The sequence below is a fragment of the Bradyrhizobium sp. MI1.3 genome (genome assembly GCF_055811695.1).
Map to the genome: position 1 here is coordinate 1 of NZ_JBVVPQ010000048.1, position 57,671 is coordinate 57,671.

A 57,671-nucleotide genomic window follows, 5' to 3' on the forward strand; every position below is an offset into this window, starting at 1 on the left:
TACGCGACCACGTTAGGCACTTTTGATGCCGGTTCGAAGGGCCGTTCCACACCATCACTTTTGATGAAGTTCAAGCGCCGGCTCGTGTTGGTTTCACAAAGGAATCAATATGATGCAGCGAGCCCTACGTCCGTCGGCTCTGGTCCCTCACGGGTTTGACGTGGAAAGCGCCTTTTGTGATGGCGCTACGACCGTGATCACCGTGCGTCCCACGAGCGGGACGAGTCTCTGTCCCGGATGCGGGACCAGTTCTGGGCGGATCCATAGCCGATATCAGCGGCGCCTAACCGATCTGCCGCTTGCGGGGCGGCAGGTTCGCCTGGTGGTCGTGGCGCGCCGCTTCCGCTGCGTTACTGCTCTCTGCGGTCGGCGTATTTTCACCGAGCGCTTCGATGACGGCGCTCTAGCACCGTGGGCGCGGCGAACGACCCGGCTCGATCTGATCGTCCATCACCTTGGCCTCGCCTTGGGTGGCCGCCCAGCGGCGAGTTTTGCCCGTCGACTTATGCTGCCCGTGAGCAACGACACGTTGCTTCGGGTGGTTAGAAGGCGCGGGTGTCCACCCTTTGCTGCGCCGAGCGTTATCGGCATCGACGATTGGGCCTGGCGGCGCAATCAGCGGTATGGAACTATCATCTGCGACCTCGAGCGGCGACGACCGATCACTCTCTTACCCGACAGAGAGCCAGCCACTGCGCAGGCCTGGCTCGCGGGGCAACCACAGATCGCTGTGGTCGCGCGCGACCGGGGCGGCGGTTACGCCCTTGCTGCGGCCAAGGCACTCCCGCACGCCACCCAGGTCGCCGACCGTTGGCACCTCATGGAGAACGCCAGCCACGCCTTCCTGGATGCGGTTCGCAAATCCATGCGCCAGGTCCGCATCGCGGTCGGCTCCGCCACCATAAATCCCAACTTATTGACCGCCGCCGAGCGCATTCAATATGAGGGTTATCTTCGGCGAGAAGACACCAACGCGGCAATTCTCAAACAGGCTGAGACGGGCGTCTCCATAAAGGAGATCGTACGGCTCACCGGCCATAGCCGGGGCCTCATCCGCAGGGTATTGCGAGGTCAGCGATCCGACGTGTTCAGGGTGCGCGAGAGCTCGCTCGAGCACTACCTGCCATGGCTCGATGTTCAGTGGGCCGCTGGTCATTGTAATGGCGCCGACCTGTGGCGTTGCCTCAAGGCGCAGGGATTTAGAGGCTCGGTGCGAGTCGTTACCGAATGGGCGACACGCCGTCGGCGTGCCGAAATGCCCGATGCTCAGAGCCTGCAGCGCGTACCGTCCGCGAGAACTATCGCCCGCCTGATGACCAATGGCCGCGATACACTATCAAGGTCAGAGACCGTCACCATTGCGGCGATCGAGCAAGGCGTTCCTCTTCTGGTGGAAGCTCGAGAGATCATAGCCGCTTTCCATGCGATGATCCGCAAGAAGGCTCACATAGAGCTTGAACCATGGTTGGAACGGGCACGCGCAAGCCTCGTCATGTCTTTCGCCAACGGCGTCATCAAGGACAAGGCCGCCGTCAGCGCAGCGATCACAACGTCTTGGTCCAACGGACAGACCGAGGGCCAGATCACCAAGCTCAAACTGGTGAAGCGCCAAATGTACGGACGCGCCAAGCTCGACTTGCTGCAGGCTCGACTAATCGGTGCCACATGACCAGTGCTGCACCAAAATTGCGTCAGAGCCAATTTTGGACGCCGATCCCCCGGCTTAGGGGGTCAATATTGCAGGCCGAATGACAGACAAGGGATGCTATGCTGCGGTGGGACGAGGTCTTTATTGTCCCAGCCTCTCAGGCCGGGCAGGAGGGAGTTGATCTCGTGGCGAAGGAGATAAATCGTTCCTTACGAATCCCGATTTCGCAAGAATCTGCAGGCGATATTCCTTGCATTGACAATTGGCGCGCATGCTGCATGGGCGATCTTCCCTAAGCGCGGATCAGAGCGATCGTGTAATCCAACGGGCTTATTTTGGAGAGTTATATTGAACGAGCAAGTGGACGAGGCCGATTTCAGCGAAACGTGGAACAGCGACGCCCTCGTTGCAAAAGCGAAGCGCTACGCCGAGAAAATGCTCAAGACGCCGCGGGGGGATTGGGAATTCGCCTTATGGCAATATGGCTACGTTCAATGAGCGAAGGCGGCGCGAGAGTTTCGCTGAAAGAGTGCAGCGCCCTGCGACGGCGCCAACACTTACCAAGGCCTGAGCCGTAGAGAACGATCGGTGTGATTGCTAAAGTTCGGCCCGAATCGAACGAAACCCCGCAGCAATCGACGCATAATAGCGATGAACGCCATTGCAGATGCGATACCGAAAGGTGCCGCCGCAGACATCCATCACTGGTAGCTCGATCGCGGGCACAGCTGAGATAGGATCGTCATTCACAAAGCCACGTAGCAGATTGACGAAGCGATCGCGGCTCAATCCATGAAAATCCGAGGGATGGCCGTTGGAGCGAAATAGAGGCTCGACCTTTTCAAGCGGCAGCAAGCTTGCGTTCGTGTCGCTCAACCGCGTCGTCGCCGTGAATATGACTGTAGACGTAACGGTCGAAGCCGGATGAGAAAGTAAACTTCTTGATCGTGTTGCGAATCGAGTGCTCGTCGCGTGCCACATCCTCAGCCTCCATCAACGCTTGTAACTGCCCGTCCAAACTAACGTCCTCCTCATCTCAAGCTCCAACCAAAGCGATGGAAGCCCTGCTACCGGAGGAGCATTGCGATTCTGTCCTCATTTTGATTTGATCAGCTTTTCACAGCGGCTGACGAATTGGACTCTTCTTGCGCTACCCGCTGGTCTTGACCTTGCCCCTTGGGCTTAATCCAGTCTGAAGTTCGTTCTGGCCCATGACGAGGACCAGAGCATGAAGCGCAAGCGGTTCACGGAAAAATCACCGAACCGAGCGTTCGCGGAGCTCGATGTGTCATATTCGCAGTTCTTCTGAGCTTTGAACGGCATTTCACTCACAGGCGCTCACCCGAAGAAAACAGAGAGCACATCAGGAGGCGGATTTGCGTTTCAGCCAAAAAAGGCGGGTCTGTTCGCGTCAGTTGCGTATTCGAACGCGGCTTCAACATCGCGCTCGATTGTTCTAGCTCGCGAAAGAGTAGGGAGTTTATTTTTTTTAAAAGAATAACGCCTCGCTCGTTTCCAGCCTCGGCTGCACTTCGCCACCCGCAACCCTGTCGCAAAGGAAAAGAATCTTGTAGAAGTCCCGGACGTCAGGCGAGTAAGAACTGCTGGCCTTGAGTCGGACCCCATAGAGACGACGAACAGATACTTTCAATCCAGCCTCTTCGTACAACTCTTTTTCGATGTTTTGGGCAGCAGAGAGGCCAACCTCTGCGAATCCCCCAGGCAACGCCCAACGATCGTCGCTCTTCTCACGGACTAGAAGCACCTTATCCCCTTCCACAATCGCTCCTCGAACATCAACTTTCGGAGTCGCATAGCCTCGTGCGAAGTCCGAAAGGAGCCCTTCTATTCTCTCCACGGGAACGTTTCCCAACTTGGCGAGCATTTCATTGGCGATAGAAGCAATCTCGTCGTATCGTTCTCGATCGAACTGATCTCGCGCGAAATGAAGGCCGGTCGATGCTATAGCTTGTAACCTCTTGCCATACGTAAGCCACCGAGGCTCCATGGTGCTATTCCCTCTCAACTCTGATCGTCCCTAACATACCGCAGTTGAAGACGAAAGAATATGCTACCAGATGCGGTACAATGAGTCGGAGTACCGGCATCGCCATGTTCAAAGACCCGCTCTTCAAGACCCGGTACTCGGTCGATCGGCTCGAAGCCTCGGCCATCGCGGCCAGATCAGTTTCCTGAAACAGCATCTCTTCTCGGAGGGGCGGCCGATCCGGTAGGCTCAGGGTAAGTGCATAGTGCGGGATGGGCGGCAACGAGGGATCGGAAAACTGCACAATTTCGGCTTGCGCGACAATGTGAGGTGAGCAAGGAAGTGGTGGGGCGCGCCTATGTCGATTACCGCCATGACCCTGTCGCTTTCGTGGTGACGCAGAATGGCAAGGTGTTACGGTATTTTTCCCGCAAGCACGATTTTCCCTACATTACGGTGCGCTGGGGAGATCCCGTCCCCAAGCGATCTCTCTTGTTCCGAAGGCGGCACGAGGTCTCCGTTGCCAGCGAGATCGAGGAAACGGACGCTCCTCTATGGTTCGACGTGTCCCGCGGCCACAAGGCCCCACGTTATTGGAGCAGGTTTATCAGCAGCAGCAAGGCTACGCGCTCATTCTGTTGTCGATCGAGGAAACGAACGATGAGCAAGACGGCGAGGAGTAGAGCTGATGCGCTTTCCGATGCCAGCATATCCGTGCGACTTTGAAATTCCGGATGAGTAGATCGTTGAAGCTGCGTTTGCCGCGTTTCAGGCCAATCGCCCTGCGTACCTGTCTTCAGCGATTATCCCACGGAGTGGCTGAACCGCTATTTTGCGAAGCGTTACACGATCATCGATCCTGTCGTGACGACGGCCAAGCGCAGCATGCGGATGTTTGCCTGGTCAGCGGAGGAGCACAAGCTGCGCAGGAGCTCGCGAGAGATCAAGCAGTTCGTCTCGGAGGCAACTGACTTCGGGCTACGTTCCGGCGTTTCCGTTCCGATCAGAACGAGCTATGGGCGAGCGGCGATCATCACCTTCGCATCAGATCGGCGGCGGGTTGAGGTCCCGGCGTGGGATCCGATACAGGCGGCACTGGCCCTCGCTTGTATTCACGTCCGGCTCAGCGTGGTGTCTGACTCGTCGTTCAAAACCGGGGATGTGAGGTTGTCGACGCAGGAAGCGACCTCGCTCAGTTGGTCGTCCCACGGCAAATCAATGAATGTTATCGCGGATTTGCTTGGGATCAGACCACGAACAGTCCAATTCTACCTTGACAATGCGCGCGACAAACTCGGTGCCAGTAATCTCCAACATGCTGTTCGAATAGCAATGGAGAAGAAGTTGATCTAGTCTAGCCTGAGCCTAATGGACGACCGAGATCTTCTCGATGCTGCAACCGACTCGCGGCGTTCGGCACAGGAAGCCCGGTGCGGCAGGCGCTGCAATCGGGCCAGGTCGGCGGGCGCCGGTGGTTGGACCATCCCGCTGACCTGCAGGAGGAGGCGCCTAGACATACGTCCCGGCCCCTCCCGTTACGTCAGAGGATCAGGGGAGAGTCACGATGGGCACCGTCGCCAATCGACACGTTTTTGATCCCCAAGGCAGCCCGTACTGCCTTGTCCCTTGTAGATTAAAGTCGGGATTTGGCGGCAGCGTGGATAATCCGAGCCACTTAAACCAAGACGAGCCTGACCGACCACTCGAGGGAACCGTCCATGATGGTGAGTCCGCAACCCTGCTGATCAAAGAAAACAGAACCACTACGCTTCAAACGACCAAACTGCTGTCGCTCTATCAGGGCTGCCCGGACTGTGAGGATAAAGCGGTTCGGGTCGTAAAGCGGGTTGTTCTAATGACGGCTGAGAATATTCATCTCAATTCGTTCATGTATCATGTATGAACCGATCCTCGCCATGTCAGACGACCATCTCCGCGCCTTGTATCAAGACGTCTGCAGGCTCAGCTGAGATCACCCTGCGCACGCTATTCGGCAAGTGAGCCACTTGGGCTGGCTCACTCCGCTGCTTCTGCGGGCGGACTCTTAAGCTCCGCGAACTTAGCCTCCATTGTCGGGTTGCTCCGGGTCAGCTTCTTGATCGTCACGTCCTGCGCCTTGTCGTTGGCAAGGCGCAGGTTGCGGTCAGCGCCGATCAACGCATCCTTGGTCTTCTGCGGGTGATCGATGAATTTATCGATCTCAGTGATCGCCGTTTGGAAGTTTCGGGAGGCGAGGTCGTAGTTCTTGGCGAACCCGTTCTTGAACGTCTCCAGCTGGTTTTCGAACTGGGTGATGTCGATATTCTGCGCCTTAACCAGCGCCAGCTCGGTCCGGTTGTCAATCGGCCCTTTAATTGCGGTTTGTTGTCAAGCTTACATTTCTAACTCGCCCACGGCACGGTGGTAGCGCTCGCGCCGTCGGAGCTGGTCCGGATTGCGGAGACGGCGCGGGCGCGGCTGATAAGTGCTTTGCCGGCCAGGCACTGGATCGCGGAGCTGGTTGATGTCTTCGCTGGGATCATGGTCCTTTCCGAGGTCGCGCAGCGCCTCACGATGATGTCCGGGTGGGGGCGCCTCAACGTTTGCAGCGGAATGCGGACGAGCCGCCACCAGCCGATTGACCGAGGTCGCCACAACACCGTCCCAGCGGGACATCGCCAGTCCGGCAGACCGGACCAGGAACTTTACAAGATCGGATCAGGCTTCCTTCGCCTGGCCCCAGTCGAACGATGTGCCGTCGACCCAGATACAGTGAAGAACGATGGCGATTTTGCGCGCGATGGCGACCTTTGCCTTTCGCATGCCAATCCGCTTGGCGAGCTTCATGCCCCAAGCCTTGAGAGAGGACCATTTCTTCGTTCTATATAAAGCAGGACGGTCGCCGCCTCGTACAGGTAAGTTCGAAGAAGACGGTCGCCCCATCGTGATATCTTGCCATTGATATCCAGTTTCGCCAGACTGGTTGCGTCGAGGCGTACGACCCAGATAGGCGCCGACGCTGGATGCCGATCGGAAGCGCGATGGGTCGTCGATCGTATGGCGGAAGGTCAAGGCGGTCACCACGCCGACACGAGGAACCGTCATCAGGCGGCGCGTTGTCTCATCCGACTTCGCCAACTGGCGGACTTCGTCGTCGAACTTGCTTTGCTGCTTGCAGATCTGCTCATGGATCGACAGAAGCGGCGCGATCACACCGAGGAGCTGATGATCTTCGCCCAATAGCTCGCAGACCTGATTGCGGAACTGCAGTCCGATCGCGCGTGGGAAGAGCAAGCCGTATTCTTTGATTAGACCGCGGACCTGGTTCTCGATATCTCGACGAATGGCCACGAGCCGAGATCTCGCGACGAGTATCGCGCGTATCTTCTGACTTTCCTCGCTCTTGACTTTGACTTCTCGGTACCAGCCGACCCGCACCAGTTCGGCCGAAACTCGAGCATCATTCTGATCGCTCTTGTTCATGCGTACGGACAAAGCCGCGTGGGCATGACGCGCGTCGATGCAGACCACCGGAAGATCAACCCTACGAAGTTCATGCCATAGCCGACTCGCCATCGCCCCGGTCTCAAATCCGATGCGCTCCGCCTGTGGCGCTCGCTTGCGAAGCAGTGCCGTCAGCGCCCCCGGGTCGGACTTGGCCTTTCCCTCGAACAAGACCTGACCCACTTCGTCGACCACACACACTGATGTTTCTTTTTGCGAGACATTCAACCCAACATACTGCTTCATAGCCCCTCCGATTCGCGGGATTGCGGGAAGGCTTGAAGATAGCGGACATTTCGAGCCGCGGGCGCCGACCGCAATTACGTCATCGTTTGCAAATCCGTTTTGGTCCGCACTGCTGTAAGTGCTTGATTTGCTGTGGGCGCACCAGGGCTCGAACCTGGGACCGGCTGATTCAGCGACCAGCTGAGCTGGAGACGGCCTCATCTGACATTTGCTCCGCGAGCCGGCGACCGATTTGATCGTCTCCTCGCTTCTCCAGCATGGCTTCGACGGTCGCAAGTGCCAGCGCTTCGACCGTGGGGTTGTCGAACATGAGCCGGACGGGCAGTTCGGCCCCGAACTCATCTCTGATCCGAGAAATGACGCGAGTGGCCAACAATGAATGCCCGCCCAGTTCGAAGAAATTGTCTCTAATGCCGACGTTCGGCACCTGAAGAATCTCGCTCCACAGGCGCACCAGTGCAATCTCCACGGGCGTCCTCGGGACCGCGCCGGTGATGGAATCGGACGCCTCCTCTTGCGTATCGGGCAGGTTGCTTCGGTTAAGCTTGCCACTCGGCGTAAGCGGTAGCGATCCCACAATGACATATGTCGCCGGAACCATTTGTTCAGGCAAAATGGCTCGAAGATGCGCCCGGAGGTCCTCCGTCGACACGGGCGATTCCGGATCTGCCTGAATGTATCCGAACAGACGAAGCTCCCCGCCGCTTTCGCGCGCCACCACGACGGCTTCGCGGACGGACGGATGCATCCGTAGGGCAACTTCAATCTCGCCAAGCTCGACGCGAAAGCCTCGAATCTTGACCTGCTGGTCCGACCGTCCGAGGAACTGAAGCTCTCCGTTCGACATGAAGCGCGCGCGGTCGCCTGTCCTATATAGTCGTCCTCTCTTCGCGCTTTGACCATCCGGGACGAAACGCTCGGCCGTCAGGGCGGGCTGCTCCAGATAGCCGTGCGCCAGTGCAGACCCACCGATGCACAGCTCGCCCGGAACACCGATCGGACAAAGCTGTCCGTGCGAGTCGAGGATCTGGATCATCGTATTGGGAAGCGCGCGGCCGATCGACGGGCGCGCCGGCCAGTCGCTTGCCGCGCCGGTCAACCTGAGCTCGGTAACGACATGAGACTCGGTCGGTCCGTATTGATTGTACAGATCCGCATTGAGCCGAGTGATCATTGCAGCTATCTGTGGCGTGATCTGCAGTTGTTCGCCGGCCGTTACGATCTCTGTCAACGATTGCGGAAGGACGGGGGCATGTCGAGCATGTTCTGCCAGTTGCTGGAGCGCGACATAGGGAAGGAAGAGCCGACGCACGTTTTCCTGATACAGCAATTTCCATAGAGCGGGCGGATCCCTGCGCTGCTCCTCTGTTATGAGTACGAGCGTTCCGCCGGCGCCCAACGTAGCGAATATTTCCTGAAACGAGACGTCGAAACTCAGCGAGGCGAATTGCAGCGTTGGCGCTCCCGTCGGCAGCGCGGACCGGGCGATTTGCCAACGGATCAGCGACGCAAGTGGACCATGTGGCATCGCTACGCCTTTCGGCCTGCCCGTCGATCCGGATGTATAGATGACATAAGCGAGACAGTCGGCCGAAGCGGGCACGGCCGGATTGTCGTGGGAGAGGTTAGCGAGTTCGGGGTCGTCAATGGCGAGGAGCGCGCCAGTCACTCCCGACAATTCATTGCGCCGCGGACCCTGCGTCAGCACCAGTGCGGCCCGAGCGTCTGCCGCCATATAGGCGATACGCTCTTTCGGGTAGGACGGGTCGATCGGAACATAGGCCGCCCCGGCCTTTAGCGTCGCGATAAGGGCGACGATCATATCCATCCCACGGTCGATGCAGATAGCGACGCGAGAACCCGGTCCGATGCCAAGCCCAATCAGACGGTGCGCCAGAGCATTGGCGTGAGAATTGAGTTCCTTGTAGGTGGCTTTTTTCTCCCCCGCGACGAGCGCAACTTCATCCGGCAACAGCGCCGCCTGCCTCTCAAACAGCACATGGCAAATTTCCGGTTGGACCGGGTCCTCGGTGTCGTTCCAGTCCGCGAGAGCTTTGGTCTCGGCCGGCAGAAGCATTGGCAGCGACCATATCGGACAGTCCGGCTCCTTCATCGCCGCGGTGAGCAAGGCGCCATAATGTCCCGCAAGTCGTTCAACCGTCGACAGATCGAACAGATCGGAATTGTATTCCAGCCCGGCCTGAAGGTCGCTCGCCGTTTCCGACAGGAACATGGTCAGGTCGAATTTGGCTACGCCCGCGCTTAGCGTCGCCATATCATCATCGAGCGTGCCGTTGACTGCCGGGGGTCGGCCGGTGTTCTGCAAGGCGAACATGACCTGGAAGAGCGGGTTGTAAGACAGGTTTCTCTCCGGCTGGATCTCCTCGACCAGCCTTTCAAAAGGAATGGCTTGGTGTGCGAACGCTGCCATCGTCATATCGCGCACCTCTGAAACGAGGGTGCGGAAAGTGGAATTTGCTGAAAGTTCGGTGCGGAGGACGAGTGTATTCGTAATGAAGCCGATCAACCCTTCGAATTCAGGGCGAACCCGATTGGCGATCGGAGAACCAACGACCAGGTCTTCACGACCTGTGTAGCGGTAGAGAAGAACATAGAACGCCGACAGCAATGTCGTAAAAAGAGTTACCTGTTGCTGCTCCGAGAACTTCTTGACGCTCTTGAGGAGCGAAAGGGGCAGGACGAACGGGTACAACCCTCCGATGAAGGTTTGCCGCGCTGGCCGCGGTCGGTCTGTCGGCAACTCGAGCAAGGGCGGTACGCCTTCGAGCTTGTTCTTCCAGTAGCTGACATCGCGCTGCAGCACCGGGTCGGACAGATATCGGCGTTGCCAGCAGGCGAAATCCGCATATTGGATCGGAAGGTCCGGCAACGATGGAGACCTCCGGCTAAGCCGCGCTTCGTAGAACGCGACGAGCTCCCGGGCAATTATTTCCATCGACCAACCATCCGCGGCGATGTGGTGGATGATGAGAAGGAGTAGATTGTCATTCGTTCGCAGACGTATGAGTTCAGCGCGCAAGACCGGCCCGTGCTTGAGGTCGAACGGCTTCCGCATCTGCTGCGCCATCAGACGTTGTGACTCGATTTTCTTGGCCTGCTCGGGCCAGTTGCGAAGGTCGTGAACGGGCATCTTGATCTGGAGCAGCGGTGCGATCACTTGCACAGGCTCGTCCGCGACCGTGTCAAATGTCGTACGCAGCGTTTCGTGGCGCGCAATGAGGTCATTGAAGGCGCCTTGGAGCATTGCCACGTCGACCGGTGCTGAGAAGCGCACCGGCATCGCTATGTTGTAAACGGCGCTATCGGGATCGAACTGATCCAGGAACCATAGGCGCTGCTGTGCAAACGATAGCGGGATAGGCCGATCCCTGGGCACGCGGGTGATCGTGGTGACCTGGGTTTGAGGATCTGAACCAATGAGCGGCCTTATCATTGACGCCAGTTGCTCGATCGTTGGCGCTTCGAACAAGCCCTGGAGCGGCACGTCGACCTGCAACGTATCGCTAATTCGTGCGACGATCTGCGTCGCAATCAGGGAATGGCCGCCGAGTCGGAAGAAATTGTCGCGGATACCGACAACGTCCATGTGGAGGACGTCCATCCAAATCTGCGTCAAATGAATTTCCAGATTGTCGCGCGGCGCAAGATAGTCTTCGGCCCCGGATGTCGGAGCGTCGAGCCGCGCGACCATGTCCGCCAACGCACGTCGGTCGATGCCGCCTTTGCTGTCGTAGGGGATCTCTCGCCTGAGTTCAAACGACGAGGGTATCAGCCGCGCTGGCATCCGCTCAGCGAGGAAGCTCTGCAGTTCCGATACGGGAACGTCCCGAGACAGTTTTAGAAATGCGACCAGCCCTCGTTCATGCAATCCCTGGCGGACTCTTGGCGCAACGGCCGCTGCCTTGACGGCCGGATGGTCGCGAAGAGCAGCCTCGATCTCGACAAAGTAGATCTTCAAATGCTCCGTCAGCAGAGCATCTTGCATCTCGCCATGCAAGACGAACTGCCCGTCTTCGAGCCGAGCAAAGTCACCCGTGCGATAGCCCGGCTCGCGCAGATCGGCATTCTGAACATAAATATCTCCAGGCACGCGTCCCGGCACAGGCTCAAGGTCCTGTCCCAGAAGGTTTATGCGGGCGCCCGCAGCAGGAATTCCGAGTGGAATGACCGCGGCATCCGGCTTGAGAAGCGCCAGCGCCTGTATCATGTAGAAGCCACCCGCGGCCGGGTCGCCCGACACCATATAGACCCGTTCCAGAATCTCGGGCGCGAGCGCTTCCTGAAGCTGGCCCCAATCCAACCCGCGTTCGGTGGAAAGCACGAGCCGCACGCTTCGCAAGGACCGCGGAAATTCGCGGGCTAACCGCACCAGATCCGCCAGAGCGAGAGACATGACGGTAACGGCGGTCTCTTGCAACAATGCTGCAAAGCGCCGGGAGCGAGATGACAGTTCGGGCGGAACGAGTACGATCGCCGCCCCGGCGGCCAGCGCGCCGAAGATTTCGTACCGCGCACAATCAGAGCCGATACTGGAAAGAAGCGCGACGCGATCCTCCGGCGAAAGGCGAAGGAAGCGGTCACGTCCGGCACGGTTAAGCATCCGATGGCTCAGGTGCACAACGCTCATCTTGACCGTGCTGTTAACCCGGGCAAGCATCACGGCGGGAGATCCGGGCGTCACGCTGTTGGTGAGTTCATCGTCCGGTTGGGTCTCCGAATCTGCCCAGACCTCCTCAAGGCGGACGATCTGTCCGCCCAATGGGCGGAAGCATGGCTCGCTCGCTTCGTCCACGACGATCAATGCCGGCCGAAGTGTCGCCAAGATGCGCTCCGCCCGATCGGAGTTCAGCGGCTTTCCGTCTGGCGTCAAGATGTCGGCAGGATCGATCGGAGCCCAGACCAAGCCCGCCTTCAGGATTGCCAGGATGACCGCGAGCTCTCCCGATCGGGGCCGCCCGCAAGCGACCGCGACGGTGCTGCCAGCACTCAGATTGGCGAGGAACGATGTGCGCGCGATCCGGATCGCCCGTTGGTTCAGCTCAAGATAGGTGCACGTACCATTGGGATCGACGATGGCAAGGGCTGTCGGTGAGCGCGCCGCATGGGCGGCGATCCGCACGCCCATGACTTCCACTGGCTCCACCGATGTTTCCGGGTCGTCGGCGGAATGCGCGGTGTTGATGACCTCATCTTCCATCCATATGGAGAGGTGCGACAGCTTTTCGTGAGGATTCTCTACAATTCTGTGCAGCAGCGTCATGTAGCGCGCAATCATGGTCTCGGCAGTCGCCGCGTCGAAAAGGTCTGTGTTGAACTCGAGAGAACCTTGCGCACCGGCTCCGGTATCGAACACCGACATCGTCAGATCAAACTTGGCAGTACCATTGCCGACCGGGCCTGCCTGCATTTCGGACCCTAACGGCTGGATAGGAGCCGCGCTACGGTCGACGGTTCCGATGTTCTGGACCCCGAACAAGACCTGGAAAAACGGATTGCGGCTCAAGTCTCGATCGAGCTGAAGTTCGTCGACCAACTTCTCGAACGGCATGTCCTGATTGGCATAGGCGTCCAGCGCTACATCCCGCTCACGCACGAGCAACTCGACAAAGGTCGGATCGCCCGAGAGATCCGTTCGGAGCACCAGCGTGTTGACAAAGAAGCCGATCAACGATTCATGCTCTGAACGGGTCCGGTTGGCGATAGGCGACCCCACGGCAATGTCGGTTTCTCCACTCAGACGGTGGAGTAATATCTTGAGCGCGGCGAGCAGCGTCATGAACAGCGAGGCGCGGTTGGTATTGCCGAGCGTCTTGAGAGCTTCGCACAGCTTCTGATCCAGCGTAAACGTGCGGACTGACCCGTTGCTGGTCTGCACCGGTGGTCTGCGACGATCGGTGGGAAGATTGAGCACAGATCGCAGTCCGCTGAGTTGCTTGCGCCAATAACGGAGCTGCTTTTGCAGCAGCTCGCCGCGAAACCACTCCGCCTGCCATACGGCGAAGTCCGGATATTGAATTGTCAGCTCCGGCAATGGAGAGGGCTGCCTGCGTAAGAATGCCATGTATATCGTCGTCAATTCCCGACTTAGCACCGACATCGACCAGCCATCGGACACGATATGATGCATCACCAGCATAAGACAGCTCTGGCTCGAATTCAGATGCACCAGTGAAGCATGCAGCAGCGGGCCCGTTCTAAGATCGAACGGCCGTCGACTTTCCGTGTAGACGAAGCGGCTCACATCCTCATCCCGCGCTACACCGGAACGCGAACGCAGATCCACACTGTTGAGCTGGAGCTTCAAGGAAGCCTTCACGACCTGTGCGGGTTGACCGTCGATCACTTCGAATGTCGTCCTCAAGGCTTCGTGCCGCCGAATGATTTCATTTATGGTTCGCTCGAGAACCGTCGCGTCGACCCGGCCATACAGCGGGATCGCTGTCGCCAGATTGTACGCGGGATTGCCAGGCTGAAATCGGTCGAGAATCCACAACCGGGATTGCGCGAAGGACATAGGACAAACACGCCGTTCGCCATTCTTGACGAACTGGGACACGGAGCCGTGCGGATTACCGGGTGCCTGAGAGCTCAAGGACATCATTACAGCTCCACTTTCTGCGGAAAACCCCTGCGAGGCGGCGCTCGAGTAGTGCCCGCTTCCCCGGAGAGGGGGCCGCAAAACACGCCGCAGGATCGGGCGAGGTTCGATTTTCGTGTTCCGGGCTCATTTATCGGCCCGGCGCAACCCGGCCGTATCAGCTGAGCTGCTCCCGTGTGGGGGACCCAAGGGTGGCATATCTTCATCGCGACGTTCGGGCATGCCATCACCAGAGGCAAACCATTCAATCACGCGTGCCACGACATCAGCTCGATCATAGAGAAAGTAGTGCGTCGCTCCCGGAGCCTGCAGCAGGCGAACGCGGGGAAATAACCCGCGCGCCCATTCCGACGCTTTGGGCGCTGCGACACGGTCGTACTCCGACGCCAGAAGCAAGATCGGGACGTCGACATGGCCCGCGACTTTGCTAACATCGTAATGCCAAAAGTCGATCATCTGATGCGCAAATCTCATCGTTGAGTTCGCGTCGCGAAACGGCCGTAGAACAGGCTTTCGCAGGTCACGGTTCATCGCACCGAGAACGGCCTCCGACTCATCGGTTTCTGTCTCCAACATCAGGTCCAGGCCGGCCTCACTCGCACCCGACGTTAGAGAAACCGCTATCGACGAGGCCGTCGACGGACTTTGTTTCAACTCGCTGAAAATGGCCTGAAACTCGGTTTCAAATGGCGTGTCAAAATCGAGCGAGCTTTCAAGACACTTCACCTGCATATTCAGGAACGTCATGGAGCGCACCCGACCAGGGTGACGCAGAGCGAATTCCGCCGCGATTTTAGGGCCAGTGCACCATCCCACCAAATGAACGCCGGTCACCGACTCGCTCTTGATGATCGACGCCAGATCGGCAACATGGTCAAGAAGCGAAAACCGAGCTTCTGACTCCTCGAGTCCGCGCGGATCCCAACTTAGGACTCGAAACTGCCGGCGTAGATGAGTTATCAGCCGAGACCATGGCTTCGGTCCCTGACCGAGAGCATTGAGCAGCACAATAGCCTCGCCCTTGCTGCCGGTGGAACGATAAGATAGCTCTCGGTCGCCACCATGCGTCTTTCCGGTGTCCGTCAGCTCCGATGCGCGCGAAACGAGCGCACTATGCTCGGACAACTGCGCCTGACGTGCCGCTTCCACCAAATCATCGAACTCGGTCGGAACCAGGCAGGCCTGACCAACCTCCATACCTGCGATCTTGTAGGCATGTTCGATCACGTCGAGGTCCGGCTGACCCACGTGTTCGGCGAAGTTCATTAACCGTCGATCGAACAGCTCGTCGATGGCAGTTAGCTGCGGAGAGAACGGTGCCTTGCCGTCCAATGCCAGTAGGCTTACGCCGTAAGTGTTGCCGACGCGCTCGAGAAACTCTTCCCCCGACAGGCTCGCCGTCCCCGCTACAACATAGTTGCCGTCCGCGGTCCGATCAGCAATCGCCGTTATGATCGCTGCCGCCTTCTCGGTTCTTAGGATATTGACCCGGGCACTCGGCGCAATCAGGCACCGCAACCCTCGGTATTCGAATAGATCGTCAGCCCTTTCATCGATTTCCGTCTTGAGATCGAATAGAGTGGACAGGAAATGAAGGACGCCTTCTTGTGCGATGTCGTCGGGTGGGGCGATATCAAGCGTGAGGGTCGTTCGGAACGACCTCGTCACGGGAAACTCGATCATAGCCGGACTGCCGTCGACGGCCGAGGCGTCTCGCGGCAGAATCCAGCGCCAACGCTGGCCACCGCAATAAGGGGTCGTGACGACGTTCAGCGCACCGATGCGGGCGAGCTGAAAGTTTTCGAGCACCGATCCGGCAATGGATTCGCCGCTCGACGCGAAGTGCCATACTTCCGCGCCGGCAGCGTTCTCCAATGAAGATAGGTGCTCCAGCTGTCCCGCCTCGGCCTTCGGCTCACGGCGGAGCGAAATCCGCCGGACCAAGGACTCGAAGCGTGCATACGCTCCCGATGGAGCCATGACGGCCACTCGCTGGGAACGCGACAACCGCTCGGCGGCGATGAAGGCCGCCAGGAGGCCGGGCATCCCAGTGAAGACAGCATTGCCTTGCGACATGCCGAGTTCCTCCCAACGTCGTCCGCCTCGGCGATGTATCAGTTGGCTGCTCCGGGCGCCCCTTTCGGTGGGGTGAAGGGATCGCTGGCAGCGATCACGCCAGAACCTGGTGCCACCAAGTTCATTGCCGTCGTTGAAACGTAAAGCAGGCTTTGGCCCAGATTCCTTATATCTGTGAAACCTAAGTCATTCATGTCGCACTCGGCAATCAGTCGCTTCAATTCAGCTTTGTACCTATCGTACGCCTCGGCGTATTGACGCGGCAGGGTCTGATCGCTGAAGAATGATTGCACCTTCTGTTGATATTCATCTTGCGCGGCGCGGTAATGCTCTGCTTGTTGACTTTGAAAGGCCTTTTCGAACCCGCGATCGAATTCGTTGAGGATGCCACGGTACCGGCTCTGACAGTCCGCCCACGCCTCAGACACATCCCGGAAATATCTTTCGTGCAACAATTGCAGCTCTCTGTGTGGCGCCGCGCTTGATCTGTCTTGGTCTGCCTGGTTCATCGAAAACCTCCCTATGTTTGGTTGGGTTGGGTCTCTTGCGATAGTGCCACGCGCAATCTTCTGGTTGTGCCTAAGACATCTACGGACTCATGTCGGTCGCTAGCATTCATCTGAAAGGATCGTGAGACCCTGGAATTGCTTGCCGCCCGTTTGGCTTTCCGATGCACGCCACAATCCGCTCCACCGATATGGCAGCTTGCTGCTGCTGGCAAAGCGGCTACCGAGATCCGACATTCCGGCACGGCCTCAAAGCTTACTATCGGCAGATCGACCCCGATTTCGCCAAGGGACCTGACACTGACAAATTCGTCACGCCACCTGAATGATGGATCGTCGGACAAATGATCGGTTGGCTCGGTCACCGCCGACGCCTCACCAAGCATGGGAAATGATTCAATCAAAGCGCACTTGCCTTTCTGCTCTGAGCAACTCGACAGAGGGCCAGGAAACTATGCCGAGGAATTCTATGCTTCCGGACAGGCACCCACCTCAATCTCCCCCGCGATTTGGGGTGCAGCCAGCTTGGTCGAATATGCGCGGTGTTCCGGATGGTCGGCGGCCTCCGGGCGAGAGCAAATATCGCTCCTCGCTCTTCGGCAACAACCTCGCAGCTCACCCAGGTCATCGTCTGTTTGGGCCAACCGCCCTGCCCTATCTGCTGGCCATGACGTCATCGAGAGGCATAGGAACGCGTCATCGCCAGGATTCAGGCATCGTCATATAGATTGCTGACAGCGTCCTTTCGCTCGCACCAAGTCGCGCTCAAGTTGCATTGCTCGTTTCTCTCAGAGGTTGTAATAACACATTCGGCATGCTTCTGTGAAAAGAAATTTTTGCGAATTTAGATCCAAAGAATTTTGATCCAAAGATCGAAAGGCGAGCGATCTCGGTTCGCCTTCTGCAAGGATGATAGCCCGATCAATGGGTATCGATTGATCGGGGACTACGCCATAAAGGCCTGCCGCGACGATTTCTCTCAGCGCTCTTTATCAGCAGGAGCTTCCTGATCCGCCATGTATTTCCTAAGGCTCAGCGGACGCATGTCAGTCCAGACTTGCTCGACAAATGACAGGCATTCCTCCTTCGAGCCGACGTTGCCCACATCCCGCCAGCCAATCGGATTGTCCCGGTCAGCCGGCCAAATCGAATACTGCTCCTCATGATTGATCACGACTTTCATTTGTGTGTCATCAGACATGTCAGCTCTTCCGTACAGCGTTAGCGGAAAATCACGATTCCGGTCACCGGATACTTTCCTAACAACTAAGAGTAGGATATAGTAACTGAAGAAACTGGGAATAGAATACCAAATTCAACCACGTCTCTTTAGGACTCTCGTAGAGACTGACTCTCGTACCAATCTTAAATCGGCGTTGATCTCCGGACTTCACGGCGGTGCGGGAATTTTTTGGATTGCCAAGTTTAAGTTCGCGCAGATCTGGCAAATATGGCGAGGGAGTAAGATGTCGGAATTTCCGATTTATACTGCCGGCGCGTCGATGGCCGTCGATATCGACAAGACGACCACTGCTCCACGGTAAACCGGCGACGGCAAATTTGCTTTCTACAGGTGCGCCCTATCCCTCAAGCTACTAGTACATCACGCATTTTGCGCCCTTATCACCGAGAGATTGCCATGATCTATCAGTGTGTCGGTATCGGAGTCGGGCCGTCGAACTTGAGCCTTGCCTCGCTTCTGTATCCGTATAAGGGCCTGCTCAGCGCTTTCTTCGACCGAAAGCCGGAATTCACGTGGCATGACGGGATGTATTTCCCCGGCGCGACTCTGCAAGTGGCGCTGTTCAAGGACTTGGTGACATTATCGGACCCTACCAATCCTTTCTCGTTCATTTCTTACCTGCACGCCGAGGGTAAGATTCATCACTTTCTCAACGCACGATTTGAATCGGTGCCGCGGCGGGAGTTTCGGAACTATCTGAAATGGGCAAGCGATGCGAACGAGAACGTCCATTTTGGTGAAGAGGTCAAGCAGGTCTGGTTCGACGGGCATTTTATCGTGGAGACGGAGAAGCGCTGTGTCCATGCCGAGAACATTGCCGTCGGCGTCGGCACCGAGGTCCACATTCCCGTCTGCGCCCGAAATCATATCGGCGCCACGCAATTCCATGTCAGCGAGTACGGCGCCAAGGCCAAGTCGCTGAAGGCCAAACGTGTCGTTGTCGTCGGCGGCGGGCAGTCCGGCGCCGAAGCCTTTCTCGACGCAATCACTTGCGAGCGCGACCTGCTGCCGAAGCAGGTCATCTGGGTATCGCGGCGTGAGAATTTCTTGCCGTTGGACGATTCTCCATTCGTCAACGACTATTTCATGCCGAGCTTTTCCGATTACTTTTTCGATCAGGGTGCCGATTTCAGGAGGTCATTCCTCGAACGGAATGTTCTGGCCAGCGATGGCATCTCGGAAAAGACAATCAAGGAAATCTATCAGCGACTTTACGTGCTCCGCTTTATCGAAGATTGCGGCAATGTGACCGTGCTGATGCCCGGACGAACGGTCGAGCAGGTATGGCACGACGGGCGGCAATGGGGGCTGTCCGTGACCCATGATGCGACCAAATCGGAGGAGGAGGCCGTCTACGCCGACATCGTCATATGGGCGACCGGCTTCCGCAGCGCCGCAATGCCATTTCTCGAACCACTCGTGTCGCGCCTTGAATACGACGACGTCGAGGTTCGCATCGACTCCGATTTTGCGGCGGTCTGGGACGGTCCGGCCAACCGGCGCATCTTCATGCTGAATGCCGCGCGGCGGCAACGCGGGTTGGCCGAGCCCAATCTCAGCCTGATCGCCTGGCGCAGCCAATGCGTGATCGATGCGATGCTGGGCCGGGCGGGCTGCACGCGCGCATCCCAAAAGCGGTCCTTTGTGACCTGGCAGCCGGTCAGCACTTGGTCCGAGCGCCAGCACCGCGCAGTGTGAGGGGGCAGCCATGGGCGAACGTGTCGTGGTTGCAGGTGCGGGGATTATCGGCTCCGTCGTCGTTCGACAGATTCTGGCCGAGCGCCCCGGCACCGAGATCATCGCGATCGACCGGGACTTGGTCGGTTCGGGCGCGTCGCGGCGTTCTGCTGGGTTGCATTTTCCGGCTGGCCGGACCGAGCGCGTCCGCGCCATGGCCGAAATGAGCCAGCGCTACTATCAAGCGCTCGCAGCCCGCGACCCCAGCCTGCCGATCTATCCAGTCGCACTTCACGCGGTTGCCTTCGGCGCCGCCGCCGAGGCCGCACGGTGCAATTTCGTCGAGGCCGGACCGATCGAAACATCGCCAGCCTCCGGGCACGCGACGAGGGGCCAGCCGCTCGGCGCATCCGTCTGGTCTGTCCCAGGTTGCCACTACGCCGATGTCGGGGCCCTGGCAGGTCGCCTTGCCCGTGATTTCCGGTCCACGATCTCGCTGCTCGAGGGCGTCGCCATCGCGAGTATCCAGGAGGAGAAGGGCGCCGCCGCACTGCTGCTCTCGACCGGCGAGACGTTGAGGGCGGATCGATTGGTGCTGGCGCCGGGCCCGTGGGTGAATGCGCCGGCATGGCGGGCGCTGGTCGCGCCGCTCGGCATCCGGATCAAGAAAATTGTCGCCCTTCATGTGGACGCTCCGGTGGACAAGGCAGATGCCGCGGTCTTGTTCCCGGAGGAGGACGCCTTCCTGCTGCCGCTGCAGCATCGTGGCCATTGGCTCTTTAGTTATACGTGCCTCGATTGGGATGTCGATCCGGACGCGCCGCAGCCTGGCGTGACTCGACAGAATCTCGATGAGGCGCAGGCGGTGCTTCGGCGCTACGCACCTGAGCTGGTTGGGAGATTGCGGTCCGGCCGTGTGTTTTGCGACGCGTATAGTCCGTGTCGGGAACCGGTTGTCGCCACGGTCGGCGCAGGCGGCCGGATCATTTTCGCCGGTGCTGCAAACGGGTCCGGCTACCGTCTGGCACCGGCCATTGCTGCTGCGACGCTGCCTCTGCTCGATGATTGATCACTCGGCTTTAGGAACGCACGCTATGAGAATCATAACCGTGGACGAAAGCGCCTACTCGGCTGCGTTCGGCATCGAGATGGCACCGGTCGGCAGCCTTGCCGGCCCAGGCGCTTCCGCGAGTTTCGGGCGCGTCTTATCGGGGGGCCAGACGACACCGCACCAGCATGACGAGACCGAGGCATTCGTCATACTCAAGGGCAAGGGCGAGCTGGTGGTCGACAACGTCATCCATGACGTCGGCCCGGGCTCGGTGGCGATATTCGAGCCTTTTGAAACTCACACGCTGCGAAATCCGGGCAGCGTGCCGCTGGAGTTCTTGGATCTCTATTGTCGCGATCCAGCCCGCGCCGCCGAAGCGGCCAAGAATACCGGCAAGGAACGCTTTTCCGGACGGCCTGTCTTCGTCTTTTCGACGCCGCCCACGCCAAACGGCGATCTTCATCTGGGGCATCTCTCCGGCCCCTATCTCGGCGCCGACGTATTCGTCCGCTTCCAACGCATGAACGGGGTCGCGGCTTATCACCTCACCGGCAGCGACGATTTCCAAAGCTATGTGGTCAGCCGCGCCTTGAAGGAAGGCACCGAACCTTCGCGCGTTGCCGCGCACTATGGCGCCGAGATACGCGCGACGCTTTCTCTCATGGACATCATGGTCGACCAATTCACCGTTACCGGAACGGACCCGACCTACCGGAAAGGACTACAGGACTTCTTCTCGCGCCTGGTTGAATCCGGTGCGGTGCAACGGCGAAACGACGGGGCACTCTTCGATGGAGAGACCCGGAAGTATCTCTATGAGGTCGATATCGGCGGGTTGTGCCCGAGTTGCTCGGCACCGACCGGCGGCAACATCTGCGAGGAATGCGGCGAGCCCAATCTCTGCGTCGATATCGTCAGAGCCAGATCCAATCTTTCCGCGGCGGAGCCAGCGCGCGGGACGGCCGAACGCTACTCCCTGCCGCTCCATGATTTTCGCGACATCGTGCTGGCGCATCACCGCATCGGCAAGGTTTCGCCGCGGCTCCAGGATCTCGCCCGGCGTGTCTTTGCGCGGAAGGAGTTCCATTTGCCCGTCACCCACCCAGCCGAGTGGGGAGTGCCGCCGGTAGAACCGGTCGAAGGGCGCCAAGTCATCTGGGTCTGGCCCGAAATGGCCTATGGATTCTTGCATGGCATTGCTGAGCTTGGCCGCCGCCACGGCCAGGATTGGTCGGCGGACGCGCCGCAGCGCAACTGGAAGATCGTCCATTTCTTCGGTTACGATAACAGCTTTTACCACACGATCCTGTATCCGGTGCTGTACGCCCTCGCTTATCCCGATTGGTCCTGCGACATCGAATATAACGTCAACGAGTTCTACCTGCTCGACGGCAAGAAGTTTTCGACCAGCCGGCGGCATGCGATTTGGGGCAAGGATGTTCTGTCGCCCGACACGGTCGATGCCGTGCGCTATTATCTCGCGCTGACGCGCGGCGAGACGGAGCGAACCAATTTCAAGTTGAAGAGCTGCCAGGCCGTCATCTCGGGGACATTGATAGAGCGATGGCAAACCTGGCTGAACGGGCTGGGCGATCGTGTCGCCTCGCAGTTCGACGGCTACGCCCCGGACGCCGGCGCCTGGTCACCGCTTCAGAGCGTTTTGCTCGCGCGGTTGCAGACCAGGCTCGATACGATCGCGGTACATTATGGCGCAGACGGCTTTTCGCTCAATGGCGTGATGCGCGAACTCAATGGATTGGTCGACGACCTGATTCATTTCACGACGACGCACCAGTCCCTCTCCGGTGATCCTGACGCCTGTGACGAGTGGCGCACGGTTATCGCGCTCGAACTGGCAGCAGTGCGGTTGCTCGCTCAATGTGCCGCCCCGGTCATGCCGCGCTTCGCCGGCAAGCTGGCCGAAGCGATCGGTGCCGATGACGCCACGTCGCACTGGTCGGATCGGGTGACGCTGCTGCAGCCCGGCGCGAAAATCATGCTTGCCACGACGTGCTTCTTCGCTGTTCCGGGAGCGGCATCGTCCGACGACGCCGGACGGCTTGTTAGGAGCGCTCGGCCATGCTGAGGCAGCCTCAGATAGAGATCGAGATACACGGCCAGTCACCGGCCGATCCGGAAGCGGTCATACGGACTGAATTTGAAGCGACACTTCGAGCGATCCTGCACCTCGTACTTGATGCACCGATCCGGTCACAGAGACCGGCTGATCTCGGCCTCACCTCGCTCGGCGCGATGTCGTTGCAATACAAGCTGCAGAACAACTGGGGCATCGAGCTTTCGGTCGGCGACATTCTGGAGGCAGAGACGGTCGACGCACTCTTCGTCCTGGCGATCGCGCGGCGTGTCGCCTGTCAGCAAGAAGGAATCGATATATGAGTGCCGAGAGCATTCTGAGAGTCGTCGCCGAGCGGGGCCTCGTCCTGTTGCGCAACGGCTCGAACCTGCGCCTCGAGGGGCCTCGATCGGCGATCGACCCGGCGCTGATCGGACTGATCCGCGGCGCCAAGTCCGAGCTGATCGAGCATTTGCGGGCCGCAAAGGACGACGGCGGGTGCGTCGCGCTGACACCGATGCAGGCAAGCTATTACTATGGGCGCCAAGATCACTTCGCCATGGGTGGCGTGTCTTCCCATGTCTACCGCGAGATTGAAGGCGTGTTTGATGCCGCTCGGCTCGAAGCGACCCTGGCCGTGGTCGTCGAGCGGCATGGCATGCTGCGCACCCGCTTCGCTGACGATGCGACGCAGGTTGAAGATAGTGTCGCCGAGTGTCAGCCGGTGCGGATCGCGGTGGCGGATCTGCGTGGCCTGAAGAGTGCCGACCGGCAAGCGGCGCGGGATCGTACGCGGGCCGAAATGTCCCACCAGGTGTTGCCGGCCAACCGCGCGCCGCTGATCGAAGTACGGCTGACAATCCTGGGCGAAGCCCAGATGATCCTTCATGTCAGCCACGACGGGCTCATCATGGACGGCGGCAGCGCATTCCTGTTCTTCGAGGATTGGCACCGGGCCTATGTCGCGCCGGGCCGGCCGGGTTTGCGCGACCGCTTACAAGTATCGTTTTTCGATTACGTTCGCGCGCTCGCGGCGGCGCGCAGCGCACCGGAATATCGGCGTGCGCGCAATTACTGGCTCAGTCAGCGGGAAAAGATCCCGCCCCATCCGCAGCTGCCGCTGTGCGGCAACCCGGCGACGATGAGCGGTATGGTCTCGGTCCGCCATGGATTCCGCATCGAGCCGGAGCGCTGGTCCGCGCTCAGGGCGCAGGCGGCCCGCCGGACGTTGACACCGAATGCCGTGCTCGCCGCCGCCTATGCAGAGGTCTTGTCGCTTTGGGGCGCCGGCGAGCGCTTTTCGCTCAACGTCACCCTGGCGAACCGCCTACCGATCCAGCGCGATATCGATCGCGTCATCGGCAATTTCACCGATTGCCTGCTGCTGCCGATCGAGATCGATGTCCGAGCCGATTTCGCCGAGCGCGCCACTACAATCCAGACCCGACTGCGCGAGGCACTGGATCATCGCCAATTCTCCGGTCTCGACGTCATGCGGGAAATCGGCCGGCGTGCCTGCAGCGGTCAGGCCGCGCCTATGCCGTTCACCTTCAATAGCACGCTCGGAGCCGTTCCGGACGGTTCGGCGATCGCCGCCTGGGGGCACGAGGTCTATTCGGTCAGCCAGACACCGCAGGTATGGCTCAATGTGTTCGCGCTGGAGAGCGACGGCGATCTCGTGATCCAGATGGATTCGGTTGACGCGCTGTTTCCGGCAGGGCTCGTCGCCGCTCTAACCGAGAGCTATGAGCGGCTTCTCGTCGCGCTCGCCGCCGGTGACGCCGCGTGGTGCCGCATCGACCAGGGGCTTCTGCCGCCGGACCAGCTCGCTCAGCGCCGGGCAGCCAATGACACGGCCGTCGCAATTCCACCGGGGCCGCCCTTAGCGCGCTTTCTGCGGCATGCCGCGGCAGCACCAGATGCCCTGGCAATCAATTGCGGCGCCAAGCGCCTGAGCTATGGCGAGTTGCGCGCCGGAGCGTGCGCAGTGGCGCGCTGGCTCAAGCACAACCGAATTGGCCGTGACGATCTGGTCGGCGTCGTGATGCACAAGGGGTGGGAGCAGATCGTCGCGATCCTCGGTGCGAGCCTCGCGGGCGCCGCCTATGTGCCGATTGAGGCGGGGCTTCCAGCGGCGCGGATCGAGGCCGTGCTGTCGGTCGGGCCAATACGGTGCTCGCTGGTGCAGGATGCCGCAGTCCAAAACCGCGAGAGCACGGCGAGCTTGACTATCGACGACACCTTTCTGGAGCGGGCTCAGCACACGGAAGCTGATACGCGGCCCGAGGACTTCGCTCCGGTCGATTCAGCACAAGGCGATCTTGCCTATGTCCTCTATACCTCAGGCTCGACCGGCGTACCGAAGGGCGTGATGGTCGCTCAGCGCAACCTGGTCAATCTGGTCGCCGATACGACAGCGCGCTTCGAGATTTGTGCCAGGGACCGCTTCTTCGCGGTCAGCAGCTGCAGCTTCGATCTCTCCGTTTTCGACATATTCGGCGCGTTGTCGGCCGGTGCCGCGCTGGTCATTCCCGACGCAGCACGCGCAGCAGATCCGGAGCATTGGCTCGATCTGGCCACACGGGCGGGTGTCACGGTGTGGAATTCGGTGCCGGCGATCGTGGGGTTGCTGGTGGATGAGGCCGTTGCGTCCGGCCGGGCGCTGCCACACACGCTGCGCCTCGTGCTCATGAGCGGCGACCGCATTCCGGCGACGCTGCCGGGGCGGATCGCGGCACTGCAGCCAGATGTTCGGATAGTCAGCCTGGGCGGCCCGACGGAGACGACGGTGTGGAACATCCTTTATCCGATCGACCACCCCGACTTGATCGATGGACCGATACCTTACGGGAAGCCGAATGCCAATAACCGTGCCTATATCCTCGATGCGCAGCGCCGCGAATGCCCCGATTGGGTGACGGGCGAACTCCATGCCGCCGGCGAGGGGCTTGCCAAGGGCTATTTCGGCAATCCAGCCCTTACCGCTGCCGCCTTCTTCGACCACGAGTCGCTGCGCGAACGGCTCTATCGTACCGGCGACAGCGCCCGCTATCGGCCGGACGGAAACATCGAGATCCTTGGCCGGGTCGATTTCCAGATCAAGCTCAATGGCTATCGCATCGATCCGGCGGAGATCGAAGCCGTGCTGATCAATCAGCCGGGTATTGCCGCTGCCGCCGTCATAGGGTGCAGCACGCGAGACGGTCCCCGCCTCGTCGCCTGTCTCGTTGGAACCGGCGACGAGGCCATGGCAGCCGAATGCCAACTGACTGCGGCGCTCGAAGCGGCTCTGCCCGAGTACATGGTGCCGCGCCAATTCGTTTGGTTGGAGCGCTTGGCGCTGACCGGGAACGGCAAGGTCGACCGAGCCTTGCTCGCCCAGACGGCGATCCCGGACGCGCCGGACACGGCGACTGACGCCATTCCGGCTCCGCCAACCGAACTCGAAGCGAAGGTTATCCGCATCTGGTCCGACATATTGCGCAATGACGCGATTGATCCGGTTAGTGGATTCTACCAACTGGGCGGCACGTCGCTGTCGGGCGTCCGGCTCCTCGCCCGCATACGCAAGGAGTTCGGCATCTCCGTGCCGATCGCCAATCTGCCGCACCTCGACACGCCGCGTAAGATGGCAAGCCACCTCGACCAAGCGCAACCTCAAATCAAGACCTCTTGACATGGAGCAGATCATCAACCGGGTCGCGAATGGTCGGCCCTCAAGCGCAAAGTCGATCACCATCTTCGACCCGGGCGGGCGAACCGTGCTGTCGCTGTCCGAGCTCGACCGGCTTGCTCGGAAGACGGCTGTCCATCTCCAGCGCCTTGGTGTTTCCGCCGGGGACCGGATCGGCATCGTGGCCAAGAACCGGCTCGAATGGCTGCTGCTCGACTTGGCCGCGCTGAAGCTCAAGGCAGTCACCGCCGCTTTCGAGGCGGGGAAATTCCCGGCAACGCCCGCACTCGCCGAGCGATACACGCTGCGCATCGTCTTCAGCGATGAAGCCTCGAGCGCATCTTGCATTCTGCCGATGGACAACCTGCTTGCCACGCTGGAAGCGATGCCGGAGGATCTCGACCTGCCTCCCGTCACCTTTGCGCCTGGTGACGTGACGACGATCAAATTCACGTCCGGGAGCACCGGTGAGCCCAAGGGCCTCGCGGCCACGGTCGGCAGCATCGACAGCTCGATCACTGCGACACAGGCGCTGTTCAATCATTCGCCCGAAGACAAGCTCTTTATTTTCTTGCCGCTATCGCTGCTGCAGCAGCGTTATTGGGTCTATTCCGCCCTCGTCTACGGGCATGACGTTGTGCTGTCGACTTACGAATTGGCATATTACGCGCTGTCGCGCGAGGCGCCGACAGTCGTGATGGGTGTTCCGGCCTTCTTCGAGACGCTGCGCAAAGCGATCGCGACGCGGGTCGCGAGCGCCAATCCGGATGCGCTCCGCCGCGCCGCAATCGAGGCCATGGGACCTCGGATCCGTTATCTCTGGACCGGCTCCGCTCCGGCTCGCCCGGACATGTTGCGCTTCTTCGAGGATTGCGGCACGCCGATCTTCGAAGGCTATGGCATGAACGAGACCTGCATCGTCACCAAGAATGCGCCAGATGCTCATCGACGCGGCAGCGTCGGCAAGCCGATCGAGGGCAAACATGTTTCGATCGACGGGGAGGGCATTGTCGTCGTGCACAGCGATTTCCCGGTGAATACGAGGTACCTGTTCTGCGCGCCTGGCGACTCGGAGCGCATCTTCCAGCCTGACGGCTCGGTACGCACCGGCGATTTCGGCCGCTTCGACCAGGATGGGTTTCTCTACATTCTGGGCCGAGCCGACGATATCGTCGTGCTCACCAATGGCCGCAACGTCCTTGTCCGGCCGATCGAGGAAAGACTTCGGACCTGTCCCGAGGTCGAGAACTGCATCGTTGTCGGTTCAGGGCAGGATCGCCTTTCGGCGATCCTCTGCGCGCCGCTCGACGAGACGGCGCGCGACGCCATCAAGCATCATATCGCCGATCTCAATGAGACGAGCCGGCCGGATGAGCGGATCGGCATGTTCCTGATCGTTGACGAGCCGTTCAGCATCGAAAACGGTCTGTTGACCTCGCAATACAAACCAAAACGCAGGGCCATTTTGGCCCGATTTGCGGATGACATCACCCAAGCGTCGAGGGATTCGGTATGAGCAATCTTCAGTCCATCGTCAGCCGAAACCTCGCAAAACTACTCGATGTCGACGTCGATCGGATCGCCCTCGATGCCGACCTTTCCGCTGAATACGGGCTGACATCGCTCAATCTGGTGCTGCTCATGACGTCGCTATGCGAGGAGACGGGGGTCCCCGTTTTCAACTTTACCGACAAGGATATCGCCCGCCTGAAGACCCCGCGCGATGTTGTCACGCTGTTCGCGGCTGCCGGCCGCCAGGAGGCTTGATATGGCTTGGAAGGACCTCGCCGAGGTACGGCTCGAAAACGATTATGCGCTGCTGCGCCCAATCGCTTTCACCGATCGTGCGGCGCTCGCCGAAGTCGCGTTCGATGAAGATATCTGGCGCTATTTCGCGCAGCGGATCGACGCGGACGTGGATCTGGCCCGCTTCATCAAGCAAGCGGTCGAGGACACCGCTGCCGTCCGCCGGGTCGTCTTTGCCGTCATCGACAAGGCGACGGGGTCTGTGGCGGGCAGCATGGCCTACGGAAATCTGGCTGAGGCCGACCGGCGGCTCGAAATTGGCTGGTCGTGGCTCGGCCGCCCCTATCGAGGGAAGGGGCTCAATCGTTGGGCTAAATTTCTCCTGCTGCAGCACGCCTTCGAGCGGCTCGACTGCGAACGTGTCGAATTCAAGACTGACGTGCTCAATCTCCAGGCCCGCAAGGGCTTGCAGAATATTGGTGCGACCGAGGAGGGTGTGCTGCGAAGTTTCAACTACATGCCAGGTGGGCGTCGCCGCGACGCGATCTATTACAGCATCCTGCGCCGCGAATGGACGATCGTTCGGTCCGGCCTGCTCAAAGAAGTGAAACTGACCAGGGCAGCCAGCGAACTGGTTGGTGCGGGCCAGTGAAGCCGCTGTGCCTCGAAGGCATGCCGCGCGAGCTCGGACGCGGCCATGGAATGGCGCTGCGCCAGCAGATCCGCACCTTTCTCGATGACGATCTGGCGCGGCTCAATCGGGTCTTGCCGCGGCAGATCAGCCTCACGACATTGCAGCCGGAGCTTGCGGCCTATCGCCGCGAGATCGCCGCGGCGGCGCCGTCGCTTGCCGAAGAAATCGAGGGCTTGGCCGAAGGCGCCGAGATCGCGCCGGACGAAGCGATGTTGCTGCAAATACGCCGTGAGGTGATGGGCTATTCGCGGTTTCATACGGCAGGCGACTGTACGACACTGTGCAGGCACGGCGAAGACAACCCCGTGCTTGCCCAGACCATCGACCTAAATGGCAATCTGGACGACCAGATGGTCATTCTCCGGATTGCTCATCGGTCGAGTCCGCGCCGGGTCCTGCTGCTGAGCTTCACGGGGCTGCTCGGGTATCTCGGCCTCAACAGCGACGGTTTGGCGATCGGGCTGAACCTTGTGCTCGGCGGCACATGGCGCCCCGGCATCCCACCCTATCTCGCTATCCGCCATTTGCTCGACAGCTGCAGCGATATCGATTCATGCCTGGATTGGTTGTCAAGGGCGCCGCTCGCCAGTTCGCGTTCGCTCTCGCTATGCGATGCACGTCGCAGCGTTACCGTCGAACTCTGCGACGGAAAGCTTTCCGTGCAAACGGGTACCACGCTCGTGCACACCAATCATTTCCTGTCGGAAGAGTTTGTCGCAATGGACCAGATGAACCTATTCTCGCGCAATTCCTCGGTGCGCCGGCTGCAGGCGTGTGCCAAGCAGCTTGATTGTCTGGGGAGCCACAAAGGCCCGGAGGATTACATGGTCCTTTTATGCCAGGAGCCGATCTGCGTGCCCGACACCGGCAACATAAGCCGCGAGAAGACCATCGGCGCCGTGGTCCTGTTGCCGAAGGACGGCACACTTCTTGTCCGACGCGGCAATCCCGCCCTGGCTCGAACCGAACAATTCAGTCTGGTCGTGTGAGATGGCCCGTCATCTCGCCGTTTCAGCCGGCCCAGGTCTCGATTCAACACTTGCGCAGCAATGCACCGAAGCGGGCGCCGGATACGCTCGATCCCAGGGCCAGCAGCTCGCCCGACGCCACGGCACCGCTTGCCGCCAGGTCGATCATATTGATCAGTGGATCGCAGGAGAAGACGTGGCCGATGCGTGGAATATTGTCGAGATGGAGCTGGTCGCGGCGGAATCCAGCCTGCTGTTCCTTCATGAGCACGATCGGCTTCCACAGATTGTTGTGCGCGAGGTACTTGATATCGCGGAAACCAACCTCCGCCCGCGCGAACAGTTCGGCATTAGCCTGCCGCGTCAGATCGGTCGAGATTTCGCCATTTGGTTTCATCACTCGGGCATCAACCGCCGCGGCGGTGCCAAGCAGTTGGAATTCACCACCTTGTCCGGTGCTGACGATGCAGCTTGCTGCCCCGTCGCTGAACACCGCGAAGGGACGCAGCCTTTCATCGTGCGCGATTGTATCTGCGGCCGCCACCAGGATCGCGTGGTGCCGCCCGCTGCGGACCAGCGCCTCGGCCAGACCGAGAGCAGATGTGAGGGTCGCACAGCGATTCAGGGTCACGCCGTACGGGATGGCTTGGTGCAATCCCAGAGTCTCGAGCAGCCGGCCGACGAAATCGGCATGCCCTTCGACATCGGTCGGAAAGTGCGTTGCGCACAGGATGACGGCATCGACGCGTGGCTGACGGACACCAAAATCCGACAGGCTCCGGCGCGCCGTCTCGGCCAGCAGCTCGATCCTCGGTCTGACCGTAACGCGGAAACGATCCCAGCCCCACAAACCAGGGTCGTCGATCATCTGGTTTCGCGCGAGCCACCCGGCCAGGCCGGAAATCTCCGACACACGCCGCTCTTCTTCTCCGAGGAGATAGTGGCAGCCGTGAAGATGCAATTTCGAGTCTTCCATGCCGCGCCGATCCGCCAGTTGGTGTGATGGGGTAGCCACAGCGAGGATGTGAAATGAAAAGCTGGCCGCAATCAATCGGTAAGTTGTCCAAGTCGGATACGACCGTGAATGACGTGCAAAGCCTCCCCGAACATCGTTTCCTTGGTGGCATGATCGGTCTATTCCATTTCAACCCGGCCGCCCGACCATTGGCCGATGCTGTATTGGCCGCAGAACCGGCCGACATTGCCGCCTTCCTGTTGAAGGATTGCGAGAGTGAGGCGATGCTGCTGGTCGCCAAGCAGATTCTGGATGCCACGCTGAGCGTCGAGGAGTGGGGCGATGGAGCGCTGGAAGCAATAGTGCAGGCGCCGCTCCTCCGCGGCGACCGCGTAGATCGGGAACGGCTGTGGCACTGGCTTGAAGAGCACCGTATCACCATCGCCGCAGCGCTCGACGGCGTGATCGCCTCAGGTCCGGCGGCCAGACACTCTCTCCTTCGTAGGCGGGCTGTCCTGTCGTTACTCGGCGATTGCTGGCTCGACACCGTATCGCAACCCGCGACCCAGCCTGCCGCCATCGTCAACATCCTGTTCGGTCAGAGATGGCTGCTTCTTGGCGAGGGCTGCCCGGCCCGCTCATGTGTAGCTTTGCGCCGGCGATCGCTCGAGGCGGCCGGCATTTTCCTGCCGTCGATCTCCGATGCCGGCTTCTTCCGCGCCGCCGCGACGGAACCGATGATATTGCTGCAGGCCGCTTTCCTGCTGTCGCTGTCTCGCTATCCGGCGACCTACCTCCCCGAATTGGTGGGAATCCACGCCGCTTACCACGCCGTGGGGATTGACGACCAGGTCGCGGCGCTAGCTCCCATCGTCACACCCGAAGCGGCATGGGAGGCGCTCGACACCTATCTCGACGGGCTGGAAGATGATCCGGCAGGCGAAGCCTTGTCCCGTCGTCTTGTCGATGCGATGAGTGTCTTTGTCGGCCTCGAAAGGCGACAGGTGGCGATGCTGGCGGAACTGGCCGGGAAATCGACCGACCGCTCCCTTGATCTGCAGGTTGCCGATATTATCCGGCGCCACGCGCCGTTTGCCGGGAAGCAGCACGGGCGCATCCGGATCGGCGGAAGGCTGCTCTCCGACAGTTTTGCTGAAGCCGACCTGGATCTCGCCATCTTCCTGCGGGATTTCAAGCGATCCGGCTATCTGCGCGCCGATGCGAAAGGCAGCTGCCGCTTCGTCGACGCCATCAGATTCGGCGGGGCGATGTTCGGCATATTTTCCGAACAGGAAGCGTGCGTCCTCAAATCGTGGTTCTATGGCGCGGCTCAAACAATCAACGAGCCGATCGTCCTGGAACCCGAGGCGCATGACGAACCGGTCGCGCGATTGTGGCTCGCCGCCATCCGGAATCGCCCGCCCCGCGGCACGGTGTTCGAAACTGCCCCCGATCTCGACGACCGGACGCTGCTCTATCGGCTGGTCAATATTGAGAATTTCGCAAATACATTGTCGGTCGCGCTGGCGCGCGCACGCGCCGGGTTGGCTCGAGCGGAAGTCCTTTTCAGCAACGAGGCCTCGGGGCGATATACGGACGGCCGCTTCTTCGAGTATTCTCCCGAGGCCCTGGAAGCGCGGGTCGAGTCGATCTATTGGCATAAACTCATCGAACCCTATGCGCCACTCGGCGACATTCCGCCCCGCGACGAAGTTGTGTTCGGTCAGAAAATCTACGCGCTGGGCAACCTGCTCGATGGCTGTTGGGCATTTCGATGCAGCGGCACGGGCCGCTTCGAGCGAAACGCAGATGCGACTTTGTTCAACATCTATGCCGACGAGATGGGATTGGGCGACATTCAGAAGAACCACATCACGTTGATCCATCGGGTCCTGAGGAGCCTTCAGATCGACCTGCCGCATATCCGCGACGAAGCGTTCATCGATCAGGACGAAATCCCCGACAACTTCTACGCTTTCCCGTTGAATCAGCTGTCGCTCGGCCTGTTTCCGGACCGCCTCCATCCCGAGATTCTCGGATACACCCTGGGCGTCGAAATGTTTGGCCTCGGGGAGGTGCGGCTGCATGAGATCCAAAAGCTGAAGCACTGGGGCTTCGATCACATTTACGAGGATGTGCACCTCTCTATCGACAATCTCTCGGCCGGACATGCGCGGCAAGCGGTGGCGATCATCCAGGCGCATCTCGACGAAACCGAGCGGCGATACGGTACCGCTGCAAGCGCTGCCGAATGGCGCCGCATTTGGAATGGCTATGCTGCATTTGCCTACTTCATGGAAGGTGGGACGCTGGAATCGTCATCCTCCGTGATGATCGGCGATGAGGCGACCCGCGAACATTGTGCTTTGACGCTTTGACCGTTCGGCGAGCCGGTTGTCGTGCGTCCGGCGCTGCCGCCACGAGCGTCCAGCACCGCTTGTCCTTCGGAAGAACTTGCAATACCGGATCGAAGGGGCCGCCGTGAAAATATTCGACACCTCGATTCTAAGATTGCCGCTCTACGAGGAACGGCATCGGCAGCTCGCAGGGCGAATTGAAAGCTGGGCCGAGGAGATGTCGTCTGAACTTGGCGAGATCGAAGGTCGGTCACCCGCCGAGACGGGGCGCCGTCTAACGGCCCTGTTCGGGCGAAACGGCTGGTACGCCGCCGTCGGCGGCGCCGACGCTGTCCCCGATTTCCGCAGTATCTGTTTGATTCGCGAAGGCTTCGCGTTCGTCCATGATTTGTGCGACTTCGCCTTCTCGATTCAAGCGCTCGCCGCTACTCCGCTGATCCGGCATGGTTCTACGGAACAGCGCACGAGTCTGCTCCCGGACATACTGGCGGGTCGGTCGATCGGGTGTCTGGCCTTATCCGAACCCGAGGTCGGCTCGGACATTGCCAACGTTTCGCTGCGCGCCGAACACCGTGGCGACTCCTATGTCCTGAACGGGACGAAAACCTGGATTTCCAACGCCGACATCGCCGATTTCGCGATTGTCCTGGCCCGAACGGCAGACCGGTCGGGGCCACTCGGGCTTAGTTTGTTTTTCGTGCGCGCGCAATCGCCCGGGCTGCGTGTCGCGAAGACGATAGAGGCGATAGCACCGCGCTCCTTTGGTAGCCTGAGCTTTGACGAGTGCATCGTGCCGGCAACCCAAATGATCGGAAAGCCGGGACTCGGCTTCCAAGTCGCGGGCGAGATCCTTGAACAGTATCGGATGACGGTCGGCGCTGCCGCGACCGGTTTCGCCCGCCGGGCGCGGAGCGCCGCGCTCAAATGGGCGCGCTCCAGGCGCCTCGCAACCGGCACGATCTGGGACATGCAATTGACCAAGTCGAAACTCGCCGATAGCGAGGTGGCGCTGACCGCCAGCGCGCTGCTGATCGCCCAGGCGGCCTGGGAAGCCGACCAGCAGATCCGTGGTTATGGAAAGCATTCCAGCATCGCGAAACTGTTTGCGACTGAACAGGCACAGCGAATCGTGGATGACGCAGTGCAGATCTTCGGCGCCGCAGGAATCGTGAAGGATGCCGTGCCGGAACGGCTCTACCGACAGATCCGATCGCTGCGCATCTACGAAGGAACCTCCGAGATTCAGCGCCTGATCATCGCAGGCCATCTCCAGCACCCTGACATCGGATGAGCCCTCGATCCGACGCTGGGCGAATAGCTGATTTCTACAATCTTCTGTCCAAGGCCGGGGCGCGGGACTCTACGAAACGGGCAAGGGTCTCGAGGCCGATATCTCTAACCGGTCATAACCCGCCGCGTGGGGTGCGCGGCCCGAGAAGAAACTGGTTGACCGCATCCGCAAACTCGTCCGGGTCCTCGACCATCACCGCGTGGCCCGCATGAGAAATTTCGCACAGCTGGCCGTCTTTCAACAAGCGTAGGATATCCAGTGCTTCATTCTTGCTCAGGACCGCAGAACCTCGGCCTCGTATCAATAATGTTCGACATGGGATCTTGGAAAGGATATTCCGAAATTCGTCGGTTCGTGCCGATCCTGACTCGATCATCTGCTGAATCCTCCGATCGACTTTGAGTACAAATCTTCCGTCGGCAGTCTCGCGCAGCGCATTGTCTACAATGATACGAAGCATGCGTGGATGGGTTAGCGGTCGTTTGGCCGATATCCAGGCGGCATACTCTGCGCGCGAATTGTAGCCATCGCATTGTTCGTGGAACTGCGACAGGATGTTCTGGGAAACGGCCCGATGCGCGCTCAAAGAGAAATCTACAAGAATCAAGCCTGTTACTAGGTGGGGAGCGGCTCCAGCAACCTTGAGCGCGACGGCCGCACCGAGAGAATGCCCGACAAGAGAAATATTCCTGAGTTTCCGCTTCTGAATGAGATTGAAAACGTCTGTGGAATAGGGGCCAATGCCGTAATTCCCTGCTGGATCTTCGCCGGAGTTTCCGTGCCCCCTGAATTCTATGACGATGGTACGATATTGTTTCGGCAAGCGAGGCGCAAAGTCGTACCATACGTAGCCGCCTTCGCCGAAGCCATGAAGGAGCATACAGATCGCGTCCCCACTCCCGCGCTCCTCTATGTGGAAAGATAATTGGTCTGCCCCAGGCGCCGGTGTATGTAACAGGTCCTGCTCTTTCATAAGCAACCTTATCCGTTCGCGATGTTGTTTGTAATTCAAAACCGATCGCAGGTTACCCAATGATGTTGGACAAGGATACGGCTATGGACGACGGCCGGAGCCGTTCTTTGTCTTGTCTGGACCTTGCCTTTGAAATGCCGTCGCGATCGCGCGGGACTCCAGGAACTAGCGCTCGATGAGTGATCAGTCGTCATCACTGCCCGCGGCCGGTGATCTTGCGGTCGGCGGCTGTGCAGCTGCCTGGGCTCTGGACGGTGGTGGCGTTCCCGGCGTTGTGCGGGTGACCCATTTGTCCTTCCCCGATGAGGCTGCGATGCCCGGACAGGACGAAGTCTTGCTATGGATGGGCGCGCCGGACGGCGAGCAGGCCGCTCGTGTCACCGCGATGGACGTGCTCGATAGCAACCTCATCGCCATGATCGGCCGGCTGCAGGATGCGCGCGATCGCGCCGCATCATTGACCGCTCATGCCGGCCTACGGATCGCGCTTGCGTCGGCGCTTGGACGCGCGCCTTACGACATTCTCTTTGACCGCGGTCAGTTTGGCAAACCGCAGGTGCGTGCCTCCGCCCAATTGCACTTTAGTATGAGCCACGCGCGCGGCGTTGTCGGGTTTGCGTTGGGGCGCCAGCCGGTCGGCTTCGATGTGGAAGGCGTCAAGGTGCTCCCTGACATGCTGGCCGTCGCCGACATCGCGTTCGCTCAAGAAGCGCGCGCGGCACTCACCGCTGCGCCAGAAGCGGCAAGAACCGCGCTATTCTACCGGTTCTGGACATTGGGCGAGGCGTATATCAAAGCAACCGGGCTAGGTGTCTCGCAGGGCCTGCAGACCTTTGCGTTTGCGGCTGACGATCCGCCGCGCCTGTCGCGCGCAACGCCGGGCTGGGGACCGCCTGAGCGCTGGCGGTTCGGCGCCTTGAATCCGGTGCCGCTTACGCCATTACAGTACCGCCACGCGCAGCGCGGCGAGGTAGCGGCGCGTCCGCGCTAGGCGAAGCCACATTGAAGAACTCCACGCGGCCGGGAAAAGAGCTAGCCGCTGCGGTAGCGCGCAGCTATCCCACCAATTCTCAACGGAGAGTACGGAGGACGAACAAATTTTTCAAACCGGACGTCAAACTGAGAAGTCCGTTTCGAGATGCACTGCTGTAAGTGCTTGATTTGCTTGGTGGGCGCACCAGGGCTCGAACCTAGGACCCGATGATTAAGAGTTATGAGGCGCATGCCAAATTGGTCATCAGTGCCCCCGCATCTTATCGATCGATCCAATCCATTTCGCCAAGCGTAAGATAGACGACAGCTCCGCAAGGAGCGCCCACCGCGTCCAGATATTGCAGCAGCTGCCCAGCATAAGCCTGCCGGTCACCGGCAGTCGGGGCCACGTCGCTCTTCCAGTCAAAGGCGACAACGGCTCGGCCGGCTGCGACGGCGACAACGTCTGCGCGCCCGGCCATCAGGACGCGGCCGGCGTCACGGGGCGGCATAGAGCGCCAACTCCGGCACAAGCGCGGCGCGGTGTTCCGCGACACCCGGCAGGCGCAGGGTTCGCAACGCGGTCGCAGCCATCTCCGCCGGATCGGGCAGCGACTGCGCATCGGGTGGCGCCAGCTGTGCGAGGAGGTCAGTGGCACGCCCTTGCAGATCAGATGCAGTCTCCTCGATCTCGCCCGTCAATATCTCTTCGATCAGGTTGTGCAACACTGCGCCCCGGATGGCGCTGCCCGCTACCGTCACGAGACCGGCAGGGTCAGTGTCGGCGCTCTCGTCAACGCGAGCGACCTCGACCAAGCGATCGGTGTCGCCGTCGCTCGGCCGAACCCAGCGGATGGGCCGGGACGCATCCGCGACCGCGGCTTGCTCGGCGGCAAACACCTCCTCGCTCTGATGGTTTGACGATGATCTCGTAGCCCTTCTTCGCCGTGATGAAGTGTTCGATGCCGGGCTGAGTCAGATCGACGAGATCACCGGGTTCAATCAGGCGATGGTCGCCGCCGGCGATGCCGAGGAAGACGGCTTCGCCCTCGCCAGGCTTGGCGAGACCGTAGAGCACCGCACCGCTGATGGCCGGCTTACCCCAGCGCAGCTCCTCCTTGTTGAGGGTGAGCTTGAAATCGCGATCGGTCTCAAAGGCGATGAAGCGCTCGGCGCCGTGTGCGCGGAGGTCAAAGTGCTCGTCGAGCAGCACATCCTCGAAATCGCCGGACGGCAAGATCGCAAAGAGGCGGTAACCGTTCCGCGGGTCGAGTGCGGCGGCCTCGAGCAGTTGCCGACCGAGCGGCACGGGATCGTTCACCTGACGGGTTTGGAAGTTGAGATCGCCCTGCGCGAGGAGGAAGCGATACCCCCGCGCCGGACGCAGCGCCCGGCCTTCGCGCAGGGCGTCGCCGAGGTCGTCATATTCAAGCAATTCTTCGGTCTTCATTAGATTGGTTCCTTAGGTCTGGCCGCAGCTGGTGCCGGGCTCTAAGGGTCCAATCGGGGCGAGATCGGCCAACCGGTAAGGTCAGGCGAAGTTTTTTTGAGGGGGGCCGTCGGGGGTCTGGCCACAGATGAAGAAGGCGGGGCAGTTCGGGCAGGTGCGGAACGAAATCTCCGCCGGAAATCGGCCAGCCCGGATGTCGCCAAGGAACGCGGCAAGCTTGTCCTTGCGCCCTTTCAACTCGCGATCAGACAAGGAAAGGGAGTGAATTTCACCGTCGGACAGGTAGACGAGCTCGGCGACGGCGCCCGGGAAGGCCTGCTTAACCGCCAGCATCAACGCCGCCGCGCCGACATCCTTGGCGTCGGTCGACCGCATGTGGCCGGTGCGAATCCGGCGCACTGACCGCCTCCCATCTGGCAGGACCAGCACCTCGTCAGGCCGGACTAGGATCTCTTCGCGGCCAAAATTGAGGCTCAGCGCGACGGGCGGTTCGGGAGTCGCACCGGTGCGATTATCCAGAAAGAAACGCAGCATGGTGAGCGCCAGATCGCGAAAATCGGCGCTGTAGCCATGCTCGGCGAGCCCCTCAGCGGCGAGCGCCGCATTGGTGCGGTCCTGCAGTGCCTGCTCGCTCAACGGCTGGTCCAAGGCGATCGCGACTTCGACAACCGAGCGAACCGCCTCGTGCAAATGCATAAAGGCGGTCGCGGTCCGCCGCCCACCGACTTGCAGGACATGGGTGTAGAAAAAGCGACGCGGGCAGGATTCATAAAGAGCGATCTGCGGCGCGCCGAATCGGAGCCGGCCGTCGACGACCAGATCAATACCACGCGCTTCCGCCGCCACGGGAAGCGGTCGGGCGGGAACGACAGAAAGGCGGGCTAAATAGCTGCCCAGACGGTCGAGGAATGGCGAAAGCGGCCTGTTATGGCCGTTGCTCTTCTCGGTCGGCGCGTAAAGGATCAGGCGGTCGCGCGCTCGCGACTGGCCGACGTAGAATAAACACTCCTGCTCCTCGGCCTGACCAGCGCGAAATGCCTCGATTGCATCTCCCTCGGCGCCGGCAATCATCCCATCAGGCGCCGGACATGGCGGCGCCGGCGGGACGCGCGGCATGGTATCGCTGTTGAGGCCTGGGATGTGCACGGCGCCGAACTCCAGACCCTTCGCGCCGTGAATCGTCATCAGGCGGACCGCGTCTAGATGTTGTGCTGCCGCGGGCAATTGGCGCAGATCGCGATCATCGCTAAGACGGACAAGCCTGCGAACGCGGTCGAGCAAACGCGTTATGGGCAGTCCGCGGCCAGCTGGTTGGACCCGAACAAAGTTCAGGAATTGCCAGATCGCGATGCCGCGCGTGCGATCGGCGAGGTCCGCTGACGTCCCGAGGCGAGCGGCGATGCGGGTGCGATCGAGTAGCAACGTCGCAAGCACTGCCCACGGCGAGGCCGTGTGACCGAAGCCATCGAGGGCGGTCGCGAGCTTGGTCAGCGCCTGGCGGCCAGTGTCACTCAATCCGGGGATCGCCTCTTCCCGTCTCAGCCAGCTGCCCGGCGCATGCTCGGCCGCCCGCAGATGATCGAACACCGCAACGACGTCCGCGAAGGAGGAGGCGAATTCAGGCCAACAGGCAATGCGCACCAGGCCCATGGCGCGGCGATCGACCAGAAGCGACAGAAAAGCCAGGAGGTCCTTGACCTCACCCCGCTCGAAGAGACTGCCAAGGAACAGGACCGGTACGCCGAGCCGCTCCAGCTCCTGCCCGATCTTTGACAGCTTTTCGTTGCCGGTGCAGAGGACCGCCTGATCGCGACAGCCGTAACCGTCACGCCGCAGTTCCTCGATCGCGTCGGCCAGGGCGACCTGCTGTTGTTCGGCGCGCCGAACGGTGCGCAACTCCGGCTTATGCCCGTTGGCATCTCGGTCCGCTTCCAGGGCACTGTCGGCATCGCCAGCCAGCATCGTGGTCGCGAAGGTGGAGAAGGCGTCGACAATTTCTGGCACCGAACGGTAGTTGCGTTTCAGTCGCCCACGTTTGCCGCCGGCAAAGTCTTCTTTGCCAAACCGGGTCATGTTGAAGGATGACGCGCCGCGAAACCGGTAAATCGACTGCTTGGCGTCGCCGACCATCCAGAGATTGCGCCCGTCGGGCATCAGACCACTCAGCAATCGCACGCTGCTGCGGTTCACATCCTGATACTCATCGACGAGGACGTGATCATATTGCGATTGCAGCGCGGCGCGGATGGCCGTGTCCTTGTCGAGCAGTTGCACCGGCAGGGTCACAAGGTCGCCAAAGTCGACACAGTGCGCGTTGCGCTTGAGCTGTTCATAGGCAGCATAGACGCGGGCGACCTCGCCGGCGCGCTCAGCACGTTCGCGGGCCTCGGGACCCCGGGCCTTTGACAACATGGTGTCAGCAAGCGAGGCATAGGTTTCGGCGTCGACCACCTCGTCCTTTGCGCGCGACACGGCAGCGAGCATGTCGGCGATGATCTGGGTGGGATCATAGAATTGCGGTAGTGCGCGAGCCGCAGGCGCGGAAATTCCTCCTCGAGGAGTTCGACGGCTTCGGTCTGGTCCATCATGCGTGGATTTTTCGGCAGCCCGAGCTCCACATGAAATCGACGGATGATGTCGAGCCCGAAGGCGTGAAACGTACCGATCCACATCGCAGCCGCTGCATCGGGGCGCTTGCGCGCGATCCGATCCGCCATCTCGCCTGCCGCCTTGTTGGAAAAAGTCAGCAGTAAGGTGCGCCTTGGATCGATGTCTTCATCCAGAAGGCCTTCGACACGCGCGATCAACGTCTGCGTCTTGCCGGTTCCGGGACCCGCCTCAAGCAGATAGGCTTCACCACGGTGGGTTGCCGCCGCAACCTGCAGCGGATTGAGGGGCCGCTCGACATGTGTCGCTTCTGCCGTCGGGGGGACCGACGGCAAGAGCAAAGCATCCAAAAGTTGTTGCGCCACGACCTCGAATGGCGCGCCGAGCTTGGCTGCAATTTCGGACGCGGAAAGGCCATCGTCGACATGGAGTACCCGCACAACGCTGCGGGGAAGCAGCAACTCGCGTGCAAACAAGTCCATCTGGACTTCACGTCTTTGCCTGCGACCATAGTCGACAACCCGGTCCATGCCGACCGGCGACGGCTCGGCGGCCCGGGCCGGATCGATGGCCGCCGCCGCGGGGCCATCCGGATCGTCGCCAAGTCCGACATGGCCGATCTCGTGCGCGACGAGGAAAGCTTGGTCAAAGCGAGAGCCAATATTCTCGTGGATGATCAGATCATCGGCGGCAACGAAGGTGCCCGGCCGCCGTCCAGCAGGTTAGCCCCTGGCGCCGTCGGCTCCACGTCGATCCCTCGGCGCTTGGCTTCGGCGACAGCAAGGTCGTAGGGCGACCATGGATCAGCGCCGGCCGCGACAAGGCGAGCGTGAAGCTCTGCGGCGATCTGCCTGGCGAGCTCCACCCCATCCATGTCAGTCGACCTCGGCTAACAACCGGGCCCGCTTTTCCGTCGGGACACCGGCCTCGATGAGAACCTGCTCCAACGTGACCTGCCCGCCAACCGCAGGCTTTTTGTCGGCCTTGTAGCTGCGCGCGGCTAACTGGGACGAGCCCCACGACGCATGGAGCTGCTCGATGGTACTACCGATCGCGTCAGCAAACATCCGGAAAAAACGCTTGGGAATGCTGGTGAGCAGGACTCTCCGCTCGCGCAACGCGGTGACGACCTGTCTAGGCACGTCCATACGCTGAGCTACTGCGCGCCAATCATCGGCGGTCAGAGCCGCGAAGGGATCGGCCGCCGCCGTCGGCAGGGCCGTCGCGTGTTGCGCCCAGGCAGCGTCAAGCAATTTCGAATCGTCAGCCGTCAGCGGCCCCATCTCTTCATGACGTTCGCGGTCAAGCTCGCGCGATAGGTCCACGAGTTCCGCCGCATATTCGGGGTAAAGCTGGAGATAACTCTCCAGAGTCGCGCGATCAGGGACGGCTTCGACGGCGAACGCGTCGAGCACGTCCTCACGGGATGGCCGTGCGCCAGCGGGACTCATGGCTCGTCTCCTTCAGCTATGGCGGCCCGAATGGTGGCAAAGGCTTTGTCACGGTAGGTCCGGACGGTCTTTTCGGACCGGCCAAGGGCCTTAGGAATGGACATGACCTCTTTATCCTTGGGGTCTATGGGGTAGCCCTCTCTCAGCATATGAATGATCCTGCTTTGTTCTGGTGGCAAGGCGTCAATCGCCGCCTCCAGGCGCAACCGGTAAGCCGGATCGTCAAAATTCGACGCGGCGAAGGGATCGTAGGCGCCTGCGGCCTTCTCGACCTCCTCCGACAGTTCCCCACTTGCCTCGTCGTATTCCAGGGCTTGCGACCGGTTTTCGTCGCGCCAGGCCTGTTCCTGCGCATCACGTCGTAGGCTCGCGAGCCCGCCGTCAAACCGGACCTCGAAATAGTCGAGCTTGTCGATATAGTCGGCGCGGTCGGCCGAGAGCAGTTCAACAAACCGGCCGAAGACCTTGTCGCGCACGATGGCGCGTCAGCGATTCCGTCTTGCCGTCCCGGCTTTCCGCCTTGGGCAAGCTGCGCAGCACCCTTTCGGTCAGGATACGATAGAGCCGCTCGAACCATGCCTCGTTGTTGTCGCGGCGGCTGGCGCGGATGAAATAGATGAGACATTCGCTCGGAATGTAGGCTTGGTCGGAGCGCTTGGTAATCGCAGCCCTGGCAACCAGGGCGTCGCGCGGCAGGAGCGCGAGCTCGGCGATGAGCGCGGTCACCTTCGGATCGCGTTCATAGAGTTCACCGGTCAAGCGTCGCTTGCGGAGCGGAGTTACGACGACGTCGCCTGACAACGGCGCATCCGCCGGTGGCTTTGCGCCAGCATTGTCGATTGATCGTTTCATCGCTCTGCTTTGCCTTCGCCGGCGGTTCTATTCAGGCGCGCCTCGAGCGTGGCGACGCTCTCGAGCACCGCCTCGAACCTCGGCGGGTCGCCGAAGATCATGCCGGTCATGGCTCGGTAGTCGACACGCAGCTGCTCAATCATCTCATCATGTGGTGCAAGCACAAAGGAGCCGGGCACAGCGCTGGCGAGATCGAAATCGGGGCGGTTGAAGAACATCCGTGCGTGCGCGACGCAGTCGGCTCCGAGCGCCGGGTCCTTGATCGCGGAGGCTCCGGCCCGCGTTGGAAGCAGCTTATGGAGGTCATAATAGTGACGCGACACGCGCTGGCCGCCACCGCGCAGTTCGCCGCGCTTGTCAAACCAGCGCCGTAGGCCGTGCAGGATGACGACCTTGTCCCAGAAGGTTCGTTCGGGGTCGACGGTCCGCACGGCCTGAACGGTCAGATCAAGCGCCGGTAGATCATCGTCGACATAGGGCTTGATCGGCACTTCGCTGTTCGGATCGAGGGCGGATTTGGCGCCCGACTCGATCTTGATCGCGGCGCGAATATAATCTGATTTCGGGGTCGCCGTCGGATACCAGATCAGAAGCGTCTGCTTGTCAGCGTCTATGTCGTCGGCTTCTACCCGTGCGGAACCTGCATCAAGACCGGCGGCCTTGAGCCGATCGGCGAGGATCTTCGTTAGTTCGTTGCGTAAAGAGCCGTTGATGTAGGCCTGGCAGGCCGCCTTGATCGCGTCCAGCCGCGCGCGGCGCTTGTTGTTGCTGAGAGCATTAAGCTCCTCAATGGTCGCTGGCTCGCCGAGGTCGTCCCGAAAAACCGTGACGTCGATATCTTCGGAAAAGCGATTGATCAGGCCGAAGCCTTTAGACAACGACGTTCCGCCCTTGAATAGTAGGCGGGGCCCTCCCTCCTTCAAGCTATGGAACAGGGCGTCGAGCGTCCAGCAGACCCAGAAATCCTTTTCGATATTTTGGGATGCCGTGCCGAGGCGCTGCGCGGTCGTATCGAAGGCGCTCAACATGGCATCCGTTCCGGCTGCAAGGACCTCGTCATAAGCCCGATTCATGTTTTCCTCGCCCTGCTGCGCTTAGCTGATTGCACCTTTTTGGTCGGGTCGTCCCTGGGCCGGGCGCCGGCGGCGAGATGATGCCGATGATCATCATCGGCAGCATAGTTGGCATCGACGTGCCGATCTGGGACATTGGTATCGCCTTCGATCAGCGGCTTGAGGAACTCCCACATCCAGGTCGGAAGCGCGGTCTTGCCGACGTTGATATCGGCCTTGAGTGGTGGCCCGGTCGAGGGATCGTCGAAAAGCTTGGCTAGCTTCTGTCTAACCCGATCACTCTCGCCTGCGCGGACCAGGAGATCACGCAACCAGTGAAGTGCCTGGATGACGCGCATTGCGGGCCGGCCGGCCCAAAACAGCTTGCTGGCTGCGGTTAGACGGAAAGTGATGGTGACGTTGCCGAGCTTGATCGGTTGTTTGCGAGCGTCGGTGTGGACCACGATTTTCGCTGGCACGGCGTCGGTCAGGCCAAGGTCGTTGGCGGCGGTCATGCCGTCGACGAGCATCCGGGCTTGGTCGCGCCGACTGACGGCGTCGATGACGGAGCGCGGATCGGGGGGATTGGGCTTTTGGGTCAGCTTGTTGAAACCGAGCTGATCATAGAGCCCTCGGTCAATCCTTCTCAGGTTCTTGGTGTTGGTCAACCGCTGCAACGTTTTGTCGACGGCGTTCCGGGAGGCGAGGTCGACGAAGTCGGTTGGCGTCCAAACCTTGCGTGGCGCATCGGCCCGGATTCGCTCCAGGATTGCGGCTTTCAGTGAGTCGTCGGCCATGTCCGAAAAATGTATACCTTGTTCGGACAAAGGCAAAATGACCTGTCCGAAATTCGTATACACATTTCGGACAATCCCACCAAACTAGTCCAAATTACCCCCATCTTGACGGTTCCCGGCATTTTCCGCGAGCCACCCCGTGCCGTCTCCACCCGCATCTGGTGCAGGGCCATCAACCGCGCATAGAGTTCGGCCAGCACTCGAAACGTGCTCAGTCCGGTACGGTTCGCGAGCTCCAGATAGCCCGAATAGTTGATCTCGAACCGGCGTCCGCCCTCTGGATCCCCCAGCAATTCTCGGCAGTACTTCTCCATTGAGGCCGCGCCGGCGGGGTCGCTCTCGATTACCGCCCGCACCAGCTCCAGATGGTATTGCCAGCCGCTTTTGGCGAGTTCGAGCTGCCAAACCGCCAAATATCCCGATTTCTCGTAAGCCCGGCGGAGGTGCCGATCCTCCTCGGGATGGGCCAGCAAATAGCCGATGATGTCGTTGAGATTTTGAATGCTCTCGGACCGCTTACGGGCGGCTTTAAGAACTGCATTCGTCGCCTCTCGGCTCGAAGCCGGCAAGATCGCAGAATTGGATTCCCGTCCGCAATCGATTCGTTCAGCCGTGGAAGGGTCGCTGCGCCGATTGCGGCGCGACTACATTGACGTCCTCTATCAGCATCGTCCTGACCCAAACATTTCGGTCGAAGAGGTCGTCGGCACGATGTCGGATCTCGTGAAAGAAGGGAAAGTGCTTGAGCTTGGCCTGTCCGCTCGCGTTGAGCACCTTGGCGACGGTGGCCTTGATGCCTTCGTGGGCGTCGGAGACGACCAGCTTGACGCCACGCAGGCCACAGCGGGTAGCGCAAGAAGAGTCTAATTCGGCCAGCCGCTGTGAAAAGCTGATCAAATCAAAATAAGAACAGAATCGCAATGCTCCTCCGGTAGCGGGGCTTCATCGCTTTGGTTGAAGCTTGAGTAGAGGAGGAAGTTAGTTTGGACGGGCAGTTACAAGCGTTGATGGAGGCTGTCGATGTGGCACGCGACGAGCGCTCGATTCGCAACACGATCAAGAAATTTACTGTCTCATCCGGGTTCGACCGCTACGCCTACATCCATATTCACGGAGACGACGCGGTTGTCTTCAGCGACTATCCCACGGAGTGGCTGAACCTCTATTTTGCGAAGCGTTACACGATCATCGATCCTGTCGTGACGACTGCCAAGCGCAGCATGCGGATGTTTGCCTGGTCAGCGGCGGAGCACGAGCTGCGCAGGAGCTCACGAGAGATCAAGCAGTTCTATTCGGAGGCAGCTGACTTCGGCCTACGTTCCGGCGTTTCCGTTCCGATCAGAACGAGCTATGGGCGAGCGGCGATGATCACCCTCGCATCAGATCGGCGGCGGGTTGAGGTCCCGGCGTGGGATCCGATACAGGCGGCACTGGCGCTCGCTTGTATTCACGTTCGGCTCAGCGTGGTGTCTGACTCGTCGTTCAAAACGGGGGATGTGAGGTTGTCGACGCAGGAAGCGACCTCGCTCAGTTGGTCGTCCCACGGCAAATCAATGAATGTTATCGCGGATTTGCTTGGGATCAGACCACGAACAGTCCAATTCTACCTTGACAATGCGCGCGACAAACTCGGTGCCAGTAATCTCCAACATGCTGTTCGAATAGCAATGGAGAAGAAGTTGATCTAGCGTGAGCCTAATGGACGCCCGAGATCTTCTCGATGCTGCAACCGACTCCCGGCGTTCGGCACAGGAAGTCCGGTGCGGCAGGCGCTGCAATTGGACCAGGTCGGCGCGCGCCGGTGGTTGGACCATTCCGCTGACCTGCGGGAGGAGGCGCCTAGACATACGTCCCGCCCCTCCCGTTACGTCAGAGGATCAGGGGAGAGTCACGGTGGACACCGTCGCCAATCGGCACGTTTTTGATTCCCAAGGCAGCCCGTGCTGCCTTGTCCCTTGTAGATTGAAGTCGGGATTTGGCGGCAGCGTGGATAATCCGAGCCACTTAAACCAAGACGAGCCTGACGGAGAGAGCTTACCACCGAGCGAGCGCCGATGATGGTGACGTCCGCAACCCTGCTGATCAGATCAGAAGGAAAATTATATCAGCATCTGGCAAGGCCGCTGCATATGCCCTGGCGTTCCCGCGCGCTCGATCGTGTGCGAGAGCCCGTGGGAGCGGCGAGCTCACGGTCCAGAGAACCATCGCGATCGCGGACCCTTGCAGATCAGCATCCAAGACCTTCCGGCCGATGAGGTTGCTCCGCCGCCGATCAATCGACCGCGGCTCTCCGACCGAGGGGCAGAGGTCCTGCGCAAAGCGCTATTTCGGCTTACCGACGCCAATCCCAGTGAGATCGATTCTGATGCCCGCCTTGTTCGGATCATCCGGCTCCCTAGCCCGCTGGGTGCCATCGGCCGGCCCCCTCGCAGGGCTCGCCGCCTCGGCCGCGGCCTTGTCGCGAGGGTCGGACGCCCGCGTGCTGGCCGGCAGGCTGCCGGGATCGGGCTCGTCGAATACATATTTTCCGTCGAAATAGCCGGTTTTCCAGGCGTCAATCGCTGCGCCGAACGCCTCGTCGATTTCAGTGCCATACCATGTCGCGACGATGCGATAGACCTTGCCGAACAGCGCGGTGCCTATCCTGATATTTGTGCAGGCATCGACCAGATCAGGGTTGAGCTCAGCAACGTTGGCGGCGCCGAGCCCGGCCGGATATTGGGTGACGCCGACGCGGACCATGGCTTGGCCGACGTAACGGCGTATCAGCTCCATGGCATCATCCGGCGTCTTGGGCGGTGTGATCAGGATGACGCGGTTTCCGGTCCGGACCGTGACGGCGAGCGGATCGGGTGCCCCGACCGCCCGTATGAATTTCTCGACGATCGCAGGCTTCAAACCCGGATCGGCGCATCGATCAATGGTGGCTGCATCGATCATGATGATCCCCTTCAGCTGTTGAAGGCGAGCACGAGCGGCAGCCCGAACAGGCGCGCCCAGGCTTCGGTGCTGGCTCGCTGAATCGCGACCACGTTGGTTCGGGCGGCCCACCAGTCGTTGCCGATCGCGACAAGCACGTCGGGCGCATGGAGCATCGACTGTAGGACGGGCCAGATGAGCAACTGCTCGTAACAGATCAGCGGCGCGACGCGCCGGCCGGCGGACTCCACGACGGGATTGCTGAAGAAGGTGGCCCTGGCGCCTCCGCCCTGCCCGGTCCATGCCAGCCAGGGTTGCCACATCGAGACGGGGACCGGCATGCGCTCGCCATAGAGCCGGCGCGTGCGCCCGGCGCTGATCTCCACCATGGCGTTGTCGTAGCTTTCGCGACCGACGATCACCGCACCAGCGATCACCGTAATGTCGGTGCCGCGAAGGCCTTTCATCCAGAAGCCGCTCGTGGTCGGCGTCCACAGCCCGGCCGCACTTTCTGGAAGCACGACAATTTGCGCTCCGGCCCCGCCCGCTTCGCGCACGCGCTGGAGAAGCGCTTGGGCCTGGTCGAGATCCGGAGATCGACCGAGCGCGCTGCCAAGCTCGGTATTCAGACCAGCCCATCCGGCTGGTTGCGCTGGCGCAGTCCAATGCGCGGCCGACCCGATCCAGAAGCCGCCGGCGACGACCGCCGCGATGGGCCACTTGCCGGTCGTCATTGTGAGCAGGATGGCCGCGGTCGTGCCCAGTCCCCACCATCCCCATCCCGGAAACAAAACCCCGGCCGCGGTGATCGGCTGCGCCCATCCGACGATCCCAAAAGGCGGCACGCTCATCAGGATCGCAGCACATCCAAACCGAAGCGCCCTCTCCCATCCTGGGCGGCTTTGCCACAGTGCCGCGTGGACAAGGACGAAGACGGCTGCGGCGCCAATCCACAGGGCGATGCCGACACCGAGATCAGTGCCGTAGAAGTTGACGACACCTTGGGGCAGCCCGCGTGATGCCGCAAGGACATAGGCGGCGCTCACTGCCGCCGAGATCACCCGCGAGCGGGCCAAAGCCCACAGCATTGGAAAGGCGCAGGCGAGTGGCAGAGCGAGCGCGTGACCACACCAGGCAATCGCGCCGACCGCAGCCGCCGCGGCGACCATCGCCACGCCGCGCCAGAGCTCATGGACCGAAAACGAACACGGGCCGCGCGAGGCCGAGAAGGCCCGATGACGGGATCGGGCCGAAGTAACGGGAATCATAGGAGCCTGCGAAATCGGAGTGGAGATAGAGCTCGCCAGCGGGAATGACGCCGCCCGCGAACGGCGCGAGAACACGGCCGGCGCTGTCAGTCCGCCGGAGGTCGGAATGGGGGAGCGGATGGCCGTCGATGAAGACCTGATCAGCGACGTCAACCTGGTGGCCAGCGAGGGCGGCGACGGTCTTGATGAGCGGGCTTAAGCCCCCAGCGCACAATCCGCGCGGGATGTAGCCGCGCGCGAATGCGCGTTGGAACTCGGCGGTGTCCGGCGGACAGATGAAGACGAGATCGCCGGCAGCGGCCGCCCGATTCAGAGGCTCGATCTGCCACAGGCCGCGCGGATAGCTCGGCGTCATATTGATTCGCAGCCCGGCGCACCAGCCGGTGCCGGCTACGGCGGCAACGAGGCCTGCGCCTGCCAGCACGATCACCAAGGCGAAGCGCCGAACGCTCACTTCAGGGTCTGTCCCTGCCGCGGGGTCAGACGCAGCGCCTCGGCCTGCTTGAGGGCCTGCGCGGTGCGCTCCAGGGTGGCGAGCTGCTGTGCCGCACGCATCACAGGCCAGGCTTCCTTCAGCTGCTCCCGCCGCGCCGGATCCATGCCGGCGGTCGCCTTCTGGAAGGCCCGCCCATCGGGTCCGCTCGCGGCATTCGGCAGGAATGTACGATCGCCAAAGCGCTCGGCGATGGCCTTCTTGAAGCTGTCGATCTCCGCTTTCACAAGTCCGTCCGCGGAGGCCAATTCGATCGCGCTCGGCTGGTCGTTGCGATCGATCGCATCGCGCACCCGCGCCAGCACCCGCTGCGCCTCACGCGACAAAGCAGGGATGTCGATGGCGACACGATGCCGGATCGCGCGTTCCTCGGCCTCATACTTGTGCCCGGCCTCGGCGCGCAGACGCACGTAGCGCTCGATGTCGTGCTTGAGCGCCGCCACATTGGCCTCGGCGCGCCGACGCAGCTGCTTCTCGGCCTGACCCGCCAGCAGCCCGATCTTGCCGCGCAGAGCCCCGAAGGACTCCGGGCTCGAGGCAAGACGCGCCATCGTCGAGCTCGCGGCCGCGGGATCCCTCAGCAGGACGTCAAAATTCGTCGCGCGGAACGCGCGCTCGGGATCGGCAAAGACGAGGCGGAAGCGGGTGGAGACATCCTCCCATTGCTTCTTGATGGCGGGGTCGGCGAGGATCCTGTCCTCGACCGTGTTGATGAGGGATCTGGGGAACGTCGTGACGCCCGCGACCATGGGCTTGGCCTTCGTCTGTGCGGTGCTGATGATGGGATTGCGGCCCTCGACGAGGCCGAGTTTTGCGGCGAGCGCGCCCAACCGGGCAGCGATGTCGGCCAGGCGTTGCTTCTGGCGAACCGTCCAGCACAGGCGATCGCTCATGAGCGTGCGTGCCACCTTGACGATGTGCAGTCCGCGGGCCGCGGCAAAGCGCAGCGCATCGCGATAGAGGCTGCCGCGGTCGTAATCGAGGGTGGTCTCCTTGGCCCGCCGCTGCGACAGGATCGCAACGAGGCCACCGGCCTTCTGGAACGAACGCCGGCCGTAATAGAGCGCCACATCCTCGCGATGGCGGGTCAGCGCGACATAGGTCAGATGCTTGTCCAGCGACAGCGTTGCCAGCACCTTGACCCGATCGACCGTGACCCCTTGCGCCTTGTGCACCGTCGTCGCATAGCCGTGGTCGATGTTGCGATAGACGCGCTGATCGATTTCGACGCGGCGGCAGTCCTCGCCCTCACCGATCTCGGCGAGCAGGCGCGCAGGACCGGCTTCCACGACCCTGCCGATCATGCCGTTCTTGACCCCGAGCGAGCCCTCGTTCTTCAGGAAGACGATCTGGTCGCGCGCTGCAAACCGGCGCTCGCCATCCTCGGTGCGGAAGGCATGTCCCGGTTCGACCAAACCGCGCGCCACGAGTTTGGCCCGCGCCATCTCGTTGAGCGCGCGGACGTCGCGGCGAAGATGGGCCAGGATCAAAGTCGATTTGGACGGATCATAGTCACGGTTCCAGTCGGCGATGAGACTTTCGATCGCCTGCGCCTTCAACTCCGAGCCGAACAGGCGTCCATGATCGCGATAGGCGGACAGGGCCTCTCCCGTCCGGCCACGGGCAAGATTGAGCGAGGCGTCGCGCATCCATTGCTGGCGCTGGCGATAGATGGTCTCGAGCTCGGCATAGCCGGTGCGCTCGAGGATCGCGCGAAACGCCGCGCCGGCTTCGATCGGCTGGAGCTGCTCGGGATCGCCGACCAGGACGAGCTTGGCCCCCGCCTTTGACGCGGTTTCGACGACCAGCGCCATCTGGCGCGAGGCGACCATGCCGGCCTCGTCCAGGACAAAAATGGTTTGATCATCGAGGCCGTCGCGGCCGCCTTTCCATCGTAATTCCCAGGAGGCGAGCGTCCGGGATTCGATGCCCGCCTCCTTCTGCAATCCCTCGGCCGCCTTGCCCGCCAGGGCGCCGCCGACCACGCGGTAGCCGGCGGCTTCCCACATTTCGCGCGCAGCCCGCATCATCGTGGTCTTGCCGGCGCCGGCCCGGCCGACAACCGCCGCGATCCGCTCTCCAGAGGCCAAGTGCGCGATGGCTGAGCGCTGCTCGGCCGAGAGCTTGGCGTGCCGCGCGGACACGGCTGAAACGACCGGTGCCTGCACGGCGAAAGCCGCACTGCCCGACAGGTGGACCGCGCGCCGCACCATCTCCGCTTCGAGCCGGATCAGCTCGCGCGTGGCATATTTAGCCGGCGTTCGAGCCCCCGTGGCAAAGTCGACCGACTCGACGTCCAGCCGCAGAGCCTCGGGGCTTTGCAGCACCCGCGCCATCAAGTGCTGGAAGGTGCCGGCATCCTCGACATAGCGATGCAGCAGCTTGCCGACATCCCGCTCGTCGAACACGCTGCGTTCCCGCGAAATCATGTCGAGCACGATCTCGGGACGGCGCTGGATTCGTCTCAGCGTCTCGGCCCGGGTCTCCTCAAAGACACGCAGCCGTTCGAGGTTGGGATCGCGCCCCTCGCGCTTGGCCCGGCGTTGGATCGCCTTGGCAGCAACCCCGATATGGGTGGTCGGCGCGACGTCGATGCCGCGCTCGGCGTAGGAGCGTCCATCGACGCGAATGTCGTGACCGTTCAGAGCCAGATGCTGGTTCTGCAGGTCGAGCCAGCCGTTGCGCTGCTCGAGGAACTGCTGTTTGCCGCCGGCCCACAGCCGGTACGCGATCTTGCCGGATTGCATGCGCAACGGCTGCCCGTCGTCGCCGATGACCGCGACCCGCTTTGGCCCAAATCCGGCTTCGGTGAGGGGTCGCAGCGTCGTCATCAGGTGGATATGCGGATTGCCCGGCTCATCATGATAGACCCAATCCGCCATTTGTCCGCGCGACAGCACCTGCTCGAGCACGAACTGGCGTACCAGCGCGATGTTCTGGTCTGTCGTCAGCTCGGCCGGCAGCGCAATGATGAACTCCTTGGCGAACTGCGCATCCCCCCGCGTCTCGAAGGCCTCGACCTTGTTCCAGAAGGCCTCCGAGGCACCGGCGACGGAGCGATCGGCGATCATGGTCCGGAGCCAGGCGGGCGCGTCGGCCGGCACCAGGAACTCCTCGTGGATCATGCCGCGCTTATTGGAATAGTCGACGGTGCGGCCCTCGGCCTCGAACGCCATCCTCGCGCAATGCCGGTAGGCGGCGGCCAGCACGGCGCTGCGGCCATCGCCGCGTCCGATGAGCTGGGGCGTGAAATGGGTGATGGCCACGGCAGGAAGCGATCCTTGAGACGAACGAACATGCAGTTCCGTCGGAATCGCTCTGCCCGTGCGTGGGCGGGAAGCAGGACGTCGCGTCAGCGACGTATTACTGCGCCCTTGGAAGCCGCTCCTTCGGAACGGCGGGATGATCTTCCAAAGCGTCGGCTTCGCCGACCCCGTTAATTACCCGGGTCGCGCTTCGCGCTCACCCCGGCTTTGCTGTCGAGCGCTTCGCGCCATCGTGACAGGAAAGGTCTTCCGGAATGAAAAAGCCCTCGCGGCAGATCAGGGACGAAATCGCACGGCTCCAGGAGCAGTTGAAGCAGGCTGAAACGCGCGAGGCCGAGCGCATCGGCCGCATCGCGCTCAAGGCCGGAATGGGAGAGATAGAGATCGAGGAAGCGGCGCTGCTCTCGGCATTCGAGGAGATCGCCGGCCGGTTTCGCAAGGACGGGCGCAGAGCCGCCAACGCGGCTACGGCGATCCCGCCTGTCGCGCCTGCGGGCGTGGCTGAACAGGGCTGAACGCATGCGGCGCTCCGATGCCAGCGATGCCCGCAAGAAGGACACCCGGGAGAAGATCGAGCTTGGCGGCCTGATCGCCAAGGCGGGGCTGCGCTACGAGAAGCGGGCGCTGCTGCTCGGCCTGTTGATCGATGCCGCCGACCGTCTGCGGGGTAACGAGGCGGAACGCGAGCGCTTGACGGCGATTGGCGTGAAGGCGTTCGGCCATGAAAGCAAATAGGATTGCGCTGGCGCTCGCGCCGGCCGTGCTGATGGCGGGCATGTGCGTTGCCTTGACCGGCCTCGAAGCGTGGCTTTCCAAGTTCGGGACTACCCCGAACGCGCGGTTGGTGCTCGGCCGGATTGGCATCGCCCTGCCCTACCTGATGAGCTCGGTGATCGCCGTGGTCTTCCTGTTCGCAGCCGCGGGTGCGACCGCGATCCGCTCCGCCGGCTGGGGCGTCACGTGCGGCGGTCTCCTTGTGGTCGCGATCGCCGCCTCGCGCGAGATCGCACGGCTGCATTCCTTCGCCAACGCCCTGCCCTCTGGAGACCGGCTTTTGAGTTATGCCGATCCCTCCACCATCATCGGAGCGATGTGCGCGGCGCTCGTGGCCGTGTTCGGGTTGCGGGTAGCCATCAGGGGCAATGCCGCCTTCGCGGCCGCTGAGCCGCGCCGCATCCGGGGGCAGCGCGCCATCCATGGCGAGGCCAACTGGATGGCGATGACCGAGGCTGCGCGGCTGTTTCCGGTGGGGGGTGGCATGGTGGTCGGGGAACGCTATCGGGTCGATCGAGATCCAGGTGCCGAGCCGTCCTTCCGCGCCGACGACCCGGAGACATGGGGCACCGGCGGCAAGTCCGCTCTGCTCTGCTTCGATGCGTCCTTTGGCTCGTCGCACGGCATCGTGTTCGCCGGGTCCGGCGGCTTCAAGACGACATCCGTCACGGTGCCGACAGCGCTGAAATGGGGCAGCGGCCTGGTCGTCCTCGACCCCTCGAACGAGGTCGCACCCATGGTCCGGCGACACCGGCACGAGGCGGGCCGGCAGGTGTTCGTGCTCGACCCGCGATCCTCGGCGATCGGCTTCAATGTGCTCGACTGGATCGGCCAGCACGGCGCAACAAAGGAGGAGGACATTGCCGCGGTGGCGTCATGGATCATGACCGACAATCCGCGCCAGGGCTCGGCGCGGGACGACTTCTTTCGGGCTTCGGCCTTGCAACTGCTGACGGCGCTGATCGCCGATGTCTGCCTGTCCGGTCATACGGAACTCCAGCATCAGCACCTGCGCCAGGTCCGCGCCAATTTGTCTGAGCCGGAGCCGAAGCTGCGCCAGCGGCTGCAGTCGATTTACGACAACTCCGCCTCCGGATTCGTGCAAGAGAACGTCGCGCCCTTTATCGCCATGACCCCGGAAACCTTCAGCGGCGTCTATGCCAATGCGGTCAAGGAAACCCACTGGCTCTCCTACGGCAACTATGCGGCGCTGGTGTCTGGATCGAGCTTCACGACGGCCGAGCTCGCGCAAGGTCGGACCGACGTCTTCATCAATCTCGACCTGAAGACGTTGGAAAATCATGCAGGACTCGCCCGGACCATCATCGGCTCGCTGCTCAACGCGATTTACAATCGCAACGGAGACGTGCCCGGCCGCACCCTGTTCCTGCTCGATGAGGTCGCCCGCCTCGGCTACTTACGCATTCTCGAAACCGCGCGCGATGCCGGACGCAAATACGGCATCACCCTCTTGATGCTGTACCAGTCCATCGGCCAAATGCGCGAGGCCTATGGCGGCCGTGACGCCACCAGCAAATGGTTCGAGAGCGCCTCCTGGATTTCCTTTTCGGCGATCAACGATCCCGAAACCGCCGACTACATCTCCAAGCGCTGCGGCGACACGACCGTCGAGGTCGATCAGTTGAGCCGATCCTCGCAGATGTCGGGTTCCTCCCGGACGCGGTCCAAGCAGCTCGCGCGCCGGCCGCTGATGCTGCCCCATGAGGTTCTGCGGATGCGGACCGACGAGCAGGTCATCTTCACCGCCGGCAACCCGCCGCTGCGCTGCGGACGCGCGATCTGGTTCCGGCGCGCCGACATGCGAGCCTGCGTCGGTGAGAACAAGTTCCACCGGAGAGACGCTGGTCGCGTAGCTGATGATCGTGAAACGTCGTGACGGGAGTATAGAGAGGCGCAGTTCCCCGCAGAGACAGTAGAGCCGTCCCGAGAGAACCCACCGATTCCCTATCGATGGAAAAGAGGAGGCATTGTATCGGCGAGCTCGGGCCCACCATCGTCGGACCTCCACCGGACTCGGCAGACCATCACTGGTCCAGGCTCCCCGAGGGAGAAGCAGGACCGAGTGTCAAACAGCGGCCCTGCTGCAGCCAAGGCCGGGGGCGAGTCCTGGTGAGATCGAATTCGCGACGGAGAAAGTAGATGAGCCAAGACAGCAGTCTCGAAAGCGAAACTGTGAAAGCGATACAGCGCTATCGCGAGGCGCTTGCATTGGTGGAAAACCTGGAACAAGAGGACGCTTGCGCGGACCGGGCGCTGACGCGCACGCTGCTCGATTTGCCGCGAACACTGCGAAACGGAGCGGCACCGCATCTCAAGAAACGCCTTTTTGAGATTTGCTCCGCAGCTGTTGCGCGGTCGGACCGAATGGCGGCCGACCTGCTCGAGGCGACCTCGAGATTGGAGTCCGCCCGCTTAAGTTTGGCTCTCCTGGTCCGGCAATTGGGATATATTCCAAAAGTAGCACTTCGGCCGGATGCCGATGAGACCCACTGAGTCCAACTAAGAGACCTTAGCAAGATCGGAAGCTCGGTTTGAGAGCGGCGGCCCACGCGTCCGTCGATGCAGGGAGCACCGCCGCAGTTCCCCGACGCGGCTTCATACTACTCCATGAATGCTACCGCTGCCCCAGGTGAACGATCGCTGCACTCGAAGTACGGAGACAATGAATCGTTTAGCCCTGATCGATTCAAAGAAAGCATTGGACCTCGATTCCGCGAGGAGCCAGACTCCACGCATGCCGAACCGCAAGCAAAAGCCGCTTTACCTTCGCCGCATCGACGCTGCCCGCAACATGCGACGATTTTACCTGCTTTCGATTCAGCCGACTTTATTCGGCGGGATCTCGCTGATCCGCAACTGGGGCCGGATTGGCACGAGCGGGCAGGTCATGATCCAAACCTTCGAGGACAGCACGGAAGCTGGGGAAGCATTCGCACGGCTCGAGCGCGCCAAGTGCCGGCGCGGATATGCCTCTGCTGAGGAGAAAGTCAGAGGTTTCGTCAGTTATTGCTACGTTCTGTTCAGCGAAGTTCAGCGCCAGGTCGCCGGGCAACTTGGCTTGTTGGAAGAAAAACGAGAATGCCCTCTCGGTTTGGTCTATCGTCTTCTCGATCAACTGCCGCACATCGCTAGGCACGTCCACAATTTGGTTCTTCATTGCCTACTGCCAGCTGCTGGCGGAGCGGCCCCGCCATCAACCCTCAGGCCCCAAGCCGGGGTCGTCTCTAAGCCGCGCGGCCCTGCCTTACTCCTCAACGGCGGAGCTCGGAGACGGTTCGCCCGAGCCCCTGGCAACCCCAACAGCGTCCTCCCGTCTAGGACCGCTCGGTAGGCTGACAAACTTAAATCACGCGAGGCTTGAATGGTCCGTGCACTTCGGTCGGGGCGGCCATACCTTGGGCGGCGAGCTTTGAAGCAGCGCGATCGACGCTGCAATCTGCTCCCGAGATCGGCGGAGCATTTCCGCCGTCATCTGCTTGCTGCCGAATTGAGACTTAGCGAGGGGGCCGTTTCAGATTGATTGTCGGTGAGCATGGCAGGGTCCCGCCTGACCACCGCAACATCAAGCCAGGTGAGAAATGCCGCTGCCGCGCTGTGCGCCGCCGGCAGATCAGAAGCTCCGGCGCTTCGTGGCGCCGGCAGGCAAGCTCGACCGGACCGGGCTGGTCTGGTGGCTACCCCAGATCAGAACCCCGGCGAAAACCACGAACATCGCGACTACGACGGCCGAAACCAGAATCGAATCAATAGGCATTGCGACCTCCTGTTAGGACCCGGTCGACTATGCATAAAGGAGCGGATGTGCGCTTTGATGCGGATCAAACCACCGCCATCAACATTCGTTGGGGCGGTCACCTTCCTGACGCCAGCGGCGTTCCGGGTAATGGTGAGCGCCACAGACGCCCCTCCTCGATCCGGCCGCACGGTCAGACAGTGGTTCCTCGGTTGCGTTGGCGTGTCGCAACCCGATCCTGCCGGAGAACTGCCGGTGACTACCGCAAAGCCGCCCGCCCGCTACGGCGCTATGGGGGCGCGCGTCCGGGCGGCTTTGCTACCGAGCTACACCACCACCGGGGACACGACCTCTTGCAAGTAACAACTGCTGACCTCGAACATCGACCTTAACCCAACCGAGGTCCCGGCTGGCAGCTTGTTCGCCGGGATCGGACGCTTCACAACTGCTCTACCGGCGGCCGAACTGGCAATCGGTCAGCGCGTGATGGCGCGGCGGGGCTGGGTCTAACGGGGCAAGGCCCTCGCTACAACTCGCAGGCGTCGACCTCCTCGTCCGAGAACTTCTCGCTCTCCAGGTTCAGCCGATCCATCGCCTCCTCCAACTCCCCCGTGACCACGGCGTAGTCCTCGAACGTGTTCGAACGTCCGATGTGGATTTCTATCAGCCGCCGAAGCTCGGTCCTGAACTCATATTTGCTGACGGTCATCAGTCTCCTCCGTGAGCCCGGCGCCCCATAGCCGTTCTAG

General features: G+C 61.3%; 49 protein-coding genes and 4 pseudogenes. 25 read left to right on the plus strand and 28 right to left on the minus strand.

What is annotated here, in order from left to right; all coding sequences use genetic code 11:
• Positions 1-112: 112 nt before the first annotated feature.
• Both AC0L3A_RS28030 and AC0L3A_RS28035 read left to right on the plus strand, forming a co-directional pair.
• On the plus strand, positions 113-1,669 hold the full coding sequence (locus AC0L3A_RS28030) for an ISL3 family transposase (RefSeq protein WP_473255533.1): 1,557 nt from the start codon (positions 113-115) through the stop codon (positions 1,667-1,669).
• Between the two features lie 327 nt (positions 1,670-1,996).
• The gene (locus AC0L3A_RS28035) at positions 1,997-2,146 is read left to right on the plus strand and encodes a hypothetical protein (protein WP_473255489.1); all 150 of its coding nucleotides are present in this window, start codon (positions 1,997-1,999) and stop codon (positions 2,144-2,146) included.
• A 99-nt stretch (positions 2,147-2,245) separates the two neighbouring features.
• Here the strand turns inward: AC0L3A_RS28035 and AC0L3A_RS28040 are convergent, their stop codons facing one another.
• The 3 genes from AC0L3A_RS28040 to AC0L3A_RS28050 all read right to left on the minus strand — a co-directional run bounded on the left by AC0L3A_RS28040 (position 2,246) and on the right by AC0L3A_RS28050 (position 3,656).
• Entirely contained in the window at positions 2,246-2,503 is a 258-nt protein-coding gene (locus AC0L3A_RS28040; RefSeq protein ID WP_473255490.1) for a hypothetical protein, read from the minus strand.
• On the minus strand, positions 2,490-2,666 hold the full coding sequence (locus AC0L3A_RS28045) for a hypothetical protein (RefSeq protein ID WP_473255491.1): 177 nt from the start codon (positions 2,664-2,666) through the stop codon (positions 2,490-2,492). The genes AC0L3A_RS28040 and AC0L3A_RS28045 overlap by 14 nt, the downstream gene beginning before the upstream one ends.
• A 471-nt stretch (positions 2,667-3,137) precedes the next feature.
• Positions 3,138-3,656: an NUDIX hydrolase gene (locus tag AC0L3A_RS28050; RefSeq protein WP_473255492.1), complete on the minus strand. Its 519-nt coding sequence runs from the start codon at positions 3,654-3,656 to the stop codon at positions 3,138-3,140.
• 756 nt (positions 3,657-4,412) lie between these two features.
• Here AC0L3A_RS28050 and AC0L3A_RS28055 point away from each other — a divergent pair.
• From AC0L3A_RS28055 to AC0L3A_RS28065, 3 genes and pseudogenes are all read left to right on the plus strand, one after another.
• A pseudogene (locus AC0L3A_RS28055) lies at positions 4,413-4,742 on the plus strand (autoinducer binding domain-containing protein); the annotation flags it as partial.
• Positions 4,743-4,796: 54 nt separating this feature from the next.
• Positions 4,797-4,988 carry a helix-turn-helix domain-containing protein gene (locus AC0L3A_RS28060; protein ID WP_473255534.1) on the plus strand — a complete coding sequence of 64 codons (192 nt, stop codon included), beginning with the start codon at positions 4,797-4,799 and terminating at the stop codon, positions 4,986-4,988.
• 211 nt (positions 4,989-5,199) lie between these two features.
• Positions 5,200-5,538 carry a hypothetical protein gene (locus AC0L3A_RS28065; protein WP_473255493.1) on the plus strand — a complete coding sequence of 113 codons (339 nt, stop codon included), beginning with the start codon at positions 5,200-5,202 and terminating at the stop codon, positions 5,536-5,538.
• Positions 5,539-5,651: 113 nt separating this feature from the next.
• Here the strand turns inward: AC0L3A_RS28065 and AC0L3A_RS28070 are convergent, their stop codons facing one another.
• The 6 genes from AC0L3A_RS28070 to AC0L3A_RS28095 all read right to left on the minus strand — a co-directional run bounded on the left by AC0L3A_RS28070 (position 5,652) and on the right by AC0L3A_RS28095 (position 17,766).
• The gene (locus tag AC0L3A_RS28070; protein ID WP_473255535.1) at positions 5,652-5,990 is read right to left on the minus strand and encodes a DUF2130 domain-containing protein; all 339 of its coding nucleotides are present in this window, start codon (positions 5,988-5,990) and stop codon (positions 5,652-5,654) included.
• Positions 5,991-6,332: 342 nt separating this feature from the next.
• Positions 6,333-7,364: an IS110 family RNA-guided transposase gene (locus AC0L3A_RS28075; RefSeq protein ID WP_473255494.1), complete on the minus strand. Its 1,032-nt coding sequence runs from the start codon at positions 7,362-7,364 to the stop codon at positions 6,333-6,335.
• A gap of 169 nt (positions 7,365-7,533) precedes the next feature.
• Positions 7,534-13,986, minus strand: a complete 6,453-nt coding sequence (locus AC0L3A_RS28080; protein ID WP_473255495.1) for an amino acid adenylation domain-containing protein — start codon at positions 13,984-13,986, stop codon at positions 7,534-7,536.
• Positions 13,987-14,109: 123 nt separating this feature from the next.
• On the minus strand, positions 14,110-16,059 hold the full coding sequence (locus AC0L3A_RS28085; RefSeq protein WP_473255496.1) for an alpha/beta fold hydrolase: 1,950 nt from the start codon (positions 16,057-16,059) through the stop codon (positions 14,110-14,112).
• A gap of 38 nt (positions 16,060-16,097) precedes the next feature.
• Complete coding sequence (locus tag AC0L3A_RS28090; protein WP_473255497.1) at positions 16,098-16,568, minus strand: hypothetical protein; 471 nt, start codon at positions 16,566-16,568, stop codon at positions 16,098-16,100.
• 976 nt (positions 16,569-17,544) lie between these two features.
• Positions 17,545-17,766, minus strand: a complete 222-nt coding sequence (locus tag AC0L3A_RS28095; protein WP_473255498.1) for an MbtH family protein — start codon at positions 17,764-17,766, stop codon at positions 17,545-17,547.
• Between the two features lie 438 nt (positions 17,767-18,204).
• On the opposite strand from AC0L3A_RS28095, the gene AC0L3A_RS28100 reads away from it, so the two are divergent.
• From AC0L3A_RS28100 to AC0L3A_RS28140, 9 genes are read left to right on the plus strand one after another with little or no spacing between them, the layout of a single operon-like run.
• Positions 18,205-19,506, plus strand: coding sequence for a lysine N(6)-hydroxylase/L-ornithine N(5)-oxygenase family protein (locus tag AC0L3A_RS28100; protein WP_473255536.1), 1,302 nt, complete (start codon positions 18,205-18,207; stop codon positions 19,504-19,506).
• Positions 19,507-19,516: 10 nt separating this feature from the next.
• Positions 19,517-20,554, plus strand: a complete 1,038-nt coding sequence (locus tag AC0L3A_RS28105; protein ID WP_473255499.1) for an NAD(P)/FAD-dependent oxidoreductase — start codon at positions 19,517-19,519, stop codon at positions 20,552-20,554.
• The gene (locus AC0L3A_RS28110) at positions 20,520-22,622 is read left to right on the plus strand and encodes a class I tRNA ligase family protein (RefSeq protein WP_473255500.1); all 2,103 of its coding nucleotides are present in this window, start codon (positions 20,520-20,522) and stop codon (positions 22,620-22,622) included. The genes AC0L3A_RS28105 and AC0L3A_RS28110 overlap by 35 nt, the downstream gene beginning before the upstream one ends.
• Positions 22,616-22,933: a phosphopantetheine-binding protein gene (locus AC0L3A_RS28115; protein ID WP_473255501.1), complete on the plus strand. Its 318-nt coding sequence runs from the start codon at positions 22,616-22,618 to the stop codon at positions 22,931-22,933. The genes AC0L3A_RS28110 and AC0L3A_RS28115 overlap by 7 nt, the downstream gene beginning before the upstream one ends.
• A gap of 47 nt (positions 22,934-22,980) precedes the next feature.
• Positions 22,981-26,286, plus strand: coding sequence for a non-ribosomal peptide synthetase (locus tag AC0L3A_RS28120; protein ID WP_473255502.1), 3,306 nt, complete (start codon positions 22,981-22,983; stop codon positions 26,284-26,286).
• 1 nt (position 26,287) lies between these two features.
• A complete protein-coding gene (locus AC0L3A_RS28125; protein ID WP_473255503.1) occupies positions 26,288-27,799 on the plus strand; it encodes an AMP-binding protein in 1,512 nt (503 codons plus the stop codon).
• Entirely contained in the window at positions 27,796-28,050 is a 255-nt protein-coding gene (locus tag AC0L3A_RS28130; protein ID WP_473255504.1) for an acyl carrier protein, read from the plus strand. The genes AC0L3A_RS28125 and AC0L3A_RS28130 overlap by 4 nt, the downstream gene beginning before the upstream one ends.
• Position 28,051: 1 nt before the next feature.
• On the plus strand, positions 28,052-28,681 hold the full coding sequence (locus tag AC0L3A_RS28135; RefSeq protein WP_473255505.1) for a GNAT family N-acetyltransferase: 630 nt from the start codon (positions 28,052-28,054) through the stop codon (positions 28,679-28,681).
• Positions 28,678-29,712: a C45 family autoproteolytic acyltransferase/hydolase gene (locus AC0L3A_RS28140; RefSeq protein ID WP_473255506.1), complete on the plus strand. Its 1,035-nt coding sequence runs from the start codon at positions 28,678-28,680 to the stop codon at positions 29,710-29,712. Before AC0L3A_RS28135 ends, AC0L3A_RS28140 begins: the two co-directional genes overlap by 4 nt.
• A gap of 43 nt (positions 29,713-29,755) precedes the next feature.
• On the opposite strand, the gene AC0L3A_RS28145 is transcribed toward AC0L3A_RS28140, so the two are convergent.
• Positions 29,756-30,667 (minus strand): beta-ketoacyl-[acyl-carrier-protein] synthase family protein, encoded by a 912-nt coding sequence (locus AC0L3A_RS28145; protein ID WP_473255507.1) that lies wholly within the window; start codon positions 30,665-30,667, stop codon positions 29,756-29,758.
• A gap of 53 nt (positions 30,668-30,720) precedes the next feature.
• Between AC0L3A_RS28145 and AC0L3A_RS28150 the strand changes: the two genes are divergently transcribed.
• Complete coding sequence (locus AC0L3A_RS28150) at positions 30,721-33,024, plus strand: iron-containing redox enzyme family protein (protein WP_473255508.1); 2,304 nt, start codon at positions 30,721-30,723, stop codon at positions 33,022-33,024.
• 76 nt (positions 33,025-33,100) lie between these two features.
• Positions 33,101-34,294 carry an acyl-CoA dehydrogenase family protein gene (locus AC0L3A_RS28155; RefSeq protein WP_473255509.1) on the plus strand — a complete coding sequence of 398 codons (1,194 nt, stop codon included), beginning with the start codon at positions 33,101-33,103 and terminating at the stop codon, positions 34,292-34,294.
• Positions 34,295-34,406: 112 nt separating this feature from the next.
• Here AC0L3A_RS28155 and AC0L3A_RS28160 read toward each other — a convergent pair whose 3' ends face one another.
• Positions 34,407-35,267, minus strand: coding sequence for an alpha/beta fold hydrolase (locus AC0L3A_RS28160; protein WP_473255510.1), 861 nt, complete (start codon positions 35,265-35,267; stop codon positions 34,407-34,409).
• 175 nt (positions 35,268-35,442) lie between these two features.
• On the opposite strand from AC0L3A_RS28160, the gene AC0L3A_RS28165 reads away from it, so the two are divergent.
• The gene (locus AC0L3A_RS28165) at positions 35,443-36,258 is read left to right on the plus strand and encodes a 4'-phosphopantetheinyl transferase family protein (protein ID WP_473255511.1); all 816 of its coding nucleotides are present in this window, start codon (positions 35,443-35,445) and stop codon (positions 36,256-36,258) included.
• A gap of 479 nt (positions 36,259-36,737) precedes the next feature.
• On the opposite strand, the gene AC0L3A_RS28170 is transcribed toward AC0L3A_RS28165, so the two are convergent.
• From AC0L3A_RS28170 to AC0L3A_RS28185, 4 genes and pseudogenes are all read right to left on the minus strand, one after another.
• Entirely contained in the window at positions 36,738-36,965 is a 228-nt protein-coding gene (locus AC0L3A_RS28170) for a hypothetical protein (protein ID WP_473255512.1), read from the minus strand.
• 67 nt (positions 36,966-37,032) lie between these two features.
• A complete protein-coding gene (locus AC0L3A_RS28175; protein WP_473255513.1) occupies positions 37,033-37,689 on the minus strand; it encodes a multiubiquitin domain-containing protein in 657 nt (218 codons plus the stop codon).
• Between the two features lie 81 nt (positions 37,690-37,770).
• Positions 37,771-40,173 (minus strand): 3'-5' exonuclease, encoded by a 2,403-nt coding sequence (locus tag AC0L3A_RS28180; protein ID WP_473255514.1) that lies wholly within the window; start codon positions 40,171-40,173, stop codon positions 37,771-37,773.
• 116 nt (positions 40,174-40,289) lie between these two features.
• Positions 40,290-40,736: pseudogene (locus AC0L3A_RS28185) on the minus strand (UvrD-helicase domain-containing protein); the annotation flags it as partial.
• Between AC0L3A_RS28185 and AC0L3A_RS28190 the strand changes: the two are divergent.
• Positions 40,650-41,087 (plus strand): hypothetical protein, encoded by a 438-nt coding sequence (locus AC0L3A_RS28190; protein WP_473255538.1) that lies wholly within the window; start codon positions 40,650-40,652, stop codon positions 41,085-41,087. The pseudogene AC0L3A_RS28185 and the gene AC0L3A_RS28190 overlap by 87 nt on opposite strands.
• Before the next feature lie 84 nt (positions 41,088-41,171).
• On the opposite strand, the gene AC0L3A_RS28195 is transcribed toward AC0L3A_RS28190, so the two are convergent.
• Genes AC0L3A_RS28195 through AC0L3A_RS28220 form a run of 6 tightly spaced genes read right to left on the minus strand, consistent with a single transcriptional unit; the run spans position 41,172 to position 45,017 of the window.
• Complete coding sequence (locus AC0L3A_RS28195; protein ID WP_473255515.1) at positions 41,172-41,747, minus strand: hypothetical protein; 576 nt, start codon at positions 41,745-41,747, stop codon at positions 41,172-41,174.
• Positions 41,744-42,223 (minus strand): RNA polymerase sigma factor, encoded by a 480-nt coding sequence (locus tag AC0L3A_RS28200; RefSeq protein WP_473255516.1) that lies wholly within the window; start codon positions 42,221-42,223, stop codon positions 41,744-41,746. Before AC0L3A_RS28200 ends, AC0L3A_RS28195 begins: the two co-directional genes overlap by 4 nt.
• Positions 42,192-42,599 carry a hypothetical protein gene (locus AC0L3A_RS28205; RefSeq protein ID WP_473255517.1) on the minus strand — a complete coding sequence of 136 codons (408 nt, stop codon included), beginning with the start codon at positions 42,597-42,599 and terminating at the stop codon, positions 42,192-42,194. Before AC0L3A_RS28205 ends, AC0L3A_RS28200 begins: the two co-directional genes overlap by 32 nt.
• On the minus strand, positions 42,596-43,672 hold the full coding sequence (locus AC0L3A_RS28210) for a nucleotidyl transferase AbiEii/AbiGii toxin family protein (protein ID WP_473255518.1): 1,077 nt from the start codon (positions 43,670-43,672) through the stop codon (positions 42,596-42,598). Before AC0L3A_RS28210 ends, AC0L3A_RS28205 begins: the two co-directional genes overlap by 4 nt.
• Positions 43,669-44,448, minus strand: coding sequence for a DUF6088 family protein (locus AC0L3A_RS28215; RefSeq protein WP_473255519.1), 780 nt, complete (start codon positions 44,446-44,448; stop codon positions 43,669-43,671). Before AC0L3A_RS28215 ends, AC0L3A_RS28210 begins: the two co-directional genes overlap by 4 nt.
• Complete coding sequence (locus AC0L3A_RS28220) at positions 44,430-45,017, minus strand: hypothetical protein (RefSeq protein WP_473255520.1); 588 nt, start codon at positions 45,015-45,017, stop codon at positions 44,430-44,432. The genes AC0L3A_RS28215 and AC0L3A_RS28220 overlap by 19 nt, the downstream gene beginning before the upstream one ends.
• Between AC0L3A_RS28220 and AC0L3A_RS28225 the strand changes: the two are divergent.
• Positions 44,950-45,150: pseudogene (locus tag AC0L3A_RS28225) on the plus strand (aldo/keto reductase); the annotation flags it as partial. The gene AC0L3A_RS28220 and the pseudogene AC0L3A_RS28225 overlap by 68 nt on opposite strands.
• Here the strand turns inward: AC0L3A_RS28225 and AC0L3A_RS28230 are convergent.
• The gene (locus tag AC0L3A_RS28230) at positions 45,055-45,369 is read right to left on the minus strand and encodes a hypothetical protein (protein WP_473255539.1); all 315 of its coding nucleotides are present in this window, start codon (positions 45,367-45,369) and stop codon (positions 45,055-45,057) included. The pseudogene AC0L3A_RS28225 and the gene AC0L3A_RS28230 sit on opposite strands and share 96 nt — an antisense overlap.
• A gap of 62 nt (positions 45,370-45,431) precedes the next feature.
• On the opposite strand from AC0L3A_RS28230, the gene AC0L3A_RS28235 reads away from it, so the two are divergent.
• Positions 45,432-46,136: an autoinducer binding domain-containing protein gene (locus AC0L3A_RS28235; RefSeq protein ID WP_473255521.1), complete on the plus strand. Its 705-nt coding sequence runs from the start codon at positions 45,432-45,434 to the stop codon at positions 46,134-46,136.
• Between the two features lie 634 nt (positions 46,137-46,770).
• On the opposite strand, the gene AC0L3A_RS28240 is transcribed toward AC0L3A_RS28235, so the two are convergent.
• The 4 genes from AC0L3A_RS28240 to traA are packed head-to-tail and all read right to left on the minus strand — an operon-like array spanning position 46,771 to position 52,394.
• On the minus strand, positions 46,771-47,388 hold the full coding sequence (locus AC0L3A_RS28240; protein WP_473255522.1) for a TraH family protein: 618 nt from the start codon (positions 47,386-47,388) through the stop codon (positions 46,771-46,773).
• 11 nt (positions 47,389-47,399) lie between these two features.
• Complete coding sequence (locus tag AC0L3A_RS28245) at positions 47,400-48,542, minus strand: conjugal transfer protein TraB (protein WP_473255523.1); 1,143 nt, start codon at positions 48,540-48,542, stop codon at positions 47,400-47,402.
• A gap of 13 nt (positions 48,543-48,555) precedes the next feature.
• Positions 48,556-49,062 carry a conjugative transfer signal peptidase TraF gene (gene traF / locus AC0L3A_RS28250; RefSeq protein WP_473255537.1) on the minus strand — a complete coding sequence of 169 codons (507 nt, stop codon included), beginning with the start codon at positions 49,060-49,062 and terminating at the stop codon, positions 48,556-48,558.
• Between the two features lie 23 nt (positions 49,063-49,085).
• A complete protein-coding gene (gene traA / locus AC0L3A_RS28255; protein ID WP_473255524.1) occupies positions 49,086-52,394 on the minus strand; it encodes a Ti-type conjugative transfer relaxase TraA in 3,309 nt (1,102 codons plus the stop codon).
• A 254-nt stretch (positions 52,395-52,648) separates the two neighbouring features.
• On the opposite strand from traA, the gene traC reads away from it, so the two are divergent.
• The 5 genes and pseudogenes from traC to AC0L3A_RS28280 form a co-directional block, all read left to right on the plus strand.
• Positions 52,649-52,909: a conjugal transfer protein TraC gene (traC, locus tag AC0L3A_RS28260; protein ID WP_473255525.1), complete on the plus strand. Its 261-nt coding sequence runs from the start codon at positions 52,649-52,651 to the stop codon at positions 52,907-52,909.
• Between the two features lie 4 nt (positions 52,910-52,913).
• Complete coding sequence (gene traD, locus AC0L3A_RS28265) at positions 52,914-53,129, plus strand: type IV conjugative transfer system coupling protein TraD (protein WP_473255526.1); 216 nt, start codon at positions 52,914-52,916, stop codon at positions 53,127-53,129.
• Entirely contained in the window at positions 53,116-55,065 is a 1,950-nt protein-coding gene (gene traG / locus AC0L3A_RS28270) for a Ti-type conjugative transfer system protein TraG (protein WP_473255527.1), read from the plus strand. Before traD ends, traG begins: the two co-directional genes overlap by 14 nt.
• Positions 55,066-55,328: 263 nt before the next feature.
• The gene (locus AC0L3A_RS28275; protein ID WP_473255528.1) at positions 55,329-55,682 is read left to right on the plus strand and encodes a hypothetical protein; all 354 of its coding nucleotides are present in this window, start codon (positions 55,329-55,331) and stop codon (positions 55,680-55,682) included.
• A 241-nt stretch (positions 55,683-55,923) separates the two neighbouring features.
• Positions 55,924-56,178: pseudogene (locus AC0L3A_RS28280) on the plus strand (WGR domain-containing protein); the annotation flags it as partial.
• Positions 56,179-56,799: 621 nt separating this feature from the next.
• On the opposite strand, the gene AC0L3A_RS28285 reads toward AC0L3A_RS28280, so the two are convergent.
• Both AC0L3A_RS28285 and AC0L3A_RS28290 read right to left on the minus strand, forming a co-directional pair.
• Positions 56,800-56,943: a hypothetical protein gene (locus AC0L3A_RS28285; RefSeq protein ID WP_473255529.1), complete on the minus strand. Its 144-nt coding sequence runs from the start codon at positions 56,941-56,943 to the stop codon at positions 56,800-56,802.
• Between the two features lie 505 nt (positions 56,944-57,448).
• The gene (locus AC0L3A_RS28290; RefSeq protein ID WP_473255530.1) at positions 57,449-57,631 is read right to left on the minus strand and encodes a hypothetical protein; all 183 of its coding nucleotides are present in this window, start codon (positions 57,629-57,631) and stop codon (positions 57,449-57,451) included.
• Positions 57,632-57,671: the final 40 nt, after the last annotated feature.

Bases quoted from the DNA above. Each gene is read 5' to 3' on its own strand.
- AC0L3A_RS28030 (WP_473255533.1), top strand. From the start codon at position 113: ATGCAGCGAGCCCTACGTCCGTCGGCTCTGGTCCCTCACGGGTTTGAC.
- AC0L3A_RS28050 (WP_473255492.1), bottom strand. From the start codon at position 3,656: ATGGAGCCTCGGTGGCTTACGTATGGCAAGAGGTTACAAGCTATAGCA.
- AC0L3A_RS28065 (WP_473255493.1), top strand. From the start codon at position 5,200: ATGGGCACCGTCGCCAATCGACACGTTTTTGATCCCCAAGGCAGCCCG.
- AC0L3A_RS28075 (WP_473255494.1), bottom strand. From the start codon at position 7,364: ATGAAGCAGTATGTTGGGTTGAATGTCTCGCAAAAAGAAACATCAGTG.
- AC0L3A_RS28080 (WP_473255495.1), bottom strand. From the start codon at position 13,986: ATGATGTCCTTGAGCTCTCAGGCACCCGGTAATCCGCACGGCTCCGTG.
- AC0L3A_RS28085 (WP_473255496.1), bottom strand. From the start codon at position 16,059: ATGTCGCAAGGCAATGCTGTCTTCACTGGGATGCCCGGCCTCCTGGCG.
- AC0L3A_RS28090 (WP_473255497.1), bottom strand. From the start codon at position 16,568: ATGAACCAGGCAGACCAAGACAGATCAAGCGCGGCGCCACACAGAGAG.
- AC0L3A_RS28095 (WP_473255498.1), bottom strand. From the start codon at position 17,766: ATGTCTGATGACACACAAATGAAAGTCGTGATCAATCATGAGGAGCAG.
- AC0L3A_RS28100 (WP_473255536.1), top strand. From the start codon at position 18,205: ATGATCTATCAGTGTGTCGGTATCGGAGTCGGGCCGTCGAACTTGAGC.
- AC0L3A_RS28105 (WP_473255499.1), top strand. From the start codon at position 19,517: ATGGGCGAACGTGTCGTGGTTGCAGGTGCGGGGATTATCGGCTCCGTC.
- AC0L3A_RS28115 (WP_473255501.1), top strand. From the start codon at position 22,616: ATGCTGAGGCAGCCTCAGATAGAGATCGAGATACACGGCCAGTCACCG.
- AC0L3A_RS28125 (WP_473255503.1), top strand. From the start codon at position 26,288: ATGGAGCAGATCATCAACCGGGTCGCGAATGGTCGGCCCTCAAGCGCA.
- AC0L3A_RS28130 (WP_473255504.1), top strand. From the start codon at position 27,796: ATGAGCAATCTTCAGTCCATCGTCAGCCGAAACCTCGCAAAACTACTC.
- AC0L3A_RS28135 (WP_473255505.1), top strand. From the start codon at position 28,052: ATGGCTTGGAAGGACCTCGCCGAGGTACGGCTCGAAAACGATTATGCG.
- AC0L3A_RS28145 (WP_473255507.1), bottom strand. From the start codon at position 30,667: ATGGAAGACTCGAAATTGCATCTTCACGGCTGCCACTATCTCCTCGGA.
- AC0L3A_RS28150 (WP_473255508.1), top strand. From the start codon at position 30,721: ATGAAAAGCTGGCCGCAATCAATCGGTAAGTTGTCCAAGTCGGATACG.
- AC0L3A_RS28160 (WP_473255510.1), bottom strand. From the start codon at position 35,267: ATGAAAGAGCAGGACCTGTTACATACACCGGCGCCTGGGGCAGACCAA.
- AC0L3A_RS28165 (WP_473255511.1), top strand. From the start codon at position 35,443: ATGAGTGATCAGTCGTCATCACTGCCCGCGGCCGGTGATCTTGCGGTC.
- AC0L3A_RS28175 (WP_473255513.1), bottom strand. From the start codon at position 37,689: ATGAAGACCGAAGAATTGCTTGAATATGACGACCTCGGCGACGCCCTG.
- AC0L3A_RS28180 (WP_473255514.1), bottom strand. From the start codon at position 40,173: ATGCTCGCTGCCGTGTCGCGCGCAAAGGACGAGGTGGTCGACGCCGAA.
- AC0L3A_RS28195 (WP_473255515.1), bottom strand. From the start codon at position 41,747: ATGAGTCCCGCTGGCGCACGGCCATCCCGTGAGGACGTGCTCGACGCG.
- AC0L3A_RS28205 (WP_473255517.1), bottom strand. From the start codon at position 42,599: ATGAAACGATCAATCGACAATGCTGGCGCAAAGCCACCGGCGGATGCG.
- AC0L3A_RS28210 (WP_473255518.1), bottom strand. From the start codon at position 43,672: ATGAATCGGGCTTATGACGAGGTCCTTGCAGCCGGAACGGATGCCATG.
- AC0L3A_RS28215 (WP_473255519.1), bottom strand. From the start codon at position 44,448: ATGGCCGACGACTCACTGAAAGCCGCAATCCTGGAGCGAATCCGGGCC.
- AC0L3A_RS28240 (WP_473255522.1), bottom strand. From the start codon at position 47,388: ATGATCGATGCAGCCACCATTGATCGATGCGCCGATCCGGGTTTGAAG.
- traC (WP_473255525.1), top strand. From the start codon at position 52,649: ATGAAAAAGCCCTCGCGGCAGATCAGGGACGAAATCGCACGGCTCCAG.
- traD (WP_473255526.1), top strand. From the start codon at position 52,914: ATGCGGCGCTCCGATGCCAGCGATGCCCGCAAGAAGGACACCCGGGAG.
- traG (WP_473255527.1), top strand. From the start codon at position 53,116: ATGAAAGCAAATAGGATTGCGCTGGCGCTCGCGCCGGCCGTGCTGATG.
- AC0L3A_RS28275 (WP_473255528.1), top strand. From the start codon at position 55,329: ATGAGCCAAGACAGCAGTCTCGAAAGCGAAACTGTGAAAGCGATACAG.
- AC0L3A_RS28285 (WP_473255529.1), bottom strand. From the start codon at position 56,943: ATGCCTATTGATTCGATTCTGGTTTCGGCCGTCGTAGTCGCGATGTTC.
- AC0L3A_RS28290 (WP_473255530.1), bottom strand. From the start codon at position 57,631: ATGACCGTCAGCAAATATGAGTTCAGGACCGAGCTTCGGCGGCTGATA.